Origin of the sequence: Saccharibacillus sp. O23, from assembly GCF_002205895.1 — a bacterium.
Taxonomy (GTDB): domain Bacteria; phylum Bacillota; class Bacilli; order Paenibacillales; family Paenibacillaceae; genus Saccharibacillus.
The window spans coordinates 1-57,671 of the sequence record NZ_NJDE01000022.1 but is presented as its reverse complement, the minus strand read 5'-3'; the positions used below and the strand labels follow the sequence as shown (position 1 = coordinate 57,671).

Here is a 57,671-nt window from a genome sequence, read left to right as displayed (position 1 = left end):
AGCGCACAAACTTCTCCTCTCCCCCTGAAAAGGGAGAGGAGAAAGGAGAAGAGCATCCGGCTTTGTTGCTAAGCCGGACAAAGCGCGCCGCGGAAACCCGGTCCTGCGCACAGGACCTTGCGAAGCCCAAAAGGTTCCCCTCCGAACGGGAACCTGGCCGCACAGGAGCCGCGAAGCCGCTCCGCCTGCGGCCCCGGGTTTCGGTCGAACAGGGCCAAGCGAAGCGGCCCGCCTTCGACCCGCCCTAAGTCCCGCCACGCGCCGCACCAGGCAGCGAACAGCTGCCCGCGCGAGGCACCCGAACCCAGCCGAAAGCCGCGGCCGCCGAAGGCAGGCCGAAGCGGCTGGCACCAACCGCCAACACCACCAATAAACAGTAAAGACCTCCCGCCGACAGCGAAGAAAATCTCTGCCGCGTCCGGGTGTCCAGAGGGCGGCTGCCCTTTGGGGCCCTCCCCTCGGGGGAGGGTTTGGGAGGGGGAGGAGCCGATATGAGTAAACTATGGGGAGGCCGTTTCACCAAGCCGACCGACCGTTTGGTCGAAGAGTACACCGCCTCCATCAATTTCGATAAAGCGCTCGCCGAAGAAGACATCCAAGGCAGCTTGGCGCACGTTGCCATGCTCGGCAAATGCGGCATTATTCCGCAGGCCGACGCCGACACGATCGCCGAAGGTCTGCTGAAAGTGCTGCACAAGATCGAAGCCGGAGAAGTCGAATTCTCCGTATCCGACGAAGACATCCACATGAACATCGAGAAGCACCTGATTCAGGAAGTCGGTCCGGTCGGCGGCAAGCTGCATACCGGCCGCAGCCGCAACGACCAAGTGGCGACCGATATGCACCTTTACCTGCGCGGACGCGTGGTCGAACTGACGGGCCTCGTACAAGCCGTGCAGCAGGCGCTGATCGACCAAGCGAAGCAGCATACGGGCACCATCGTTCCGGGCTATACGCACTTGCAGCGCGCGCAGCCGATCCTGTTCGCGCATCATCTGCTCGCTTACGTCTCGATGTTCCAACGCGACGCCGAGCGTCTGATGGACAGCTACAAGCGTATTAACGTCCTGCCGCTGGGCGCGGGCGCGCTTGCCGGCACGACGTTCCCGATCGACCGCCATTTCGTGGCCGAGCAGCTCGGTTTCGACGGCGTGTACGAGAACAGTCTGGACGCGGTCAGCGACCGCGACTTCATTCTGGAGTTCTTGTCCGGCGCTTCGATCCTGATGATGCACATGTCGCGCCTCTGCGAAGAGCTGGTGCTGTGGAGCAGCACCGAGTTCGGCTTCGTCGAACTGGACGACGCGTTCTGCACGGGCAGCAGCATCATGCCGCAGAAGAAAAATCCGGACGTGGCCGAACTGGTCCGCGGCAAGACCGGACGCGTGTACGGCAACCTCATGGGCCTCTTGACGGTGCTCAAGTCGCTGCCGCTCGCGTATAACAAAGACATGCAGGAAGACAAAGAAGGCATGTTCGACACGGTCGCGACGCTGGACGGCGCGCTGCGTTTGTTCGCGCCGATGATCGCGACGATGCAGGTCCGCACGGGCCGCATGCGCGAAGCCGTGAACAAAGACTTCTCGAACGCGACCGACATCGCGGACTTCCTCGTCGGCAAAGGCCTGCCTTTCCGCGACGCGCACGAAGTCATCGGCAAGACGGTGCTGTACTGCATCGAGAACGGAAAATACCTGCTCGATCTCAGCTTGGACGAGTTCAAATCGTTCTCCGATCTGTTCGACGAGAAGATCTACGACGTGCTCCAGCCGGAGAACGTGGTCAACGCCCGCAACGTCTACGGCGGTACGGCGACCGTGCAGGTCGAAGCGGCGATCGGGCGCGCGCAGCAGACGCTCGAATTGACGACGGAATGGCTGGACGGCCGGCTGTAACGCCCGATTCTGATTTCCGCGTCCGCGGTTATCGGCATAAGCCGGCTTCGGGCTCGGCAGGCTTGGCCTTTTACGGATCGGCTTGCGAATAGGGGCGTCTCCTTCGAGGAGACGCTTTTTCGCTTTATATCGAGCTGAAAAATTTCGACATTCTTTGCAGAAATCCGCGGATAGAGTAAAATGTAAGCAAAGCGGCGGCTCCTCTCGAAAAAGCGGCAACAGGGCTAAAGGTGCACGATTGCCGCGGACTGCGAGGCGTACCGTTTATGTTGAAAGAGTTATTCGTGAATTTCACGATTTTGGCGACGATGTTGTTTTTCGGCAACGTCTTATTGAATCGTTTTCGCCATTCGCCGCTTGCGGCGCATTCTGCTCTGTGGATGCCCGGCTTGGCGGGTCTTGCGCTAGGCGGAGTGGGAATGATGCTGATGGAGTTTTCGTTTCCGCTGGCTTCCCATACCATCGTCGATCTGCGGCAGAGCGCGATCATTATCGCGATCTACGCGGGAGGAATTCCCGGCGGATTCATCGCTACGGCCGTCATCGCGGTTTTTCGTTTGTTTTTTTTCGGTCCGTTCGGAGTGTCTTCGGTTATCGGAGCAGCGAACGCGGTCGTGACTTTCGTTCTGATCGCGATCGTTTTGCGAAAAGGACAGTTGAACGGACAACGATGGACAGCCGCTTTTGCCGTGCAGTTTATCGTGCTTATGATCACTCTTTATGTTGCCGTAGGACCGCAGGTATTGATGATCGCTCCGCTCATCGCTTTGATTACGGCGGGAACCGGGATGTTCATTTTCTTGATGCTGCGCCATCTGCAAAATTCCAACCGATCGTTCGCGATCATGGAAGACGCGGCGCATCGCGATTTTCTGACCGGTTTGTACAATCCGCGGGCTTTTTCGCTCGCTTACGAACGTCGTGTCAAGCTGGCTCTGCAAGATCGAGAAGGGTTCCGCTTCGGTCTTATTCTGCTCGATATCGATCATTTCAAAAAGGTTAACGATACGTACGGCCATCCTGCCGGCGACGTCGTTCTGCGGCAAGTGGGCAATATTCTGTCGGTTTGTTCGCCGATCGGCGGGCACTGCGCGCGCAGCGGAGGAGAAGAATTCGTGGTTATCGTCGACCGCCCGGACGAAGAGACCGTCGCGCGTACGGCGGAGCGCATCCGATTGACGATAGAAGGGCATCCGTTCCTGCTCGAGGACGGAACGCGTCTGGACGTGACCGTCTCGCTCGGCTACGGATTGTCGGACGAAGGCTCGCCCAAAACGTTGTTTCAACGCGCGGACTCCGCTTTGTATCTGGCGAAAGAATCCGGCCGCAATCGAGTCGCCAAAGCGGCAGCCGGATCGGAAGAGACGGGAAACGTGATGTCTCTTGCTCGTTGAAGACCGTTTTTTGTTTGCTGACTATGCGGCCTCGCCAAAAAGCTCCGTTTCCGCTCAGGCGGATTCGGAGCTTTTTTATAGGGCCGAAACGAAAAACGAATTACTTCTTCGGCTCGTCCGCCTCAAGCGGCAGCCATTCCAAGACGCGTTGGATCATTTTGTCCCAATAGCCCCATTCGTGTTCGCCCGGGCCTTCTTCGTAAGTAAAATCGAGCGTACCGGCTTCCGCGGCTTTGCGGAACGTCTGATTGTCCGCGTACAAGAAATCTTCCGTGCCGCAGCATTGATACAATTTCGGTTTCGGTCCGTTCGATTTCGATACGCGATCCAACAGGAACAGCAGATCGTCTTCGCTGCCGCGTACGGTCCGGTCGCCGAAGATGGTTTGCAGCAGTCCCGAACGCGGATTTTCCGGGTTCTCGGTCATGGCCGCGATATCCGTAGCGCCCGACAAACTCGCGCCGGCCGCGAACAGGTCCGGACGGCGCAGCGCCAGTTTGAACGCTCCGTATCCGCCCATCGACAGACCGGCGGCGAAGTTGTCTTCGCGCTTGGCCGACAGCGGGAAGAACGAACGGGCCAGTTCCGGCAGTTCTTCGCTGATAAACTCCCAATATTTTTCGCCGTATTCCATATCCGTATAGAAGCTGCGATGAACTTGCGGCATCACGATCGCGATGCCGTAAGCCGCGGCGTAACGTTCGATCGACGTGCGGCGCAGCCAGATCGTATCGTCGTCGGACAGCCCGTGCAGCAGATACAGCGTTTTATGCGGACCGGGACGTTTGACGTTCTCCAAGCCGATCTGCGAACGGGTCTGCTGCGGCAGAATCACGGTCATCGAAGTGCTAAGACCTAACGATTCGGAGAAAAAGTTGCAGGACAACAAAGCCATGTTTGAATATGCCTCCTTCAAATGAGCGCGATAGAAACGTTTATAGAAAACGCTTTACTTTTCTAACAGTTCGTCCTTCCCGACTCGTTTCCTGCCTGCGCCGCCGAACTCTTCCGAACTAGGTTCGAAAGACCTAAATAATCGTTGCCGGTCGCTGCCCGAGGCACCTATAATGAAAGAAGGACAAAAGGTCGATATAGAAGAAACTATGGTCTTTTCGGCTGGTAAAGGGTTACCGTTGCTTAGACGCGCCTGAAGGAGGAATTTCGTTGCTGGAGCGGCTCAAAAAAGAACAGGGCTTTACATTGATCGAAGTATTGGCGGCTATGCTGATCGTATCCATCGTCGCGCTAGCTTTCACGGCTTATTTCGGGAATGCCCTTACGTTTGCCAAAACCAATCAAAATAAAACGATTATGTCCAATTTGGCTCGAAATGCTTTGGTGTATATGCAAAAACAGGATTTCACCCGGCTAAAAGAGTATTTCGATTCGCCTGATGCTACCGTTGTCCGAACCGGTGATGCGCTAAACCAACGGCGCGTAGGCATTACGCCGGAAACCTTCGGAAGCTGCACGAACGCGGATACAGGAGCGTGCAAATTCCGTAATATTTTCGAAAACGGAAATTTGCAGCCTACCATGGCGGTGCTTCAACCAAGCGTCAACGGGATTCAGTATCGGATCGTGATCGAATATCAGCAAAGTCTGAACCGTTCGAACGATACCGGAGGTGCTTTGCTGCTGCCGATCAGCGCGACGGTGACTTCGGTTTCGCCGGGAGCCGCAGGACCGGGAGCGGATGCGGTTACCGTGGAGGGATATGTGAATGCGCAATCGATTCGTTAAAGCTTGGAAGCGGGAAGAAGGCGTGACGCTGATCGAACTGCTTGCCGTATTATCGCTGATGGCGATCATTTTGGGCGTCATTTCTACTACCATTTTTTTCGGATTTCGCAGTTATAATCAAGTCTCGGTCGAAAATCGTCTGCGCGAAGAAAGCGATATTCTGATGTCCGCCATCATTACGGAGTTATATGCCTATGCGCCGGATCGCGTTTATGCGTTGGCGGACGGAACGGGTTTCGATATGGTGCATGTGGATGAGCTGGGCAATGAGCAGACCAACGACAAAGTTACGATCCGAATCGTAACGCCGGACCCCGAACATTTTCCGCAGCAAGGCCAGCTGCAGATCCAAAAAGCGCAAATTCTGAATTCGAGCAATCCGCCCGTCGATCCCTACGAAGCTACAAGAATCGCTAACGGAAGTATCGTCAACGGACTGTCTTCGATTACGCTCGAAGGCAGCAAAGTCGGCGGCTTCAATTATTACACGACCGGGCTGATCAATATTAAGTTGGTGCTTGCGCTCGGTTCGGGCACGGGGCAATCGCAGCTTCAACTCGAAAGCCGATTCGGGTTCTAAAGGTTCAATGAACAGAAAGGGGAACAAGCTGGCATGAGACGTTTCCGTGAAGAAAAAGGCTCCGCTCTCGTTATGGTCATGTTTATGATGCTCATTCTTACACTGCTTGGCGTCGCGGTATTGAGTGCGGCCGTAGGCGGAGCAAGACGGACCCTCACCCGAGAAAACGATATTCAGAGCTTACAGCTCACGCAAAAAACGCTGGACGAGTCGGTGGCGTATATCGCTTCCAAGCTGGACGGCAAAACGTTGAAAGCCGATATGCTGGGTTCGACGTTGCAAGACGTATTGTCGCAGATTCCGGCTTTGCAGGCCAGTAATGCGACTAACGGTTCCGGCGTCAAAACGGAATTGGCACTCGCTTCGACCCGCCTGCTGTCGGCTACGGCCAGCGACGATTTTGCAGGCAGCGGATTGAAAGGCAATTCCTCTTATACCGTAACGTTAATCGCGCAAAGCGATATCAACGGCGTTAAACGAATTCTGAAGCAGGACGTCAAAGTCAGTTTATACCCGGACTTTCTGAATTACGCGTTCGGTTCGGAAAAGGATCTGATCTTGAACGGTTCGCCGACGATCAAAGGCAATATCTACGCAGGCAACACGCTTCGCGTCAGCAATGTGGCGAACTACGCGTACCGAGGCCAAAACTTGCAAAAGCCGAGCTTATTCCCCCGGATGGTGGAACGCGCGGACAAAACGCAGCCGCTCGCTTTCGTCCAGTCTTTGGACGCGTTTACTCTGTCGGAAAACGGCTATGCGCCAAGGCCGGTAAACCGAGGAGCCGACGGATCGGCATTAAGCGGAGATCTCACGATCGCCAATGTACGCAAAGCGTTGAATATCGATTTGAGCCAGGTCCGGATACGCAAAAACGAACAATTTGTTCAGGTAAATGTCGATCAATCCTTCCGGGACAAGTTCGGTCAAGCGCTCGGAATAAGCGATTCGGTGGACATTCCCGATTACTCTGCCTATTTGAACAATGTTCCGAATGCGCTTAAAATGCCGATCAAGCCGAAGGAACCCGTTAAACCGGTCGATCCGCTGTCCAGCGACAAGACCATACAGGATCAATATAAAAAAGATCTCGATGCGTACGAGAAACTATATACGAATTATATTCAGGTCGAACTGCCGAACTATCAAAAAGCGTTAAACGATTTGAAAACGGCGTTGACTACAATGACCGGAACCGTCGTGTTCAACGGCGACCTGAATGTGGACGGCGATTGGCTCAAAGGCTTGATTCAGACTCAGCGAAGCGCTTCTTCTTGGCTGATTGTTAACGGTAATCTGACGATCAACAATACGTTAGATAATACGCCGCTCAATCTGTACAGCAGCGTACTGGTGACCGGCGCGGTGAATCTGGGCGGTAAAATCAATGTCGATTCGACGCTGCTGACGCTCGGCAATACCAAAATCCAAGACGCGACCATTACCGGAGCTAACGGAGACAAAGAAATCGTACTGATTTCCAAAGGGCCGATTTTGTTGAACCGGGTCGATGCGTTCACTCAAGCCAATGTAGCGCAGACGCTGCGCGGATTTTTCTATACCGACGCGACAGCCGAATTGTACGGGGTCGGTTCCAACTTCGATTTGCAAGGCGGATTTTTCGCCAAAGGCAATCTGACCGTCAATGCGGTAGTCGGCAATTCGGTAGAAGACGCAAGCCGGCAAAATATCATTTTCGACGATCAAACCGTATCCAAAACGAGCCGCTTCAAAGTCGATTACAATGATCAGGTCTTCGAGCATCAGGGATTGGCCTTGCCTCGGGTCGATCAAATCAGTGTCAAAGCGGACAAAATCGAGCTGCTTCAGGAATCGCAAATTCCGGGCAAATGATATAAAAAAAGCTTCCGACCGTTTGCGAACGGTCGGAAGCTTTTTTGTGTCTTGAAAGGATCGCTTACGCGTCAATCAGTAGCGATCGCCGTCTGTCGGCGCGTTAGGATCGGCCGCTTTGGCTACGATGACTTTGGTGGTCGCCGTAATTGCCGGCGATGTCGGCGTCCGTTGATAAGTGACGGTCACGACCACTTCGCTGCCTTCTTTAAGTCCCGTCACCACGCCGTTCGGATTGACGCTGACGCCCGAAGGATCGGCGCTGGTCCAAACCAGTTGATTTCGGATGTCCGATACCGCGATCGAGATCGGATTAACCCGTAAAGGCGCGCCTGCGATCAGATCGAACGGAACGCCTTTTTCGACTTTAACGGTCGGAGGAAGGAGCAGAGCCGTAACGATCGGCTTGATGGTTACGATCCGGTCGACGGTGAAATCGCCGGCGGGCGTCGTAATCGTTGCGGTCAATTTGACTTGACCCGCATTCGATCCGGTTAAAGTCGTCGTGCTGGTGTTACCGTTGGTTGTAGCGGTTCCCAGACTCGCATAGTTCCCGATTCCCGCTCCGGTACCGTTCACGTTGGAGACCGTCCAGTTCACGGTGCCTTTAGCGCCAGGATAATTGGTCGGGAGCAGCGACGAAGTGAAATTGATCGAATCGCCTACATACACGGTATCCGGTCCGTTCATTCCGAAATCAAGCACCCAAATCGTTTTGGTGACGGTTCGTTCGATCGGATTGTCGCCGGCGGTTTTGACCGTAACGCTAATCGTGACCGGACCCGGCGCAACGCCTTGCAGGGTCGCTGTTTTGGCGGGAGCGGGACTTCCCGGCGTCAATACCGCATTGCCGTTTCCGTCCGTCACCGTCCACACGATACTGCCGATGTTGGCCGCTTCCGGAAGGATCACGGTGCTAAGGTCGATGCTGCTTCCTTTTTTGACCGTATCCGGTCCGTTGACGGCTACGCTGTTCAAGCTATCGATAATGCTGATGTCTTTGGTTGCGGTCAACGTACGAACCGTATTGGTTCTTATATTGGTAATCGTTGCGGTAGCTTGGACTTTAACCGTTCCGCTTTTCGATCCGGTCACGTACAACGAAGTCGGATCGGCTTGCGGAGCCAGCTTCACGTTGTCGGTGTTCGGGCTGATAACGGTCCAAGTCACGTTGTCGATTCTCAAATTCGTCGCGTTTACTACCGCTTTAAGATCTTTGATCGTCTGACCAACATTGACCGACGAACTTCCGTCGATCGACAATGCCGGAGCTTCGACAGTGACGAGCGCGGTGCCTACGATAGTCGTACCGTCAGAATTTTTGAGCGTCGCGGTAATGGTCGATGTGCCGGCGCTCGCCCCGGTTACGCTGACGCTGGCCGATTGACCGCCTGTCGTTCCAAGCGGGTACGAGATACTCGCTACCGAAGGCTTGCTGCTCGACCAAGTCAGGAGCGGAGTCAGATCGGTCGTGCCGTCGGTCATCGTGACCGTCGGCACGATGACCGTCGAATCCCCGACCCACAGCGACTGATCCGCCAGCGTGATGCTTTTCGTTTTGATGATAGCGTTGAAGTAAACGTCCGGGAATTGGATTGTGCGGCTTTCACCCGGTGTAGGCGCTGTAGTCGAAGGCGGCTCTATACCTGCAAATGCAGCCCGATTCAATGTGATGCTTCCCGAAGATACCAATTGATTGGCTACAATGGAACCGGAGAGAGAACCGTTACCATTGGCATAATTGACGATGGCATTTGGAGCCAATACGCTGCTGTCTACCTTTGATCCGTTACCGCCGGTTTTGGGGAACAGGCTGGTCGGAGCATTGCCTACATACAGATTTCCGGTTCCCGTATAGTTGATCAGCGTCCGGGAAGGATCGGCAGAGACTACGTTCGATAAACGCAAAGTCCCTCCAGAAATATTGACAACTGCGGAAGCGCCGGCCGGTACGATAATTTTAAGATCATTCATGTCTGTCGTATCCGCGCTTGTAATATTGAATACGTTGAGCCCGGGATTCGAACCGGTTAACGTAATGACTCCGCCGCTGTCGGTACCCGAAGCGGGTTGCTTGGTTCCGTTCGATGTCAAATTGGCATAAGAGTTCGACAATTGAACGAGCTTGCTTTTGGAATCGGCAAAATTGAATGCTTGAGAAATCTCGTTTTTCAGAGCTGTCGCATCTCTTTGCGTCGGCTGCGGATTCAGATAATTAGGCCCGCTATAAGCACCGCCGTAAGACGTTTGCGCCGCGCTTCCGCTGGCATAACCGAATTTCAAATCGCCGCCGATCAATGCCCGAGAGAACTCGTTGAAATTAAATCCGGGCGCCGTCAAATTGCCTTTGGCCAAAATCGCTCCGTTATAGATATTGCCTTTGGTAATCGTTAGATTTCCGCTGGTAACGAAGCCGATATTGGAGGCATTCAAATCTGCACCTACGGTTGCCGAAGTATCTACATTTCCGTTGATGGCAACTCCGCCTTTAATCGTACCTTCGGCCAATTTTAAGTCGGAACTTCCCAGCACGATCAGACTGTAATCTTTCAACTGTTGCAGCGTCGAAGCAAAGGCGGAAGGCGAGTGGACATCTTCGTAAGATAACCGCGCTTGATTCAGATTATACGTTCCTTTTTGCGTCGGAATCGTATCGAGATGGAACGAGAACGTGCTGCCTTTATTGGGCTCGTACGAACTGCCGTTTAACGTATACGTGATTTTGTCGAACGTTTTGCTTAACGTATAACCGGTGCTTGCCGTACCCGTTTTGGTCATGCCCTGCGGAAGCGTTCCGGAAATTTCAAGACCGGCCGGAAGCTTTTCCGTATACGCGATATTCGAGATCTCCAACGTTTGCAGACCGTTTTCGCCCGAACGAATATCGGCGGCCGGAATCGACTGCGGCGTCACTTTGTACGTCATGCCTACCGTGCTTCCGGTCAGGAACTCGTAGTTGGCCGGGATCGTGTCCAGCGTACGTTCCGTAAGCAGGTTGGCCGAGACCTTTTGAATCGTCAGATCGATCGTTTTGACGGCGGTTGCCCCTTGTTTGTCGCGCGCCGTGATTTCGATCTGGATTTTGCCGTCTTTCAGCTGCAGCGGATTCGTGAATTTTTCGGTGATTACGGTGCCTTTCGGTACGCTTTTCTCCGCGATCGCCATATTGTCCACGTATTGACCGTTAACTTTGAATTTGACCGAAGAGTAAACGTTCAGGTCGTTCAAATCGAGATCGTCTACCTGATAGCTGAACACCAGTTCTTTCAAATAAGAAGGTTTGGTTGTTTCGGCCGCGGTCGGCGAGATGACGGTCACGCTCGGTGCATGGTTGGAGCCGATAAACGCGCGGAACATCGTATTGACGAACAGCTTTTGTTCCCATTCCGGGAAATTGGTATTGGTATGACCCGTACCGGAGTACGTGACGTTTCCTTTGGAATAGGTATAGTAATGATCGTAACTGTCGTCGCTGTCGCGCTTGTATGAAGCATTGTCGTTGTTTTCGCTGACGATGTTGTACCACGGCACGATCGTCGGATCTTCGAGATCGAGCATATAATACTGGTCGTGCGTCAAAGCGATCTGGCCGACGTAACCGTTCGTATTGCTTGGCGGAAGCGAAAGATCGAACGGGAACTGCGTCAACATGCCGGTATTGACGACTTTGGTTCGGGTGGACGGATTCGGCGCGCCCAAACCTAGGTTGGTGTACAATCCGGTTTGTCCGGTCGTCGCTTGGAAATTTTTGATCCAAGGATTCCATTTATCGCCGATCATGGTGTCATGGGTGAACATGACGGCTTGACCGGTCTTGATGAAGGCGTTCACGCCTGCCGCCGCCGCATCCGTCAAGCTGCTGGCAGTCTGCGAATTATAGTTGTCGACGAAGCCGAAAATAATCATGTCGTATCTGCCGTTCAAGTTGGCGTAAGAGTTGACGGTGCTTGCCGTATTGAACTCGCTGAACAACACCGGCGTGATCTGAATATCGTAATCGTTCGTTTTCAGATACGACTGCGTCATGTTGGCTGCTTTGAGCAGGCTGCTCGCATCGTTGCTCGGCATGACTTGAAGCACGCGAATCACGGTTTGCTTGTCGCGGACGCGGAAGGCGCCTTCCGCATAATCGCTTTGTCCGTTTGCGGTCAATTCCAATTTCCAATAGACCGGTCCCGAAAAAGTCTGGGGCAGTTTATAGGTCAAGGTTCCGGCACGCGAGGTAAGCGTCGAACTTGCGACCACGTTCTCGTTGGATAAAGGAAGAACTTTGTCTACGCTGGCGTACAGCTTGGCATTGACCGGGGTGCTGAAATCTTTGACGTTGTTGGCGTTAAACGTAAACGTCAGCGTATCGCCGGTAGTGTAGATTTTGGAGGCACTGTTCAGGAAGTCCTGCGGTTTGGACGTGATTTCCACGCGCGGTCTCTGCTTGTACAGGGCTGTTCCGTTTTTGATATTGGTCACGACCGTGTTCAATTGGCTGTCGTTGACAAACAGCGCGTTGCTCGGCCGATTGCTCAAAGAAGCGTATTTGTTGTACAGCGCGAACAAATTTCCGTTAGGCGTTTGATTCGCGATCGCGGTATTGAAAATAACCGGCAGACCTTTGAGAATATAATAGTTTTCGACGTCGGCTGCTTTGAGTTTGGTTATGTCGTTCATCACTGCGGCGGTATCGTGCGCTGCGCGCTGCTCGTTGGAAGGACCGGAAGTAAACGCGGAGGGCAGCTTGGGACTGTAGGCTCCGTTGCCGAAATAAATCGCGTCGTATTTGCCGTTCAATTCTCCGCGCATCGCCACGAACGTTTTCATGCGCATGGTGTCGACCGTGACGTTCGTCGTAGTCTTAAGCGCTGTTTGCAGCGCAAACGTCCCGTTGTCCGAGATTTCGAGAATTTTGATCTGGTAAGCGGGTTCCGTATCGGCCATCGCTTTCCAGACGCCGAACGGCACACTGACCAAAATGAGCGCGAGAACGATGCTCCAAATGCCGATGTACTTCTTTCTCAATGTGATTCCTCCCTGATTCGCCGAGTAATAAAGTAGAAAAGTCCCAGGCTTCTGCAAACGTGTCGCATCGTATTCCATTTATCTAGTCAAAGCACCAAAAAAAGAAAGGCTTGTTCGAATTCGTTGTCAAAAATAAAAGCTTATGGTATATAATCATTTTAGGTCATAAGCCTTACGTTCTCAATACTAATTACACAGTTGTACTAAATAAGTTGTATGAAATTATGGCTGTGCGCGTTATTTTTTGTTTTTTTTATTTTTCTCTAAAAAAGCCCTCCCGTTTCTTCGATATATAACAAAGATGCTTCGGTCGAAAGTCGTTCTTTTTAAGGACCTTCGGGCTCACGAACTTCTTCAATATTTATTTTTTCGGCTGAACGAAGCAAAGTTTGAATCTTGATTTCAATAAAAAGTGGCGGAGATGAAGCGGAAATGGCAATCGTGAAAAAACGGCTCGGAGACCTGCTCGTCGAGAACGGCATTATTTCCGAAGAGCAATTGCAGCAGGCGCTCGTCGAACAGCGGGAAACCAAACGCAAGCTCGGCGACCACTTGATCGCGCAAGGCACGATTACCGAACAGCAGTTGATCGAAGTTTTGGAATTCCAGCTGGGGATTCCGCACGTCAGCCTGTTTAAATATCAGATCGATCCGGCGATCACGCAGATTATTCCGGAAAGCATGGCTAAACGATATCAAGTGCTTCCTTTTATGAAAGAAGGCAGCAAGCTTATGGTCGCCATGGCCGATCCGCTCGATTACTTCGCGATCGAAGATTTGCGGATGAGCACGGGCTTCCGGATCGAGCCGGCGATCTGCACGCGGGACGAACTCCAACGCGCGATTGCTCGGCATTACGGGCTTCGCGATTCTATGAATCAGATGATGGGCGAACTGCCGAGCGCCGAAGAGATCGAAGAAACCGAGATTACCGACGAAGACTCGCCGATCGTAAAGCTGGTGAACCAGATGATCCAACAGGCCGCCCAACTTCGCGCGTCGGACATTCACGTCGATCCGGGCGAAAACAATTTGGCGATTCGTTACCGGATCGACGGATCGCTGCGGACGGAACGGTTGATTCCTAAGCAAATGCAAGGATTCATCACCGCGCGCCTTAAGATCATGGCGAAACTCAATATCGCCGAACGGCGTTTGCCGCAGGACGGACGGATCAAAATGCAGGTCGATTATCGCATGATCGATATTCGGGTATCGTCCCTGCCGACCGTGCACGGCGAGAAAATCGTTCTCCGGCTGCTCGATCTGACTACCGGCGTGCAGTCGATGGACAAACTCGGCTTCGACGAGCGCAATTCGACCGTGTTCAAGGAAATGATCGAGAGACCTTACGGCATCATGCTGTTGACCGGCCCGACCGGGAGCGGCAAAACGACCACGCTCTATTCGGCTCTTAACCACCTGAATACGGAAGAAGCGAATATTATCACGGTCGAAGATCCGGTCGAATACCAGATCGAAGGCATCAACCAGGTTCACGTGAACCCTGCGGTCGGTTTGACGTTCGCGGCGGGGCTGCGTTCGATTCTCCGGCAAGACCCGAATATCGTCATGGTCGGGGAAATCCGGGATACCGAAACGGCCGAGATCGCGGTGCGGGCATCGCTGACAGGCCACTTGGTGTTGTCGACGCTTCATACCAACGACGCCGTCAGCAGCGTAACGCGGCTGCGCGATATGGGAATCGAACCGTATCTGATCGCGTCTTCCCTGATCGGCGTGGTCGCCCAGCGTCTGGTCAGAAAAATATGCCCGGAATGCCGAACGGAATATACGCCGTCCGAACAGGAAAAAATTCTTATGCAAAGCAAAGGCGCGTTCGCCGATAAATTATACAAAGGCAGAGGATGCGGCAACTGCAGCAGTACGGGGTATCGGGGCCGCGTCGCCATACACGAAGTGCTGCCGATGACCGACGCGATGCGTCGTCTGGTCAACGAATCGGGCAGCATCGAAGATATGCGCGCGGTAGCGCGACAAGAAGGCATGAAGTCGCTGCTGGAAGACGGCTTCCGGAAAGTGGCTATGGGGATTACCACGCTTCAAGAAGTGATGAAAGAAACCGTCGCCCATTAACGCAAGGGCCGCGAACGAATGGCGAGGAGCTGCTGAGGATGAACGAACAAACGCGGACAATCGAAGATCTGCTGCGCGAGATGCACGCCAAAGGCGCTTCGGACCTGCATATCGCGGTCGGAGCTCCGCCCAGCGTGCGGATTCACGGTTCGCTGTTGGCTTTAAGCGGCGAGTCCGTGAGTCCGGCGGAAGCGCAGCGCATGGCCGACGAACTGCTCGGCGAAGAACGGGCCGCGCGATTCCGTAACGAAGGGGAACTGGATTTCGCTTATTCCTTGCCTGGGGCGGATCGTTTCCGGATCAACGTATATCGGCAAAAAGGATATGCGGCGATCTCGGCGCGTTCGATCCCCGAACGGATTCCGACGATGGAACAGCTGGGTTTGCCCGCTTCTCTGGCCGCGCTCGCGCATCGGCCGCAAGGATTGATCTTGGTTACGGGGCCGACGGGCAGCGGCAAATCGTCGACGCTCGCGGCGATGATTCAAGATGTCAACAGCAAGGTCAGCAAACACATCGTGACGCTGGAAGACCCGATCGAATTCATGCACGAGCATCGCAAATCGCTGATCCATCAGCGGGAAGTCGGCTTGGACACCGCAAGCTTCGCGGACGGTCTGAGAGCGGCGCTTCGGCAAGATCCGGACGTGATTCTGGTTGGGGAAATGCGGGACTTGGAGACGATTTCGGCGGCTATCACGGCAGCGGAGACCGGACACTTGGTTCTGGCTACGCTGCATACGACGGATGCGCCCAAAACGATCGACCGGATTATCGACGCTTTTCCGGGACATCAGCAGCCGCAGGTCCGTACGCAGCTTGCGTCGGTATTAACCGCCGTAATCTCGCAGCGATTGCTTCCGAATCGCGGCGGACAAGGCCGAACCTGCGTTACCGAAGTGTTGATCAATACGCCGGCCGTCGCCAACCTGATCCGCTCGGAGAAGATTCACCAGATCCGCAGCGTGATGCAGACCGGCAAAGCGCACGGTATGCACACGTTGGAGATGAATATCCGCGAGCATTTGCAGCGCGGACAAGTTGATCCGGCATCGGCCAAAGAATACATGACGGAGGTGACCGCCTGATGGCTCAATTCGAATATCAGGTGCGAACCGGCAGCGGCAAGCAGCTCAAAGGCAAGCTTAACGCCAGCGACAAAGCCGCCGCGATGGAAGAACTCCGCAAACGCGGGCTGAAAGTCTTCTCTTTGGTAGAAAAAAACAACACGGCGTTATCGAAAGAAATCTACATCGGCAACCCCGTTAAATCGATACATTTCATTATCTACTGTCGCCAGTTCGCCACATTGATTCGCGCCGGGATTACGATCGTCGACGCGACGACCATTCTGGCGGGACAAACCGAAAGCAAAGCGCTCAAAAACGCATTGGTGCAGGTTGCTTCCAGCCTGCTGAAAGGGATTCCGTTCTCCCAAGCGGTACAGGAGCATAAACGAATTTTCCCTTCGCTGTTCGTGAGCATGGTACGCGCGGGCGAAGAAACGGGCGATCTGGAAGGCACGCTGGACCGCTTGGCCGTTTTCTTCGAAAAGCAGCACTCCACGCGCGAAAAAGTAAAGTCGGCGCTCACTTATCCGGCGACGGTAGCCATACTGGCGATCGTATCGACCGTATATCTGCTCTGGGCGATCGTGCCGCAGTTTATCACCATGTTCGATTCGTTTAACGCGAAGCTGCCGACGATCACGGTAGTGGTATTGGCTTTGAGCAGAAGCATTCAGCACGGCTGGTATTTCTGGGGATTGGGTCTGCTGATTCTGGTTGTCGGTTTCTTCATGGCGAAACGAACCGAGCAAGGCGCTTATTGGATCGATTACGCGAAGCTGAAAGTTCCGGTTTTCGGCAAATTGAATCAGAAAAGTTCGATCGCGCAGTTTACCCGTACTTTTTCTTCATTATATGCAAGCGCGGTTCCCGTTCTTCAGTCGTTGACGATCGTCGAAGACGTCGCGGGCAACAAGGTCATCGCGAAAGTCATCCGCAATGCGGGCGATTCGCTCCGTCAAGGCCGGACATTGGCCGAACCTTTGCAGAAATCATGGGTGTTTCCTCCATTGGTTACGCAAATGGTATCGATCGGCGAAGAAACCGGCGCGCTGGGCGATATGCTCGGCAAAGTCGCCGATTTCTACGAAATGGACGTGGACAATACGGTCGATCGGTTGAAGTCGCTGCTGGAACCCATCTTGATCACGTTCTTGGCAGCGGTCGTCGGCGTGATTATGGCCGCGATCATGCTTCCGATGTTCTCGCTGTACAGCAGTATCTCGTAACAAGCGCGCGGCGTCATATGAAGTGTCTGCGATTTCAGCCGAATATGTAAGACGCCGCGATCGGGTTTCTGTTCGGAGACCCAATAGCAGTACCGGAGCAATCCGGAAATCAACTCACGGGAGTGAATACACATGAATCAAGCAGTAGAAGCAGTCAACGAAGTCGAAGTGAAGGAATCCCGCCAATCGACGTTCATGCAGCGCGTATGGTCCAAAATGGGCAAAGATGAAAAAGGTTTTACCTTGATCGAGCTCTTGGCGGTACTGGTCATCATCGCGATTATCGCGGTTATTGCGATTCCGCTGATCGGTGGAATTATTAATAACTCTAAAGCAAACTCTGATGTAGCAACTGCCCGTCAAGTTTACGACGCTTCTCGTCTTTATGTTACTGGTGAATTGGAAGGACAATTCGTTAAAACGGGCGGTTTGACAATTACAATTGCACAGTTACAGGCTAAAAATTATGTTGATAACCCACTGTTGCTGCCAAGCACTAAAGCAGCAATTACTGAAGGAAACGTAAAATACGACGCAACAACTGGAGCGTTAACTTCGGTTACGCTAGGAACAAAAGAGTACCCCGCTGCTACAGTGATTGCAGGAAAAGCTAACTGATTTTAAGGATTCAGAAACTTAGTGACAAAGAAACCGGAAAAACCCACCCGTTTTTCCGGTTTCTCTTTATCCCTTGAACTTTATCTTTTTCTTTTCCCACACCGAGATCGGAATCTCAGCGGAAGGATAACAGGATTGTGGAAAAGCGGAGCGGTCGTCGTTACCCTCCGATTTCCTCTTTAGCTTAATCTAATCAAGAAATCGGAGGGTAACAGCGATTGGAACAACTTTTTAGCCTGAAGCGCGTTATTCCGATCCTTCTATCATGACTATTCTGATCGCGATCTACGTCACTATCGTCGGCCTTTTGTTCGGTTCTTTTTTTAACGTCGTGGGACTCCGGGTTCCGGTTGGCGAATCGATCGTGCATCCGCCGTCGCGCTGCGGAAGCTGCAATACGAGATTGGGCGCCAAAGATATGGTTCCGGTATTCAGCTACATGTTTTCGAAAGGCAGATGCCGGCATTGCGGGGTCAAATTTTCGCCGATCTATCCGCTGTTCGAGGCGGCAACCGGAATTTTTTTCTTATGGACTTATCTTCGCTTCGGATTGACGGTTACGGCTGCGATTGGTATCGTGCTCGTCAGTCTGAGTATCATCGTCACGGTGGCGGATTTAACCTACATGCGGATTCCCAACAAAGTATTGCTGTTTTTCGCGCCGATTCTGATCGTGCTTCGCTTCATCTGGATGGATGCTCCTTGGTGGCATTACGTGCTCGGCGGACTGTTCGGCGGAGGGTTGATTTTGTTGGTCGGCATTCTCTCCAAAGGCGGCATGGGCATGGGAGACGTCAAGCTGTTCGCGCTGTGCGGACTGGCGTTGGGAATCGGGCCTGCAGTGCTCGCTTTTATGTTGGCTTGTGCGCTCGGCACGATTTTCGGCCTTTTATTGATCGCATTAAAAGTAGTGCAGCGCAAGCAGCCGATTCCTTTCGGTCCCTGGCTTGCGCTCGGCACGTTGATCGCTTATCTGTACGGAACGCAAATTATCGGCGGATATCTCTCGCTGATCGGTTAGGAGGACATGTCAGGCATGCTGGGACTCGGAAGCAAAAAAGCGGGACTGACGATCGAACAGACCGGCGTCCGCTTTATCCAACTCAAGAACAACAAAACCTGGGAGATCGAAAAGCAGGCCTTTTTGCCGCTCGAACCCGGAACCATTATCGAAAACCAGATCGCCGACGTCGAAAAGTTGAGCGAGCAGGTTCGTCAGTGGGCGGAACAAGAAGGCTTGAAAGGCAGCCGCGTCGCGTTGTCGGTTCCGCCTTCGCAGGTTATCATCCGCAAAATGAATATTTCTGCCGTCAACGCAAAGCAGGTTCAGCAGTTGGTTGCGCTCGAAGTCGAGACCGGGCTGCATCTGCCGTTCGAAGAACCGGTGTACGATTTCATTCCGGTCGGCCGCGAAAAGGTGCTTCAGGAAGACGGGCTTGAAGAAGAAGTTACTCGGGTGCTGGTGTTTGCGGCGCCCAAAAATCTCGTGAACGAATATATCGGGATCTTGGACAGCGCAGGGATCAAAACGGACAGCGTTGAAGTGTCGGCGACCGCACTCGGACGAATCGCGGAGATCGCGCAAGGAAGACCTTTTGCCGATACGATGCTGGTTCATCTGGAACATTCGCAGCTTGACGTTTATATGTTCCGCGAAGGTCACCCGGTATTTATGCGGACGATCAACCTGCTGGATCTCGCGGAAGAAACGCCGATGTTTCAGTCCGAATCGTATCTGGCTCAAAAAGCGGCTTTGGGCGAAGACAGTTTGTCCTCCGAACAAATTCTGGAGATTACGGCCGAAATTTCGCGGATGTTAAACTTCTATCAATACAGCTTGCATGATGGAGCCGCGCGGATCACCGAACTGATCGTTACGGGGCCGCCGGTCAGTCGGCGTCAGCTTGTCGGCGAACTCAATCAGGCTTTGGCTGAGATCCGGATCGAAGAATTGATATTCGAAGCGACGCCGGGCAAAACGGAAGACGCGTCGATCAATATCTATCGGGTAGCGATCGGTGCCGCGCTGCGCGAAGATAAAAACAGTCTGATCGATCTGCTGCCGCGCGAAGACCGCGAAGCGAAGGTGCTGCCTTATGCGCTGGCCGCGCTTTTGGTCATCTGGGTGTTGGCGGCTGCGGGGGTAACGGTCTTCTACGCGACGCAGCAAGGCGAACTCGATCGTTTGACCGCGCAAGCGCAAAGTTTGCAAGCGGATAGCGACGTCAAACAGCTCGAACTCAGAGGCTTGCAAGGCAGCGGCGGCTCGCCGGCCGTGTTGATCGCCCAGCTTGAAGCGGCGCGGGTGGATGCGGTCGCGGTACTGCAAGAACTGGATCAAGGCTTGCCGAAACGTGCCGTGATCCGCGATATTTCGTATTCGAAAAGCAGTACGATCGATCTGACTGCCGACGTGGGCAAGATCGACGACGCGGCGACTTATCTGGCTGCTTTGAAAAAGATGTCGTTTGTTTCGAATGCTGCTATCGCAAGTCTGGCCGAAGAAACCGATACGGGCAACGGAAGCACGCAAGGAGCGACAGGGCTTTATTCGGTCGTGTACAGCATTTCCATGCAAGGAGCGGCGACAAATCCGTCCGATACGGCGGCCGCGCAATCGGCACAGTCTGCAGGCGAAGCGATCGCGCCCGGCGCGGCGGCTTCGGATCTTTCGACACAGGAGGAGAGCGTCAATGCTGGAACGAATCCATAATAACCGTCAGGCGCTCATACTGGGGATAACCGTACTCTTTTTATTGCTGCTGGTTCCTTATATGCTGATGATCCGTCCGCAAACCGAAAAGATCGAAACGCAGCAAAGCGAAGTCGTCCGGTTGCAGCAGGAAAACGAAATTTATGGGCGTAAGATCGACGAACTGAAAAATCAGGGCGCGCAGAATCTGAGCGGCGAAGAAATCGCGGAGAAACTGCCTTCCGAGCCCGATCAGGAACAAATCGTGACCGATTTGTATAAAGCGGGTCTGGCGACCAACGTTATTTTGTCCGACGCCACGTTTGCGAGCGAAAGTCCCGTAGCGGGCTCAGCGACTGCGCAAACGACAGAAGCGCCGCAAGACGGTCAGATCCGTTCGGTTTATGTGACCGCTAATATTCAGGGAGACTATACCGGCCTCAAAAACTGGATGAGCGCGCTTCAAAAACTGCCGCGATTGACCTCGATCGAGCAGTTTAAGCTGAATAAACCGTATGTGTACAGCAATTCGCTGTTGGACGCCACCGTGACGTTTACCGCAATTTATCTGCCTTCGACAGTCGATTCTTCCGCTTCATCGAACGCGGCGGACGCGACCGATGCAGGCGCGGGTACGACCCCTGCGCCTTGAAGACCGGATGAATGCATAAAGCTGGACGGGCGGAACGGGAATCAGTTATACTTGATTTGCGCCGGACAGCGTTCGAATTTTACGGCATATTTTTTGAATCGAATCCTTTTAGATTTCGGGGGAGCACCCCGTGAGCTTCGGGGCCGCTCGGCGGTGTGCCCGAAGCTTTTTTGCAAGAGGCATGAAATAAGAAAAACCTCCCCCCGATATCTTTTCGCGGTTCAGAGATATGAGAAATCCGGCTCTCTACTCATGCCCTTACAAATTTGTTACAATGAGATACATAAAGAACGACGTTAACGACGCGGCCGGTACGAATAGCCGGCCGCGTCTGAGCGATAAAGAGGCGGGGCCGCATCGTGCAGGCGGCATAAGCAACAACAGGCGTGCGGGGGACGCGAAGACGCCTGGCTGCAAATCCAAATTCGGGAAGTGATACCGTGATCGAAATGCAGGATGTGTGGAAGACATATCCGAACGGAACCCATGCGCTCAAAGGGGTTTCGGTCCAGATCGACCGCAGCGAATTCGTGTACGTCGTCGGCCCTTCGGGGGCCGGCAAATCGACGTTCATGAAGCTGATGTATAGAGAAGAAGTGCCCACCAAAGGGCAGATTTCGGTGAACGGATTCAACCTCGGCAAGCTCAAACAGCGCAATATTCCGCTGCTTCGCCGCAATATCGGAGTCATTTTCCAAGATTATCGGCTGCTGCCGAAACTGACCGCTTACGAGAACGTCGCGTTCGCGATGGAAGTCATCGAAGCGCCGCGCAAACTGATGCGCAAGCGGGTGCTGGAAGTGCTCGACCTGGTCGGGCTGAAGAACAAAGCCAACCGCGAACCGCAGCATCTGTCGGGCGGCGAACAGCAGCGGGTCGCGATCGCGCGCGCGATCGTGAACAATCCGTCGGTCATCGTCGCGGACGAACCGACCGGCAATCTCGATCCGGAGACGTCTTGGGGAATCATGCAGCTGCTCGACGAGATCAACTTCCGGGGCACCACGATCGTCATGGCGACGCACAACAAAGAGATCGTCAACACGATGCGCAAGCGGGTGCTCGCGATCGAAAACGGGCAGGTCGTTCGCGACCAGCTGAGGGGAGAATACGGTTATGAATTTTAATACCCTTCTGCGGCATCTTCGCGAGGGAACGAAAAACGTATTCCGCAACGGCTGGATGTCGATCGCTTCGATCTTGTCCATCATCGTATCGCTGACGCTGCTCGGCGTGGCGCTCCTGCTGGTCCTGAATCTGGATCGCGCGGCCGACGTCGCCGATAAACAAATCGAGATCAGCGTCTACCTGAATCTCAATATCGAGCAGGCTGAGCGCGACGTGATCGAGCAGAATATCCGCAGCATGCCGGAAGTTCAAGACATTACCTTCGTTTCCAAAGAAGAAGGACTGGAGACGATGCGCAAAACGCTAGGCGACGCGATGGTCAAAGGATACGAAGAATCGGGAACCAATCCGCTGCCGGATCTGTTCAAGGTTCGGGTGATCGAAGCGACGACGGTCCCGTTCGTGGCGGACAAGATTACGGACTTGAACAAGACCTACGCGGACAAGCCGATCTACGAAGTCGATTACGGCAAAGGAACGGCGGAGAAGCTGTTCCAGTGGACGCAGACGATCCGCGTGATCGGACTGGTGCTCGTGGTGGCGCTCGGCGTCATGGCGATGTTCCTGATCGCGAACACGATCAAAGTCACCATCATCGCCCGCCGCCGCGAGATCGCGATCATGAAATTGGTCGGCGCGACCAACCGTTTTATCCGCTGGCCGTTCTTCGTGGAAGGCGTGCTGGTCGGATTGACGGGCGCGGGAGTGACGCTGGCGATTCTGTTATACGGTTATTTCCGGGTGGAACTGGCTGCGGCCGATTGGAGTCAAGCGCTGTTCACGCTGCTTCCGCTCCAAGACATCTGGTTATGGTTCAGCTTATTGATTCTCGGCCTCGGCTTCCTGATCGGAGCTTGGGGCAGCACCATTTCGATCCGTAAATTTTTGAAGGTCTGACGCTGCAGTAGGGATGCCAACACTAATTCGGAATAGAAGGATGGGGAACCCGTTTTGAAGAAAACAGCTTCGGTATTGGCCGGCGTTCTGTTGGCCGCAGCGATCGTGCAACCCGCCAGTCTCTACGCAGCGGGCTCGACGGATAAGATCGACCGCCAGCTCGAGCAGCTTCAGCAGCAGCAGAAGGACGCTCAAGCGCAGAAAGACGCGGCGGAGGCCGACAAGAAAAAGGCCCAACATTACAAAAACAAAACGTCCCAGTATCTGGAGCAAGTTCTGGCCAATATCGAGGTCGTCGGAAACAAGCTGACTCAGGTGACGATGGAACTGTCGGAGACCGAAATTGCGCTCGAACAGACGAAGCAGGAGCTCGAAGCCGCGAAGAAGCGGATCGCCGAGCGCGAAGGCCTGCTCGATACGCGCGTTCGCATGATGTACACCGACGGATTCGTGTCTTATCTGGACGTGCTGATGGCTTCGGCGGACTTCGGCGATTTTCTGGGCCGCGCCGATTCGATCAAACGAATCATCGGACAAGACCATAACATTCTCGACGAACAGAAACAGGATCAGGAATTGGTCGTGCAGAAGCAGGCGGAACTCGAAGAGCAGCACGCCAAGCAGACCCGGCTTCTGGCCGAAGTCGAGACGCACAAGAAAGAACTGGACGCCAAAGAGCAGGAGAAACGCAAATTGATCGCCCAATACGATTCGGACATCGAGGAAGCGGGCGAAATCAGCGAAGAGCAGGATGCGATGCTGATCGAATTCGCGACCAAACGTTCCGATCTGGAACGCGAGAAACGCGAAATCGAGGAAGCGCAGCGCCGAGCCGCCGCGGAAGCGGCTCTGCGTCAAGCGCAGGAGAAAGCGCGCAAAGCGGCCGAAGCCCAAAAAGCCGAAGAGCAGCGTCAGGCGGAAGCCGAAGCGGCGCGCGCGGCGGCCGAAGTGGAATCTTCCTCGAAATCGAGCGACTATTCTTACAATAACGATTCGCCTTCGGATTCGTCTTCTTCGAACTCTTCCTCGTCTTCGAGCGGTTCGATGCTGACGCCGGTCGACAACTACCGGATGTCTTCGGGCTTCGGTACGCGGGTCCACCCGATTACCGGCAAGATCAAGAAGCATACGGGCGTCGATCTGGCGGCTCCGCAGGGAACGGACATCCACGCGGCGGCGGACGGCGTCGTGACCGTAGCCCAATGGTGGAACGGTTACGGCAATACGGTCGTCATCGACCACGGCAACGGCGTATGGACGCTGTACGGCCATATCCGCGACGGCGGCATCAACGTCTCGCCGGGGCAGACCGTCAAGCGCGGCCAGAAGATCGCCGAAGTCGGCTCCACGGGCAATTCGACCGGACCTCACTGCCATTTCGAAGTCCGGATCAACGGAGAGCCGGTCAATCCGGTTCCTTATCTGGGTTGGTAAACGCGAAAAGATCGAGAGTCCGCTCAAACGCAAGTTCCACGGTCCCCGTCCGGCTTCTGCCGGGCGGGGCTTGCGTCTAAGCGGACTCTGGTTCAAAATAAAGGATGTTCATCAAAGGATATTTCCAAGGAGGCTTGCACCATGATAAAAAGACGGACTGCGGTTCTGCTGGTCATTGTGGCCATGATCATCGGAGGGGGAGCGGTGCTTGCCTTGACGAATTATCCGATCTTCGCCAGCAGCGGAGCCAGCGCGAGCAGCGGCTTGAGTCAAGACGATGTGACCAAGCTGAACAACGCGGTCAAGATTATCGAAGACAACTATTACAAGAACGTCGATCACAATAAGCTGGTCGAAGGCGCGCTGAACGGCATCGTCGGCTCGCTGGAAGACCCGTATACGTCGTATATGCCGGCCGAACAGGCCAGCGCGTTCAACGAATCGATCGAAGGTTCGTTTACGGGAATCGGAGCCGAAGTCGAATTGAAAGACAAACAGGTAACCGTCATTTCCCCGATCAAAGGCTCTCCGGCCGAAGCGGCCGGCATCCAAGCCAAAGACGTGCTGTTGTCGGTCAACGGCGAATCGTTGGCCGGGCTTGATCTGCAAACGGCCGTTTCCAAGATCCGCGGTCCGAAAGGCAGCAAGGTAACGATTATGGTGCAGCGTCCGGGAACGAACGATCCGATCAAGTTCGTGATCACGCGCGACGACGTGGAACTGGAGACCGTCAACGCCCATATGGCGGACAGCAAGATCGGCGTGATCGAAGTGACGCAGTTCTCCAGCAACACGGGCGCGCGCTTCAAAGAAGAACTGACGAAGCTCGAGAAGCAGGGCATGAAAGGCCTCGTCATCGATCTGCGCAGCAATCCGGGCGGTCTGCTCGACGTCGTGGTCGATATGGCGGAGCAGTTCGTGCCGAAAGGCAGCGCGATCGTCAAAGAAGAACAGCGCGGCGGAGCCAAGCAGGTTCTTCGTTCGAACGGAAACGCCAAGACCAAAGCGTATCCGGTGACGGTCCTGATCAACGGCGGCAGCGCCAGCGCTTCGGAGATCATGGCGGGCGCGCTCAAAGAATCGGCCGGAGCGAAGCTGCTGGGCGAAAATTCGTTCGGCAAAGGCACGGTGCAGACGAGCGTTCCGGACAAGTTGGGCAAAGGCACGCTGCTCAAGATCACCATCGCCAAATGGCTCACGCCGGACGACGAATGGATTCACGAAAAAGGCATCAAGCCGGACGAGAAGGTCAGCCAGCCGGATTACTTCGCGGTGGCTCCGATCGACAAGTCGAAGACTTGGAAATACGACATGAACAACGACAACGTCAAAAGCGCGCAGATCATGCTCAGCGGTCTCGGCTACGATACGAAACGCAAAGACGGATACTTCGACGCGGAGACCAAAAAGCAGGTTCAAGCGTTCCAAAAAGCGCAGAAGCTGACGGTGAGCGGCATGGTCGATAAAAAGACGGCCGAAACGATCGAAGCGGCGATCCTCAAAAAAATCGCCGATCCGGCCAACGATACGCAGTTGAACCGGGCGATCAAGGAATTGAAGCAGGAAACCCTGGCTCCGGCGTCGAACTCCTAACCACATCACGGTTTACGCGAAGAGAAGGCGCAGGCCTTCTCTTTTTGGAAGCGGGACGAAAAGGGGAAACCGATGAACGAATATCTGGAAATCATCCTGTCGGCACTGCTGGAACTGGTTATTCAGCCTTTCTATTGGGCGGGTCTGTTGATCCTGCTCTTGTATTACCGGCGCCAAGGCATTCTGGAACGCAAACTTTTTCATATCCGTCTGCACGGGTACGGCGGCTTGGCGGCGCGCGCGCTGCTGGGCGGATTGTGCGTAGGCGCGGTCGTGTCGCTGATTCTGGCGGGACTCGGCTTCGTCTTGACGCCGGGCGGAGCCGCGGCGGTATGGATCACGTCGCTTCTGCTGCTGGCGATCCGTATCCGCTTCGCGAACTTCGCTTATGCGGTCGGCGCGCTGGGCGCCGTGCAGTTCGTCTTGAACTTGATCCCCGGTCTGCCGGATGACGGCTTCTGGGGAAGCGTCTTCGGCGCGATCGGCGGACTGAACGTCGCCGCGCTGCTGCTGCTCGCCGCTCTCCTGCATCTGGCGGAGAGCGCGTTGGTCGCTTGGCAGGGCAAACGATTCGCCCTGCCGACGTACATACCGGGCAAGCGCGGCCGCCCGGTGGGGGCTTACGTCCTGCGCATGCTGTGGCTTGCGCCGACGCTGCTGCTCGTGCCGGCCGAAGGCGGCGCGATCTCTCTGCCGTGGCAGCCGCCGCTGAATGCGTGGCTGGGGCTTCCGGAGGCAGCCGGATACACGCTGCTGGCGCTGCCGGTCATGTTCGGTCTGCCGGAGGCGACCTGGACGCTCCTGCCGGAGCGCAAAGCCGCCCGCGCGGCGCGGCGCGGGCTGATGTTCGGCGCGGCGCTGCTGGTGCTGGCGCTCGGGGCCGTGTTCTGGCCGCCGATGACGGTGATCGCCGCCGTCGCCGGCATCGGCCTGCGCGAAGCGCTGATCCGCGACGGCGTGCGCGAAGAAGAAGGCCTGCCGGCCTTGTACGCGCACACCGGGCGCGGCTTGAAGATCTTGGCCGTTCAGCCCGACAGTCCGGCCGAGGACATGGGCATCCTGCCGGGCGAGACCCTGCTGAAGGTCAACGGCAGCCTGGTCGGCACGACCCAGCAGCTGCATGAAGCGCTGCGGATCAATTCCGCTTTCTGCAAGCTGGAAGTGCAGAATCGCAGCGGCGAGAGCAAATTTTTGCAGCGCCCGATCTATGCGGGCGATCATCATCAATTGGGCTTCATCTTCGCCCCGGACGATGCTTCGGCTTCCGAACGGCCTTACCGGCCGCTGTCGCTGCTTGGCTTATGGGGCGTTCGCGCCGAGTCCGGGCGCGGCTTGGCGGAGCGCGAACTGCTGCTGCCGCCCGGCGGAGAGGCTGCTGCCGGGACGACCTCCGCGCAGCCGGCTCCGGTGCCGGCCGTGGCCCGTCAAGCGGAAGCGCCGCCGAACGAATCCGGTTCGAATCCCGAAAAAACGGAATTCTCTTCTTGAGAATTCCGTTTTTTTGCGTCCGTTCGTTTGCTTTTCGCGCTTCCTGATTTTTCGCCGAGCGTCCGTTTCTTCTGCTTGCTTCTCGCCGTCTTCGTCTCCGTCCGAGCTGTTTATTCGCCTTTATGAGCCCTTCGACCCAATCAATTTCCCATCACCTTTACACAGCCATGATAGGGTTGAAAAAATATTGAAAAATATCGGACTTTTTTCATAAAAGATATGCACAGAATTTACGGGAAGCTGATAAAATAGAGAAACCCAAGCAGGCAGGGAGACTTTTAGACTAGCCGAGGAGGCGATGCCCACATGAGAAACTTCAAAGTCAAAACGAAGATTTTATTGCTGACTCTGCTGTCAGGAGTCCTGTTGTTGGCTGTCGGTTATACGGGTTTTGCCACGATGAAAGAGATGGCGGGCGCGTCGGACGAGATGTATCGCAACAACTTGAGATCGTTGAACGCGATCTCCCAAGTCAGCTCGAACAACAGCGCGATCGAAGCCGATGTCATGGAGATGATGTTGACGACCGATTTCAAAGCCGGGCAGGACCTGTCGATGGATATCAGCGATCGCACCGCGCGCAACGCGATGGCTTATTCCGAGTTAGAGAAGATTTCGCTCAGTGCGGAAGCTCAAGCGCTGTACGATGAATATAACAAACTGACGCCCGATTATTTCAACGTGCGTTCCCGGGTCGTCGATCTGGCGAACCGCAATCTGAAAAACGACGCTTACGCGAAATTCGGCACGGAACTTCAGCCGATCCGCGTCAAGGTCAACGCCGTCGTCGATAAACTCAATTCGCAGCTGCTCAGAGAAGCGCAAACCAATAATGCGGCTTCGCTCGAAATGGCGCGCACTTCCTCGATGCTGATCCTGATCTGCATCGGCGTCGGCATCGTGCTGATCGCGGGCTTCGGCCTGTTAATCTCGCGTCTGGTCTCGAATCCGCTGCGCCGGATGCAGCAGATGATGAAGCGCGCCGCGGGCGGAGACTTGAGCGTGCAGGGCACCTATTTGTTCCGCGACGAGATCGGGCAGGTGACGCTGTCGTTCAACGAGATGATCGAAGGCCTGCGCGAGATGATCCGCAAAGTCGACGAGAGCGCCGTAACGCTGTCCGCTTCGTCGGAGCAGCTCGCGGCCAGCGCGGAGCAGACGACCGGAGCGGCCGGCCATATCGCCACGTCTTCGTCGGAACTGTCCGCAGGCTTCGAACGGCAGGCCAAAGCGATCGCGGACGTCAGCGTGTTCGTGGACGAGATGGAAGGCAATATGCGTCGTCTGGGCAGTACGGGCGATCAGATCGCAAGTTCCGTCGAAGGCGCGAACGCGGCGGCCGAATTGGGCAGCGAAGAAGTCCGCAAGACGATCGAACGGATGAACGGTATCGACGGCAGCGTCGCGCACGCGCTCGGCGTCGTGACGAAGCTGCGCCGCCGCTCCGAAGAGATCGGAGCCGCCGCGGTGCTGATCGAGCAGGTGACCAAACAGACGAATCTGCTGTCGCTGAACGCTTCGATCGAAGCGGCCCGCGCAGGAGAATCGGGTCGGGGCTTTGCCGTAGTGGCTCAAGAGATCCGCAAGCTGGCGGAAAGCTCGGCGGAATCGACGCGGACGATCAGCGAGATTATCGCCGCGATCCGCGAAGAATCGGAAGCGGCGGTCGACTCGTTGAATGACGGGGCCGAGCGGGTGAAGCTGGGCGTGGAGAGCGGCCAAGCCATCTCGCAGGTATTCGGCCAGATTCGCAGTTCGGTATCCGAAGTGCGCGGCGAGACGTCCGAAGCCGGCCAATTGATCGGGCTGCTGATGGAACAAACCGCGCAGATCGCGGACGCCATGCGCGAAGCCAGTTCGATCGCCCAACAGGGCGCGGCCGGTATCGAAGAAGTCAGCGCGGCCGGCGAAGAACAGCTCTCGACGATGGAGGAAGTGCAGAGTTCCGCCTTGTTCCTGTCGCGTATGGCTGAAGAGCTTCAGCATACGCTGGCGCGGTTTACTTTGGAGCATGCGAGCGCTGTTGATTCGGCCGTAGCGAACGAGGAATCGGCGCAAGAAATCGAAGCGGGCGGAGCCGAAGAATCCGCGGAATCGAACGGATTGAACCCGGTCGCTTAAGCAAACGTGCCCGATGTTTCCGGATATCGGCGGAATCTGAAAGTTTAAACGAGTACGAGATTTGAGAAAACGCCCTGACACGAAATACGCGAAAAGCCCGAAAACAAAGACCGCTTGCGGCTTTTGTTTTCGGGCTTTTCGATTTGGGCAAAGCCGCCCGCAAGCAAAGAAAGCGTCGAGCGCGGCAGACAAACGCACCGGCGAGGCCGCGACGCTTCAAGGCGTCTGAACGGTCGAATCGGCTTGAAGCTGGCGCAGCACGGTGATCTCGACCCGCCGGTTGCGCTGACGTCCCTCCGCGGTAGAGTTATCGCCGACCGGGCGCGTATCCGCGTATCCGGCGTATTGGAACTTGGAAGCCGACAAGCCGCGCGTATCGATGAAATAACGCAGCACGGACAGCGCGCGGGCGCCGGACAGTTCCCAGTTGTCGGCATAACGGCCGCCGGTGATCGGTTGATTGTCCGTATGGCCTTCGATGCTGATCGTCGCGTCTACGGTGCCGAACAGCGAAGAGAGCCGGTCCAGCACGCCCGCGGCTCCGCTTTTGAGATCGGCGCGTCCGACGTCGAACAGGAAACGGTCGCTCAGCGTGATCGAGATCCCTTGAGGTTTGTCGGCCACGAAAATCTGATCCTGAAGTTTGTTGTCCGTCACGTAAGATTGAATCGTCTGAAGAAAAGCGTTCAATTGGCGTTCCTGCTCGCGGAATTGCAGTTCGCGTTCGCTCGGCGGCTCTTGAGCGTCCGGCGTTTTGCCGGTCGAATCTTCTTCTTGGTCGCCCGCCGCTCCGCCTTCGTCTTGGCCTTCCGTCCCGGGAATCTGTTGGCCGCTTTCTCCGGTGATCTTGGGGCCGCCGTCCAGAATGCCGCTGCCCGCTTTGAACGTCGTTTGCAGCGAAGACGTGACGGCTTTGTATTTATCGGCGTCGATGGTGCTGACCCCGTACATGATCACGAAGAAGATCAGCAGCAGCGTGAGCAGGTCGGCATAGGTGATCAACCAACGCTCCTGCTGGTGCGACGGGCCTTGTTTGCGTCTGCGCCGTCTGCTCATCGCGGCTCAGCTCCGTCCGTGCGGATCTCGTCGTCGTCTTCGAGATACGTCGACAGCTTTTTCCGCAGCAGGTTCGGATTCTCCGCGTTCTGGACGGATAGCAGCCCTTCAAGCATCATCTCCATGACTTGGACCTCCTCTTCTCCGCGCGCGCGGATCTTGGATGCGATCGGCAGGAAGATCAAGTTGGCGCTCGCGACCCCGTAGAGGGTAGCGATAAAAGCGACCGCGATCGACGAGCCGAGGTTGGCCGGTTCGGTCAGGCTGCCCAGCACGCGGATCAAGCCCATGACCGTTCCGATGATTCCCATCGTCGGCGCGTAACCGCCGGCCGATTCGAAAATTTTGGCGTAACCGTCGAACTTCTCCTGCTTCTTGTCGATCTCGAGTTCGAGGATCTGACGGATCAGCGGCGGATCGCCGCCGTCGACGATCAATCCCAATCCTTCGCGCATAAAAGGATCTTCGTGATTCTCCGCGTTCTTCTCCAGCGCCAGCATGCCCGAACGGCGAGCGGTGGAAGACAGGCCGGCCAGATCTTCGATCAGTTCCCGCGCGTGCAGAGGACGGGAGCCGAAAGCCAGTTTCAGCGCTTCGGGCAGCGTCTTGAGCCGTTTCCACGGAAAACTGATGACGACGGCCGCCGCCGTTCCTCCGAAAACGATCAGCGCCGCGGCGCCTTGCAGAAGTCCGCCCGCCTGCCCGCCTTCCCACAAAAAGCCGCCGATCAAAGCGGCAAATCCGGCAATGATTCCGATGATCGTAGTGATGTCCATGCGTTTGTTCCTCTCTGCGGCAAAAGCTTGAAATAAGGTCGTTCTTTTTCATAAATAATTGCAACGGTTAGGGAAAAAGAGTATACTGAACGGGAACACGTATTCTTATCAGAGGCGGTTCGGAGAGCAAATCAAAGCTTTCTCCGACGCTTCGAAGTCGACGTTCGGAGAATGATCCGCAACGTTTTTTGTTCGCGGCAGGATCGAATATCCGCCGTTTCCGAAGCCCGAAATCCGCTTCGCGCCGACAAGGTTCGTTAGGAGCGCGAAAGAATGTGGTTATGTAACAATATAAAGCAGATGGACGGCGTGTCAAACGAAAGCGATACGCCGGCTTTTTTCGTATTCTTTGCTTCAAATACTATCATTTCAAACGATGAGGGTGAAATAGGGCCAATGAGCGATATTGTAATCAGTAACAAGCCGTTCGAGATCGTCTCGGAATTCTCGCCGCAGGGCGACCAACCCGGCGCGATCGAAGAACTGGTCGACGGCGTGCTGGCGGGCAAGAGACACCAGACGCTGCTCGGGGCGACCGGAACGGGCAAGACGTTCACCATCGCGCAGACGATCGCGAAGTTGAACCGTCCTACGCTCGTCATCGCCCACAACAAGACGTTGGCGGCCCAGCTCGCCAGCGAATTCAAAGAGTTCCTGCCGAACAATTCCGTCGATTATTTCGTCAGCTACTATGACTATTTCCAGCCGGAAGCTTATGTTCCTTCTTCGGATACGTACATCGAGAAAGATTCCAGCATCAACGAAGAGATCGACCGGCTGCGCCACTCCGCGACCAGCTCGCTGTTCGAGCGTCGCGACGTCGTGATCGTGGCGAGCGTGTCCTGCATCTACGGCCTCGGTTCGCCGGAAGAGTACGGCAACCTGCTGCTGTCGCTGCGCGTCGGCATGGAGAAGTCGCGCCAGAGCATTCTGTCGCGTCTGGTCGATATCCAGTATCAGCGCAACGACATCAACTTCGTGCGCGGCACGTTCCGGGTGCGGGGAGACGTCGTCGAGATTTTCCCCGCTTCGCGCGAAGAACATGCGATCCGCGTCGAACTGTTCGGCGACGAGATCGAACGGATCAGCGAGATCAACGTGCTGACCGGCGAGATCATCGGCGAACGCGAACATGTCGCGATCTTCCCGGCGTCCCACTTCGTCACCCGCGAAGAGAAGATGCGGGTCGCGATCGAGAACATCGAACGGGAACTGGAAGAACGTCTCGCGGTATTCAAAGAACAAGGCAAGCTGCTCGAAGCGCAGCGTCTGGAGCAGCGGACGCGCTACGACATCGAGATGATGAAAGAAGTCGGTTTCTGTTCCGGCATCGAGAACTATTCCGGACCGTTGACTTTCCGCGAACGCGGCGCGACGCCGTATACGCTGATGGATTATTTCCCGGACGACATGCTGGTCGTGATCGACGAGTCGCACGTCACGCTGCCGCAGATCCGCGCCATGTACAATGGCGACCAAGCGCGCAAGAACGTGCTGGTCGATTACGGTTTCCGCCTGCCTTCGGCGCTCGACAACCGGCCGCTGAAGTTCGAGGAATTCGAAGAGAAAGCCAATCAGTTGATCTACGTTTCGGCGACGCCGGGACCTTACGAGATCGAACACTGCCCGACGATGGTGGAACAGATCATCCGTCCGACCGGATTGCTCGATCCGATCATCGATATCCGCAAGACCGACGGACAGATCGACGACCTGATCGGCGAGATCCGCACGCGCATCGAACGCGACGAGCGCGTGCTCGTCACCACGCTCACCAAGAAGATGGCCGAAGATCTGACCGACTATCTGAAGGAAGTCGGCATCAAGGTCCGTTATCTGCATTCGGACATCAAGACGCTGGAGCGGATCGCGATCCTGCGCGACCTGCGGCTCGGCGTATTCCACGTGCTCGTCGGCATCAACCTGCTGCGCGAAGGTCTCGACCTGCCGGAAGTCTCGCTGGTAACGATTCTGGACGCCGACAAAGAAGGCTTCCTGCGTTCCGAACGCTCGCTGATCCAGACGATCGGCCGGGCGGCGCGGAACTCCGAAGGCCGCGTCATCATGTACGCCGACAAGATCACCGAGTCCATGGACAAGGCGATCAAGGAAACCGAACGCCGCCGCTCGATCCAGATGGCCTACAACGAGCAGCACGGCATCACGCCGCAGACCATCAAGAAGAAAGTGCGTGACGTCATCGAAGCGACCAAAGCCGCCGAAGGCGGTTCCGACTTCCTCTCCGGTTTCGACGGCAAGATGACGAAGAAGGAACGCGAGAAAATGGCGATCCGCATCGAAAAAGAAATGAAAGACGCCGCCAAAAACCTCAATTTCGAACGCGCCGCCGAACTTCGCGACGCCCTGCTGGAATTGAAAGCGGCCGACTGACCCCGACTCCCGTTTTATCCTTGATGATTTGATCTTATATTCAGTCATATAGCGTCCGCCGAAGAGCGGACGCGATCTTTTTTAGCCGCAAAGCAATTTTTCGCGAATGAGTTTCAAGAAAAAAACGCCTTGTTTAACGTGAGCGAACGACGGACGGCAGCCGAGGGGGAAGCAGGTTCCTGAAGAAGCGAAGCGTTCGCCTTTGAATTCGGATTTCTTCCCTTGAGAGTCCAATCCGGAAATCCGAATTCAACACGCGATCGTAAGGAACCTGCCGGACCCGAGGCGTCTCCCGAGTTCCGGCTGACGGTAACGAGGATCGGTTTTTTTCATGAAGCAGCCGTTCGACGCAAAAATTGCCCAGAATGATTTAAGTGGAGGTTGAGGCCGGTGGCAAGCGAAAATATCGTAATCAAAGGTGCCAGAGCACACAACTTGAAAAACATTGACGTAACCATTCCCCGGGATCGGTTCGTCGTCCTGACGGGCCTCAGCGGCTCGGGCAAATCGTCGCTCGCGTTCGATACCATCTACGCCGAAGGACAGCGCCGTTACGTCGAATCGTTGTCCGCTTACGCGCGCCAGTTTCTCGGGCAGATGGAGAAGCCGGACGTCGATTCGATCGACGGACTGTCTCCCGCCATCTCGATCGACCAGAAGACGACGAGCCGCAACCCGCGTTCGACCGTCGGAACCGTGACCGAGATTTATGACTACCTGCGGCTGTTGTTCGCGCGGATCGGCAAGCCGCACTGCCCGGATCACGGCGTGGAGATCACCTCGCAGACGGTCGAGCAGATGGTCGACCGAATCATGCAGTTCCCCGAGAAGACCCGGCTGCAGATTCTCGCTCCCGTCGTCTCGGGCAAGAAGGGCGAGCATAAAAGCCTGTTCAACGAGATCTCGAAGCAGGGCTTCGTCCGCGTTCGCGTGGACGGCGAACTTCGCGATCTGTCGGAGACGATCGAGCTGGAGAAAAACAAAAAGCACACCATCGAGATCGTCGTCGACCGGATCGTGATCAAGGAAGACGTGCAGACGCGTCTGGCCGATTCTATCGAAACGGCGCTGAAGCTGTCCGGCGGCCAACTGCTGGTCGACATCATGGGGCAGGAAGAACTGCGTTTCAGCTCGAATTTCGCCTGCCCGATCTGCGGATTCAGCATGGACGAGCTGTCCCCTCGCATGTTCTCGTTCAACAGCCCGTTCGGCGCCTGCCCGGATTGCGACGGTCTCGGCCATAAGATGGTCGTCGATCCCGATCTGCTGGTTCCGGACGAGCGCAAGACGATCGAAGACGGCGCGTTCACCGCATGGAGCGGCGGACTGTCGAACTATTATCCGCAGTTTCTGGCCGCGGTCTGCGAACATTACGGCATTCCGACGAACGTGCCGGTCTCCGAACTGAGCCAAGAACAGAAGAACAAGATCCTGTACGGCAGCGACGGACAGAAAGTCCATTTCCGTTACGAAGGCGACTTCGGACGCAGCAAAGAAGTGACGGTTGCGTTCGAAGGGATCATTCCGAACTTGGAGCGCCGCTACCGCGATACTTCGTCGGAAAGCATGCGCGAGTATATCGAAGGGTTCATGGGCACCAAGCCTTGCGGCACGTGCAAAGGCAAACGTCTGAAACGCGAAGTGCTCGCGGTAACGGTAGGCGGCGAGAATATCGCTTACGTGACCGATCTGTCGATCTCCAAAGCGTCCGAATTTTTCGACAAGCTGGAGCTGACCGAGAAAGATCGTTCCATCGCGAATCTGATCCTCAAAGAAGTATGCAGCCGTCTGGGTTTCCTCGAAAACGTCGGTCTGACGTATCTGACCATGAGCCGCGCGGCCGGCACGTTATCGGGCGGCGAAGCGCAGCGGATCCGTCTGGCGACCCAGATCGGTTCGAGCTTGATGGGCGTGCTGTATATCCTCGACGAACCGAGTATCGGGCTGCATCAGCGCGATAACGATCGTCTGATCAAGACATTGGCGCATATGCGCGACCTCGGCAATACGCTGATCGTCGTCGAGCACGACGAAGATACGATGATGGCCTGCGACTATATCATCGATATCGGACCGGGCGCCGGCGCGCACGGCGGGCAGATTATCGCGCAGGGCACGCCGCAGGAGATCATGGACAATCCGGACTCGCTGACGGGCCAATATTTGAGCGGCCGCCGTTTCATCCCCGTTCCGTTGAACCGGCGCGAGCCGGGAGATCGTTGGTTGGAGATCCGCGGAGCGCAGGAGAACAACCTGAGCAACGTCAACGTCAAGATTCCGATCGGATTGTTCACGGCCGTAACCGGCGTGTCCGGTTCCGGCAAATCGTCGCTCGTCAACGAAGTGCTGCATAAGACGCTGGCGCGCGATCTTAACCGGGCACGGGTCAAGCCCGGCAAGCACAAAGAACTTCGCGGTCTCGAATATATCGACAAAGTGGTCGACGTCGACCAGTCGCCGATCGGCCGTACGCCGCGTTCCAACCCGGCGACGTATACGGGCGTGTTCGATAATATCCGCGACCTGTTCGCGACGACGAACGAAGCGAAGGTGCGCGGTTATCAGAAAGGCCGCTTCAGCTTCAACACCAAAGGCGGCCGCTGCGAAGCTTGCAAAGGCGACGGCATCATCAAGATCGAGATGCACTTCCTGCCGGACATCTATGTGCCGTGCGAAGTCTGCAAAGGCAAGCGTTATAACCGCGAGACGCTTGAAGTCAAATACAAAAACAAAAATATCGCCGACGTGCTGGAGATGACGATCGAAGATGCGGTCGAATTTTTCCAGAACGTGCCGAAGATCAGCCGCAAACTTCAGACGCTTCTCGACGTGGGTCTGGGTTACGTGAAGATGGGGCAGCCGGCGACTACGCTGTCGGGCGGCGAAGCGCAGCGCGTGAAGCTGGCTTCCGAACTGCACCGCCGCAGTACCGGCAAGACGATCTACATCCTCGACGAACCGACGACGGGTCTCCATGTCGACGATATCGATCGGCTGTTGACGGTACTGCACCGTCTGGTAGAAGAGTCGGGCGATACCGTGCTGGTTATCGAGCATAATCTGGACGTGATCAAGACCGCCGACTACCTGATCGATATGGGACCGGAAGGCGGCAGCGGCGGCGGGCAAGTCGTCGCCGTAGGCACGCCGGAAGAAGTCGCGAAGGTCGAAGGATCGTACACCGGTTATTATCTGGCTCCCGTGCTTGAACGCGATACGCAGCGCACGCGCCGCGAGCTGGAACCGGACCATCAACCCGCCGGCCAGTAAAAGATCGTAAGTACAAAATAACAAGCGTCGGTTCCGGAACATGAGCTTCGGGAACGATGCGATAAAAGGCCGCCGTTCGGGCGGCCTTTTTTTGCGGGACGCTCTGCTGCGCGTTCCGTCTGCATCCGTTTCTCGACCAATTCTCGCCGTTTCTCGCCGCTGCGCGGAGCACCGAAAAAAAGGACGGCGGAAAAGGCTTTGTTTTCCCTAAGAAATGGAATAAAGTGAAGAAAAGGGACGGCGCTGGCGATTTCCTTGCTCTGTGTGTTACAGTGGAGTGGATTGTGCCGGAATCCGGACACGCGAAGAAAGAGGGTTGTCGACGGTATGAAAATAACGGGAAAAAAAGCGGCATGCGTGCTGCTGTCAGGAGCAATCGGCATCGGAGGGTTAGGTCTATTCCCGGAAACGCAAGTCGCGGCGGCCCAAGCCCAGACCGGCAAGACGTCATCGGCGGCGGCCAAAACGGTTCCGCAGGTGATCGCTCAGGTATCGCCTTCGGTCGTCGGCATCATCGGCAGAGTCCCGTCCGATTATTCGGACGAATGGGGAGGCGAAGAAGAAGGTTCGGACGACGGTTACCAACTGGCGCAAGGCTCCGGCGTCATCATCCGTTCGAACGGTTGGATCGTGACGAACGCGCATGTCGTCGACGAGATGACGAACATCGAAGTCGTCACCTCCGAAGGCAAGTCGTACAAGGTGCGCGAAGTGTACAGCGATCCGCTCAGCGATATCGCGCTTATTCGCATCAACGTCTCGGGCTTCAAGCCGGCCAAGTTCGTTCCGGTCAACGCAAAGACCGTGGTTGGCGAACAGGTCGTGGCGATCGGCACGCCGATCGCGCCGTCGCTGCGCAATTCCGCCACGCTGGGCATCGTCAGCGGACTTAATCGTTCGGCCGGCGCGGGTTATCGCCTGATCCAGACGGACGCGACGATCAATCCGGGCAACAGCGGAGGTCCGCTGGTGAACATGCGCGGCGAGATCATCGGCATCAATTCGATGAAGCTTGCGGCCGTCGACATCGACAATACCGGATTCACGATTCCCGCCGATACGGTCCAGTATATCGTGCATCAATTGTTCGAGAACGGCGAAGTGATCCGCGCGGGACTCGGTCTCGAACTGGAAGAAAGCTTCTCGGCCGCGATCGGTCTGCCTTCGGACGATCCGCTGACGGTCAAGACCGTGCAATCGGAACAAGCCAAGAAGGCCGGCGTCCAAGAAGGGGACGTCTTGTACAGCGTGGCGGGCCATCGCATTACGGCGCTCGTCGACCTGAACGAGCTGCTCAAATCGTACCGGCCCGGACAAACGCTTCGGGTACTGATGCAATCGGGCGGAGACATCGTGGAACGCCGGATCGTATTGGCGAGCGAATAGATTCGGGTGCGAGATCCAATAGGAACGAATGATAGAGGAGGAAGACAAGTGAGAGCAGCCAAAAAGGGGATGGCCCTTCTATTCGTTCTGCTTCTGACGCTGACGAGCGCCGTACCGGCGTTTGCGGCCGAGAAGGTGACGCTGTCTTTGCAGATGCGGATCGGAAGCACGTCCGCGCTGGTGAACGGAGAGAAAGAAACGATCGAGAAACCGTTCGTGCAAAACGGAACGACTCTGGTGCCGCTGGGCGTGTTTCAGCGGACTTTCGGAACGAGCAGCCGATTGGAAGGCGAGAATCTCGTGCGCCTGTCTTACGGTTCGCGCAGCGTCACGTTTGCGATCGGCGGCAAAAGCGCGACGGTCAACGGCAAAAAAGTCGCTTTGGCCGCCGCGCCCGTCATGAAAAACGGAACGCTGATGGTGCCGATGCGTCCGGTGACGGACATGCTGGGCGCCGAAGTCAAATTTGCATCGGGCAGCATCGTCGTGACGCTCAAGTCCGATAACGGAATTCCGGGCCGTACGCCGACGGAAGAAGAGAAGACGACAGGGCGGGTCGGCAGCAGTTACGCCGATTGGTCGATCGATTATCCGGCCGGCGCGACCGCGGAGTCGAACGGCAGCGAGTTCTCGACGATTATGGGCGATGCCGACGGCACGTACGTGCTTCAGGTGCAGGTCTGGGACGAAGGCGCCGACGCTTCGGCAGCCGATATTCAAGAGCAGCTCGAGCAGGAAGCCGAAGCGGCGGGAGAGACGGTCGTCGATTCCGAGATCGTAAGCAGCCAAGTCGCAAGTCCGTATGCGCGCGTGATTACGCTCGATTCGGACGGCGTCTATTGGCAGTCCCGACGCTACTACGAAGACGGCCGCGCTTATTCGCTGTATCTGGGCGATTCGACCGCCGCAGGCTACGCGGATCTTGCGAAATGGGACGATCTGCTGAACTCGTTCCGTCCGACGTTCGCGACGCCGGGGACGAAGACGGAAGACGTCTCGGGCGTCAAAGGCGGCTTGGTCTCGACTTCCGTGCCGGATTACGGCGCGACGTTGGAAGTTCCGGTAGGCTGGACGCCGACGGACAGCTCGCAGCGCGAATACGAAGGCGAAGACGGTTCGGTATTGACGATGGACGTCGTTTCCGCCGGCACGATCAAGACTCTTCAAGAGTGGCATACGCTGCTGCAAAGCCGGGCGGACGAAATCTTCCTGCCGGGCGTCGCGCAGCCGATCGCGGCCGAATCGACCAAAGCCGCAGGAGAAGCGGCGCGCATCGAGAAGCTGACCTACGATCTGGGCAGCGGCGTGCAGCACTGGAACTGGTTGGTCCTGAAAAAAGGCGATTATCTGTACATTCTGCGTTACTCCGCGCCGCAGGCCGCTTACAACGAGCAGACGTTCCGCAAGATCGTCAATTCGCTCGCGATCGAATTCGAGACCGTGCCGGCGAATTTCGGCAAGCTCGGACAGATCTCGTATCTTAAAGACAAATCTTTGAGCATGACGATCAGCAACAACGATTTCCGGATGAGCGTTCCGGCTTATTGGAGCGCGCAGCCGATCGAAAGCGCCGGGGTGGCTCGAAGCTTCTTGATTCCGGGCGGCCTGTTCCGGATCGACACGGTCGATGCCGGATTGGAAGCAGCCTCGGCCCGAGCGGTTCGCGATCTGGCGGATCGGAAATTGGACGATGCCACGCTCACGACCGAGACGCCGAAACATACGACGTTCGCGGGCGTGCCCGCGATTCGTATCGCGTATAAAGGCACGGACGGCAGCGCGTATCAAGCGGAAGACGTCTACTTCCGGCATGGAGAAACGACTTACCGGATTCATTACGAACTGGATCAAGGCGCTGCGACTTCCGCTCAACTGGCCGGAATCGAACGCGCGCTCCAATCGTTTGCTTTTCTCAAACCCATCATGAACAGCACCAAATAGAGAGCATGGCAAGCTTTGTCGCGGCGGATCGTCTTCGGATGGTCCGCCTCGCCCGCAAGCAGGCCGGCATCGACCGGTCCGGGTTCCCCGCGACCGGTCTTTGTTTTGTTCGTACATAGAGTCAGGTCCGCGATTTCGCAGCAAAAAGACAACGTTCGAAAGGAGTCTTGTTTCAATGGAACCGACGTTAGGGGAGAAAATCCTTTTGGCTTTTCAGTACAACGATTCCGTATGGCATAATGTGTTTTTGACGATCATTTATGCGTTGGCGGGCCTTTTCGCCCTGCTGATGCTGAACGCGCTGATTCGCTCGATCGCGCGACCGCGCGATATTCGAGATGCCGGCCCCGCTCATAAGCCGGGCCGCGTATTCGCCGCTTGGATCGGCAGCGCGTTCGGCTTATTGGCTTTTCCGGTCGGCTTGTTCCTCGTGCTGACGATCGCGCTCGGCAGTTCCGACAGCGCGCGGATCGCTTCGGGTACGCTCGCTTACGAGCAGAACGGCGTTCCGGCTTCCGTGGTCATCGTCGACAAATTCATCGCCAATTCCAGCGAACGTGGGATTACGAGCGGAACGAGCAAAGCCTATGTCTATTCGATCGACGCCGATACCGGAGCGCCGCTGTGGAAGACCAACATCGGCCGGGCTTATGCCCCGACGCTGCTCGGACAGACGGACGGGCGGATCGCCGCGTTCGACGGGAAGCATCTGGTCGTGCTGAACAAGTCGGACGGCAGCGAAGCCGCGGACGCCAAGAAACTGCAAGCGTCCAACCCGGAACTTCAAGGCAAACTGCCGGAAGAAGCGGCCCGGTATCGTTGGGATGCCAAGAACGGCCGGGTCGTGGTGCAGGGGCTGGACGGTCAATTGTACGGCATCGATCCGAATACGCTCAAAGGGAGTCTGCTGACGGGGGTCAAGCTGACCGACTATTTCGGCAGCGGCGACGCGTCCGCCGAGCCTCGGGCTCTGGGGCGAATCGGACTGATCCGCTCCGGCGCGGACGACGGACGGTATAGGCTGTTTCTGACGGAAGACGAAGCGGCCCGGGTCAAGGACGGGACGATCGGGGCGGAAGACGCCAGCGCGGCTTCCGGAGCGGCGGCCGATCCGCGCAAGAAATTGTACGGCGCCAGCTTGCTCAAAGGCGGCAAATTGGCGGCGGACGATCTGAAACCGGTGCTGGACGACGTCTTTTTGAACGGAGGGTTCCTGAGCGATCCCGATCTGGACGGCAGCACGTCTTCCGATCCTTACGTGATGAGCGAATTCCCGGATTTCGCCAAGGTCGAGAAAGAGCCGAAGATGCCCGACCTGCCGGAAAGCCTGGATTGGCCGTCCCGAATGACGGTCGCGGAATACGAGCGTTACAGCGCCGAAGAAGATCGCAGAATGGATGCTTATTACGCGGCGCGCGATAAATACGACCAAGAGATCGAAGCTTATCGCGAGCGGGACACGAAATACGGCGATACGGCGCGTGCGTTGGAACGCTTCGGTGGTTTGCCCGATGCGACGCCTTTTCGTTTTACCGATGGCGGGAGCGGACACGAGATTTTCCTGATCGCGCACGATTCCGTCGTTTCGAATTCGCCGAGCCTTCTGCTGAGCGCCGTCGATCTGCAAGCGGGCAAAGTGCTGTGGACCGCGGATACGCGCCTGCAATCGCTAAGCAGCTACGATCGGGCCGGCGATAAACTCTCGCTCGTCGGCAGCGACAGCAGCGGGAATTCTTACTTGATGACCGTATCGCTCAAGGACGGCGCGGTAGCCGGTTACGATTTCCGTTACGATCGGTCTTTAAAATTTTAGAAAAGATCGAAATGCTTGTATGCACGCCGATTGCAGTCTGTTAAAATGAATAAGATAAAGGTCGTGCTACAGATCATTCCCGCGGGGTTCGGCCCGGCGGGATTTTTGTCGGATAAATGCATACAGGATCGAAGCAAGTTATTTGGAGGGATACCATTTTTATGAGCGTTAACGGAATTACGAGACGGGACGTCGAACTGCTGGCACCGGCCGGCGATTGGGATTGCATGCGCGCGGCCGTAGCCAACGGAGCGGACGCGGTCTTTTTCGGCGTCGAGAAATTCAATGCGCGGGCGAGAGCGAACAACTTCCGCATGGACGAACTGCCGGAGATCATGGGCTTTCTGCACAGTTACGGAGTTAAAGGGTTTCTGACTTTCAACATCCTCGTGTTCGAAAACGAATTGGAAGACGCGCGCGAGCTGATTGACGCATGCGTAGTCGCCGGAGTGGACGCGGTGATCGTGCAGGACTTGGGCCTAGTCAAAATGATTCGCGAAATCTCGCCGGATTTCCCGATTCACGGTTCGACGCAGATGACGATCACTTCGCCGGAAGCGGTCGAGTTCACGAAGCCTTTCAATATGGAACGCGTCGTCTTGGGACGGGAAAATAATCTGAAGCAGATCCAGAAAATCGGGGAGCAGGCGAAGCTGCCGATGGAAGTATTCGTGCACGGGGCGCTGTGCGTGTCCTATTCCGGCCAGTGCCTGACTTCGGAAATGTGGGGAGGACGCTCCGCCAACCGCGGCGAATGCGCGCAGGCCTGCCGCCTGCCGTACGATCTGATGGTCGACGGCGAACACAAGCCGATGGGCGATATCGCGTATCTGCTGTCGCCGAAAGACTTGGCCGCGATCGACATCATGCCGGAGCTGATCGAAGCGGGCGTGACTTCGTTCAAGATCGAAGGCCGCCTCAAGACGCCGGAATACGTCGCGAACGTGGTCAGCAAATACAATGCCGCGATCAACCGCTATTTCGAAGGCGACGATTCCAAGCCTTCGGAAGAAGAGATCCGCGAGCTTCAGCAGAGCTTCTCGCGCGGTCTGACGCACGGATTCCTCGACGGAACCAACAATAAGCAGCTCGTGGAAGGCACCTTCCCGAAAAGCCGCGGCGTCTATCTCGGACGGGTCGAGCAGATTCTGCGCGACGGCGTCGTCTGCCGCATCGAAGCCCCGCTTAAGCGCGGCGACGGCATCGTGTTCGACGCGGGCGATCCGACCAAGAAAGAAGAAGGCGGACGCGTATACGACGTGCGCCGCAAAGGCGTGAAGCTCGAAGGCGAAGCCGATCAAGGCTGGGTCATCGATATCGTGCCGGGCCGCAACGACGTCGATCTGCGCCGTCTGCACGTCGGCGACCGCATTTGGAAAACGAACGATCCGGCGCTGGACAAAAGACTGCGCCAGACGTACGAAACGGATAAGCCGTACCGCGTGTTCCCGCTGGCCGTCAAAGTCATGGGCAACCCGGGACAGCCGCTTGTATCGGTCTGGACCGATCTGGACAAAGGCACGACGGTTCGCGTCGAGTCCGAGATGGAACTGGAGATCGCCAAGAAGCGTCCGCTCGGCTACGAGATTCTCGAAGAGCAGTTCGGCCGCCTCGGCGGCACGGTCTACCAACTCGAAGAACTGGACGTCCAACTGCACGGGGACGTCATCGTGCCGATGCGCGAGCTGAACGCGATGCGCCGCCGCGCGGTCGAAGAACTGGCCGGCGAGCGTCCGAAGCCGCCGGTCTACGTCCAACGCGATATCGCCGTGTACGGCGATTCCGCGCCGGCGGTCAAGCCGCTGGACCGCTCGGAAGCCAGCCTCACGGCGCTGTGCCGGAGCCTGCCGCAGGTCGAAGCGGCACTGGAAGCCGGCGTCGGCATGATCTACGCCGACTTCGAATTCATCAAGCAGTTCCCGGCGGCCGTCGCAGCCGTACGGGCGGCCGGCAAGCGGATCGCGCTGGCGACGCCGCGCATCCACATGCCGGGCGAGAACGGCTACCACGCGAACATCCTTCGCTTGGAGCCGGATGCCGTGCTCGTCCGCAATACCGGTGCCCTGTATTACTACCTGCGCCACCGCATGGAGAATCCGGATCTCAAGCATCCGGAACTGATCGGCGACTTCTCGCTCAATATCGCGAACCACAAAGCCGTCGATCTGTTCCTCGAAGCCGGTCTCGACCGCGTGACGCCGTCGTACGACCTGAATATCCAGCAGATGGTCGATCTGCTGGGCCGTTCGCAGACCGACAAGATGGAGATCGTCATCCATCAGCATCTGCCGATGTTCCATACGGAACACTGCGTCTACTGCACGTTCATGAGCGAAGGCACGAACTACACGAACTGCGGCCGTCCGTGCGAAGAGCAGCGCGCGTCGCTGCGCGACCGCATCGGCATGTCCCACCCGGTCCGCGTCGACGAAGGCTGCCGCAACACGGTCTACAACGCGATCGAACAGTCCGGCGCCGAATACCTCAACGAATTCTTGAACGCCGGCGTGCCGACGTACCGCGTCGAATTTCTCGAAGAGACGCCGGATCAAGTTCAAGAAGTCATCGATCTTTACACCCGCGCCCTGCGCGGCGAGATCAGCAGCTCCGAAGTCTGGCGCAAGCTCAAAGCGACCAACCAACTCGGGGTTACCCGCGGGCAGCTGGTGAAGTAAGAAGCCCAGACCGTCTGCCAGATCGTCTTTTCAAGGACGTTTCGCCTTTTTGCGCGAAACGTCTTTTTCTTTTGCCAAGCCGGCGAAGGCCGTCTAAGATGGAAACAGAAGCAGGAAGAAGACCATCGACAGAGAGGAGAGACAAGCATGAAGCTGTTGGTTACGGGAGGATCGGGCTTTATCGGCAGCCATTTTATCCGCTATATGCGCCGGCGCTACCCTCACGACGAGATCGTCAATATGGACGCGCTCACTTATGCGGGCAATCCCGATAACCTGTTATCCGTCGAAAACGACGCCGGTTATCGTTTCGTGCATGCGGATATCCGCGACCGGGCGGCGGTCGACCGGTTGGTCGGCGAAGGCGTCGACTCGATCGTCCACTTCGCTGCCGAATCCCATGTGGATCGCAGCATTGCGGATCCGGCGATCTTCGTGGAAACGAACGTTGCAGGAACCCAAATCCTGCTCGAAGCCGCGCGCAAACACGGCGTACGGCGCTTCGTCCAGATATCGACCGACGAAGTCTACGGCACTCTCGGCGACGCCGGATCGTTCACCGAACACACGCCGCTTGCGCCCAACAGCCCGTATTCCGCGTCCAAAGCGTCCGCCGACCTCATGGTTCGCGCTTATCGCGAAACATACGGGCTGCCGGTCAATATCACCCGCTGTTCCAACAATTACGGCCCGTATCAATTCCCCGAAAAATTGATCCCGCTCATGATCCGGCATGCGCTCGCGAACAAACCGCTGCCCGTTTACGGAGACGGCATGCAGATCCGCGATTGGCTGCATGTCGAAGACCACTGCCGCGCGCTGGATCTCGTCATCCGTCAGGCCTCTCCGGGCGAAGTGTATAATATCGGCGGCATGAACGAACGGACCAACCTCGAGATCGTGCGAGCGATTCTGAAGCGGCTGAACAAACCCGAGAGTCTGATCCGACGCGTCGCCGACCGTCCCGGCCACGACCGCCGCTACGCGATCGATGCTTCCAAGATTCGAACAGAGCTCGGCTGGCGCCCGCAGCATACTTTCGAAAAAGGCCTTCACTCGACGATCGACTGGTACCTCGCCAATCCCGAATGGCTGTCCCGCATCGAATCCGGCGAATACCTCCGTTCCCGTCCCGTACTTCCCTACCTTCCTCATTAAAACAAAAAAGACGACTTCACGAGGAAGTCGTCTTTTGTTTACATCCACAAATACCAGATCAACCAGCTCAAGAACGCCCCGATCCAAGACACGCAGCCGAATACCGCGACGATCTTGCGTTCGTTCCAACCGTATTTCAAGCTGTAATGATAATGGATCGGCGTCATGCGGAAGATGCGTTTTTTGGTCCGTTTGTAATACGTGACTTGAATGATGACCGAGAACTGCTCCGCAAAGTAGATAATGAACAGCAGCGGCACCAGAATCTCGACTTTCTCGAGCACCGCCATCAGCGACAGCGAACCGCCGATCGCCAGCGAGCCGGTATCGCCCATGAAAGCTTTGGCCGGATATTTGTTGTACAGCAGAAGGCCGAACAGCGCGCCGATCATCACCAGCGAGAACAGCTTGATCGCCGGTTCGTCGGAGATCACGAAGAAGAACAGGTACGTCGGAACGGATACGACGATCAGCAGGCCGTCCAGACCGTCCGTGAAGTTGATCGCGTTGGCCGAGCCGACGATGAACAGCAGCATAATGATGAAATAGATCACGGCCGGAAGCGTCCAGACGAATCCGCCCGGGAACGCGATGGTCGGCGCCACGCTGAAGCTGTTCATGGCGATCAGCAGCAGCGTGATGGTGAACGCGAACTGGAAGATCAGTTTCGCTTTGCCCGAGATGCCCTGAGGATCTTGGAAAGCGGCTTTTTTGAAGTCGTCGCTGAACCCTACGATGCCGAACAGCACGAACGAAGCGGCCAGCAGCCACATCAGCGGCGTCGGCTGGGCGATCAGCGCGACCAGCACGCCGATCATGAAGATCATGCCCGCCATAAGCGGCGTGCCTTTTTTGGCTTGGTGATCGGGCGGCAGTTCTTTGCGGATCGGCTGAAGCCATCCGATGCGGCGCAGCGTGCGAATCCAGAGCGGCGACAGCAGGGCGACGAGGACGAACGAGAGGACAGCGGCAATCAATGTGTAAAAGTTCATGGGTTTCGGTATTCTCCAATCGGCAATTCGGATTTTGAAGCGGATCTATCGGTTAATAATAAGTTATGTAACGAAGATGCCGGACATGCGTACGCAGCTTCCGCCGCACGCCGTAACTTCCTTATTCTAAGCAATTTGCACGCCCGCCACAAGAGAAGTCCGGCAGAATTTGGCTTTTTCCGGATACTCGATATAAAATGAAGACAACCAGGCAGGCTCGACGAACAGGCGAAGCGGCGGGTTGCGGCATCCGCGTCATCCCAACCCCAATCCTAGGAGGAACCCTCTCAATGAATACCCAAAAAATTCGTAAAGCGATCATCCCGGCCGCCGGTCTCGGCACGCGTTTCCTGCCCGCCACGAAGGCGATGCCGAAAGAAATGCTCCCGATCGTCGATAAGCCGACCATTCAGTACATCGTCGAAGAAGCGGTCAAATCGGGGATCGAAGACATCATCATCGTAACCGGCAAAGAAAAACGCGCGATCGAAGACCACTTCGACACCTCGTTCGAGCTGGAACACAATCTCGAAGAGAACGAGAAATGGGAGATGCTCGAAGAAGTCCGCCGCGCCGCCGACATGGCCGATATCCACTATATCCGGCAGAAAGAACCGAAAGGACTGGGCCACGCGATCTGGTGCGCCCGCAAGTTTATCGGCAACGAACCGTTCGCCGTGCTGCTGGGCGACGATATCGTCGAATCCGATACGCCTTGCCTCAAGCAGATGCTCGACGTGTTCGACAAACATCAAGCGTCGATCGTCGGCGTGCAGGAAGTGCCGTGGGAAGACGTATTCCGCTACGGGATCGTGGACAGCCAGCCGATCGAAGGCGAATCCCGCACGTTCAAAGCCAACGGCCTCGTCGAGAAGCCGAAACGCGAAGACGCGCCGTCCAATCTCGCCATCATGGGCCGCTATGTCCTGACGCCGGAGATCTTCGAGATTCTGGAGAATCAGCCGACGGGAGCCGGCGGCGAGATCCAATTGACCGACGCGATCGCCACGCTCGGACAGTCTCAAGAAGTGCTGGCCTACAACTTCGAGGGACAGCGCCATGACGTTGGCGTGAAGATCGGATTTATCGAGACTACCATCCATTACGCGCTCAAGAACGACGAGATGCGCGAACCGCTTGTCGCTTACATGAAGCAGGCGCTGGCCGAACTCGAGAACAACGGTTAAGCCGATCGTTCCCGCGCCGTTCGCAATCGAAATCCGCGCATCGTCAAGCCCGGCCGCCGGCCGGGCTTCGTCGCGTCTTCGACTGCGTGTTTTTCGCTCCGTAACGAAGTTCTGCCCGCTTGCCTTTATTAGATAGAGACATTAAGCTAGGGCGTGTAAGCAAACTTAACGATGTGCATCTTTAGCCGCCTTTTCGCCCTTCAGCGCCGGATTCGCTCCAGAAGCATAACCGAACCAGCAATGGATTCGCTCCAGAAGCACGACCGAATCGCCAACGGGCGTCAGCGCCCTTTGACGTGCCCCGGCACGCCTTCGGAACCCTTCCTTGCGGAGAACGAAAATTCGCCTAAATCTGCTTCCCTCGAAGTTTGCGTACACGCCCTAGTGCTGCTTGCGAAAGTCGATATTTGCCGCGTTCCGAATTCGGAACGCCTACAAAGGAGAAACTTATTTTGCCGCCTAACCTGAATGTCCGTCCCAAAATATTGCTGATCATTCCCGCGTTCAACGAACGCGAGAATATCGGTTCGCTGCTGCTTTCCTTGCGCGAGCAGGGGCTCGAAGCGCTGGTCGTCAACGACGGTTCGACCGACGATACCGCCGAAGTCTGCGCGGAGATCGGCGCGAATATCGTCAGCCTGCCCTGCAATCTCGGCATCGGCGGCGCCGTGCAGACCGGATACAAATACGCTTACGCCCACGGTTACGATATCGCGATCCAGTTCGACGGCGACGGCCAGCACCGCGCGGAATTCGTTCCCGCGCTGATCGCCCCGCTGCTCGCCGGTCAAGCGGATCTGTCGATCGGTTCGCGTTACATCGAGAAAGAAGGGTTCCAATCGACCTTCCTGCGCCGCGCCGGCATCCGTTATTTCAGCCGGTTGATCCGTCTGATCAGCGGCCAGACCGTGACCGATCCGACTTCGGGCTTCCGCGCCGTCAACCGCGAGATCATGGCGATGTTCGCCGCGCAGTATCCGACCGATTATCCGGAACCGGAATCGATCGTGCATGTGCTGCGGCTCGGCGGAAGAGTCTCGGAAGTGCCGGTACTGATGTCCGAACGCGTCGGCGGCCGTTCTTCCATCCGCAGTTTCCGTTCCGTCTATTACATGATCAAAGTCTCGCTGGCGATCTTGATCGACGCGCTGCGCGGAAGCGGGGTGCGCCGCACATGATCAATCTGAAGCTGCAGCTGCTGCTGGTCGCGTTCAGCTTGGTCGTGCTGTTCGTGTTCGTCAATCGCACGCGCCGCTATAAGCTGGAACTGAAATACGCGTTGGTCTGGATCTTTTTCGGTGCGGCCGGCGTCGTCGTAGCGGTCTTCCCGCAGATTTTCTTCCTGATCGCTCGTGTCATGGGCATCCAAGTGCCGGTCAATGCGGTGTTCCTGCTGGCCGTTTCGTCCATTTTCCTCATTCTGTACAGTTTGACCGTCTCGCTTTCGAATCACTCCCGCAAACTGCGGACCTTGACTCAGGAAGTCGGCCTGATGAATCACAAAGTCGAGCAGTTGGAGCGCCGATTGGAACAGGCCGAACGGGAGAGAGGAGGAAGACCCGATGCCGCCGATCGATAAACGCGCGGATCGGGAAACGTCAGCGCCGTCTGTTTGGATTACCGCCTATAATCGACTGCTTCGTCTGCTGCCTCCCGTCATTCGCGATCACCTGCTCGATTTCGTCAAATACGGCGTGATCGGCGTGTTCGGCACTTTGCTTCAGACCGGCACGCTTTTTCTTTACGTGGAAAAAGGCCACGGCGATCCGCTGGTCGGTTCCGCGCTGGGATTCATTCTGTCGCTGCTGTTCTCTTATGCCGCCAATTCGATCTGGACGTTCAAAGAGAGCGGACGCTCCGCTTCGACATTGATCAAATACACGGCGGTATCCTGCGCGGGTCTGGTACTCAATCTGCTGATCATCTACCTGTTCGATCGCGTATTCGGCTGGTGGTACGGCTACGGACAGATCACGGCGATCGTGCTTGTGCCGATCCATAATTTTATCTTGAACAAAGCATGGGCGTTCCGCACCCCGAAACGGGAGGGCGGCTGACTTGTTTTCGTTAAAAGAAGAAACCCGGCAGACCCGGATTCGCCTGCTGCTGCTCTGCCTGCTCGTGTTCGCCGTAAGCTGCGCCGTGTCGCTCGGTTACGGCGACCGTCTGCTGCTCGGCTCTTACGCCAAGATGAACGACGACGACGTCAAATACGCGCAGACCGCCGACGTGCTGCTTCGCACCGGCGTGTTGACCTACAACACCGGCAGCGAGCCGTCCACGTTTATCATGCCTCTGTTTCCGCTAATGCTGGCCGGATTCAAAGCGATCGCGGGAATCGAAGGAGGCGCCGTGCTGCTTCGTCTCGTTCAAGGCGCTTTTCAAGCGTTCGGCGTCTATCTGATGTTCGTGCTTGCCCGGCGGGTGTTCGGCAGCGGCCGGATCGCGATGACCGCGGCTGTCCTGCTGGCGCTTTACCTGCCCGACTATTTCATTTCCGCATCGATCTTGACCGAATCGTCTTTCCGTTTATTCCTGATGCTGACCGTCTGTTGGCTGCTTCGCGCGCTCGATCGACCGAAGAGCTTGAATTGGGCTTTGTTCGCCGTCTGTTGGACCGCGATGTGTTATTACAAGCCGCAGGCCGCCGTTCTGCCGCTGATTCCGGGGCTCTTCTGGTTGGCGCGCCGCTATTCGTTCAAACGCATGTTGGCGTATACCGTCGTCATCTTGAGCGTTTTCGCGGTGTTGATGTCTCCGTGGTGGATTCGCAACTACGAGGCGTTCGGGCGTTTCATTCCGTTCACCCAATCCGTCGGCAGCCCTTTAATTCTCGGTTCCGCCGCTTTCGGTCAGGTACCGGACGGATTCTATGACAAGTATCCGGAATACGGCGGCGACGTCATGAACGGATCGGACGACGCCATGGCGCAGGCGGCGGGTCGGATGGTGGCGTACGGATTCGTGCACGAACCGCTGAAGTATCTGGCGTTCTACACCTTCGGCAAGTTCGGCGGATTGTACGGCATCGCGTATTGGGAGCGGCCGATACTCGGCATGACTTGGGCGCATTATTTCCCGATTCATGCGGCTTACGTGCTGCTCGGGCTGTACGGCATGTTCGCGGCGATCCGAAAAAAGCTGCGGCCCGCCTATGTTCCGTTGGCCGTGCTGCTCGGCTTGACGCTCATCTATGTTCCGTTCATCGCGATTCCGAGATACGGATATCCGAATCTGTTTTTGTTCGCGCTGTTTGCCGCGCCTGCGCTACTCGGCTTATATGATCGGCGGCAGAGCAGACGGGCAATACGCCGAAGCATGCCGAATTGAATCGAACGAACCGAAGCCGCTCTTTTCGGAGCGGTTTTTCGGCGTTCGATTTCGATACGAATCGTCCCCGAACAGGCAATTCCGAAGTGTTCGCATAGGATGCGAACAAAAAATTGACACCGTCTTATGCGTAGCATAGACTTAGGTTGGAACACCCTGCTCGGAGGCGCGAAAAACCGAAAAACGTCGGTGCGCCGCAGAGCCGAACACGGCGGATGGAGGAGTAAAATTGAGTCAGATATTCAAGACGTGGCGGCACGTCTTCAAGTTGGACCCGGATCGGGAATTGACCGACGAACAGTTGGAGGCGGTATGCTTATCGGGCAGCGACGCGATTCTGGTCGGCGGGTCGAGCGGCGTGACCTACGACAATACGGTGGATCTGATGTCGCGTATTCGGCGATACGAACTGCCTTGCGCGCAAGAGGTCTCGACGCTGGACTCCGTCGTGCCGGGATTCGATCTGTATTTGATTCCTATGGTTCTTAACACGAATCGGGCGGAATGGATCGTCGGCCATCACCGGGCGGGTCTCGAGAGTTACGGCGAACTGATCCCGTGGGACATGCTCGCCGCCGAAGGATATATCGTGCTGAACCCCGACTCCGCCGTCGCGCGCCTGACCGGCGCCGATTCCGGCATCGATGCCGGAGCCGCCGCGGCCTGCGCCCGCTTGGCCGACAAGCTGATGCGCCTGCCGATCGTCTACGTCGAATACAGCGGCACATACGGCGATCTGGATCTGGTTCGCGAAGTGCGGCGAGTGACGGACGAAGCTTCCGTGTTCTACGGCGGCGGCGTTCGCGATTACGCGACCGCGCTTGCCGCAGCCGAAGTCGCCGACACCGTCGTCGTCGGCAATATCGTGTATGACGATTTGCCGGCCGCGCTGGATACCGTGCGCGGCGTTCGCGACGCGAAGCTGAGCGAATAGCATGGCGCTGAGGTTGGGATGAACAGGCGATCGTCTGTTCATCCCAACTCCCGGCCGGACAGAACGCGAATGGCGTTCGCCTCCGGCCCTACCCGGACTTCCGATAGAAGTCCCTGTCCTAAATTGAAGTCATCCAATCCCGGAATGCGTCAATATGCGCATTCCTTATGCCTTTTCCCTAACCACCACCATGCGCGAGCAGAGCGGAGCGTCTCCCTCGCGCACACCCGAAAGGAGCACCATCCATGTCTTTTAATCTTGACGAATCGATCGCACGCCTGAACCCGCAGCAGCGCAAAGCCGCGCTCAAGACCGACGGCCCGCTGCTGATCATGGCCGGCGCGGGCAGCGGCAAGACGCGCGTGCTGACGCACCGCATCGCCCACTTGATCCAAGCCAAGAAGAGCGCGCCTTGGGGTATCTTGGCGATCACGTTTACCAATAAAGCCGCCCGGGAGATGCAGGAACGGGTCTCCGCGCTCGTCGGTCCCGAAGGCAAAGAAATCTGGGTCTCCACGTTCCACTCCATGTGCGTCAGAATTCTGCGCCGCGACATCCCGCGGATCGGCTTCTCGTCCAGTTTCTCCATTCTGGACTCCGGCGATCAATTGTCGGTCATCCGCAACTGCATGAAAGACTTGAACCTCGACACCAAGAAGTTCGAACCGAAGGCGGTTCAAGCTCTGATCAGCGCCGCGAAGAACGAACTGATCACGCCGACCCAGTACGAACAGAAAGCCGGCGGCGACTACATGGAATCCATCGCGGCCAAAGTCTACGGCATGTATCAGAAGCGGCTTCGCAGCAATAACTCGCTCGACTTCGACGATCTGATCATGAAGACGATCGAGCTGTTCAACGAAGTGCCGGAAGTGCTGGATTCGTACCAGAAGAAATTCCGTTACATCCACGTCGACGAATATCAGGATACCAACCGCGCGCAGTATATGCTGTGCCGCATGCTCGCCGACAAACATCATCAGATCTGCGTCGTGGGCGACAGCGACCAGTCCATCTACCGCTGGCGGGGAGCCGACATCACGAACATCCTGAATTTCGAAAAAGACTACCCGGAAGCCGAGACGATCCTGCTGGAGCAGAACTATCGTTCCACGGCCAACATCCTGAACGCCGCGAACAGCGTCATCGGCCGCAATACCGGACGCAAGCCGAAGAATCTGTGGACCGATCAAGAAGGCGGCGCGAATATTCGCGTGTTCCGCGGCAGCACCGAGCATGACGAAGCTTATTTCGTGACCGGCGAGATTCATAAGAACATCAAGAAGAAAATGGTCTACAAAGACCACGCGATCCTATACCGCACGAACGCCCAGTCCCGGGTCATAGAGGAAGTGCTGATCAAGTCGGATATTCCGTACCAGATCGTCGGCGGCATCAAGTTCTACGATCGCAAAGAAATCAAAGACCTGCTCGCCTACCTGCGCCTGCTGTCCAATCCGGACGACGATATCAGCTTGGTGCGCGTGATCAACGTGCCTAAGCGGGGAATCGGCGATACCAGCGTGGCGAAGCTGGCGGCTGCGGCGGCCGAACGCGGAGTCTCGATGTTCAAAGTGCTGGAAACGGTCGACGATCTCGGTTTCGCCGGACGCACGCGCAACGCGCTGGTCGAATTCTACGATATGATCGTCTCGCTGCATCGGATGGTCGATTATTTGTCCGTGACCGAGCTGACCGAGAAGATTCTGGAACTCAGCCAATACCGGATCGAGCTGCAAAAAGAAAATACGCTCGAATCCAAAGCCCGCGTAGAAAACATCGACGAGTTCTTGTCCGTTACGCTGGAATTCGAAGCGCGCAACGACGAGAAATCGCTGGTCGCGTTCCTGACGGATCTCGCGCTGATCGCCGATATCGATTCGATGGGCGACAAGAAAGAAGAGATCTCCGACGACGCGGTCGTGCTCATGACCATGCACAGCGCCAAAGGTCTGGAGTTCCCGGTCGTGTTCATCATCGGCATGGAGGAAGGCGTCTTCCCGCACAGCCGGGCATTCCTCGACAACGACGAGCTGGAAGAAGAACGCCGCCTCGCGTACGTGGGCATCACCCGCGCCGAGAAGCAGCTCTACCTTTCCTGCGCGCAGATGCGCACGCTGTTCGGCCGCACCACCGCCAACCCGCCGTCGCGCTTCCTGCAGGAGATTCCGGCGGAACTGCTCGAAGATACCGGAACCAATCCGGATCGTTACCGCCGCGGCGGAGATCCCGACAAAGGCTACGGCAACTCGCGCGGCGGAGGCCGCGGTTTCGGCGGAGGTTCGTCCTCGGGCGGCTTCGGCGGCTCGGGACGCAGCGCCGGACGGCCGGGCGCAAGCTCTTCGCCGACCGGCATGGGCCGTCCTGCCGTGGCGCAGCGTTCGTCCGGGGTGACCGTCACTCCGGCGGGCGGTGCCAAACCGGCCGCGCGCAGCACGAACAACACCGGCGCGTTTCAAGTCGGCGACAAAGTTGCGCACGGCAAATGGGGCGAAGGCACGATCGTGTCGATCAAAGGCAGCGGCAACGATACCGAGCTGAACATCGCGTTCAAAGCTCCGGTCGGCATCAAAAGATTGCTGGCGGGCTTCGCGCCGATCACGAAAGTCGAATAATTTGATAAAAAGGACGGGGAATCCATGGACGCGATGCACGAAATGGAAGGCTTGGTCGAGCAGCTCAACCGGTACAGCTATCATTACTACACGTTGGATCAGCCGCTGGTCAGCGACAAAGAGTATGACGTTCTTTACGATCGCTTGATGCAGTTGGAACAAGAGAGCGGAATGGTGCTTCCGGACTCGCCGACGCTGCGCGTAGGCGGAGAACTGCTTACGGGTTTCGTTCCTCACCGCCATCTGGCCCCGTTGTGGAGCCTGGACAAAGCGCAAAGCGAAGAAGAACTGAATACGTGGAGTACCCGCGCGCTGAAATTGTGGAACGACTACAATACCAAGAATCCCGACGATCCGCTGCCGGAACTGCAGTACGCGCTGGAGCTGAAGTTCGACGGGCTGACGTTGAACCTCACTTATACGGACGGCAAATTGGTGCAGGCGGCGACGCGCGGCAACGGTACGGTGGGCGAAGGCATCTTGGAACAGGTCAAAACGATCCGTTCAGTGCCGCTCACTATTCCGTACCGGGAAGGCACGATCGAAGTGCAGGGCGAAGGCATCATGAACCTGTCCGTGCTGGAGAGCTACAACAAGACGGCCGCGGAGCCGCTGAAGAACGCGCGGAACGCGGCCGCCGGCGCTCTGCGAAACTTGAATCCCAAAGTCACCGCGAGCCGCAAACTCAGCGCTTTCTTCTATAATGTAGGATACAGCGACGCGAAGACGTTCTCCGACCATGTCGAGATGATGGAGTTTTTGCGCGAGAATCGGTTCAAAGTCAATCCGTATATTTTCTACTTCGATAAGTTCGAAGACGTGATGGAGCAGCTGCACGAGATCGTGGCCAAACGCGGCCAGTTGGATTACCTGATCGACGGAGCCGTCGTGAAGATCGTCGATATGCGTACCCGCGCCGCGTTCGGCTATACGGGCAAGTTCCCGCGTTGGGCGATCGCCTACAAGTTCGAAGCGGAAGAGACCACCACGGTGCTCGAGTCCGTCTCGTGGGAAGTGGGCCGAACGGGCAAGATCACGCCGATCGCGAGATTGGAGCCCGTCGAACTGGCAGGCGTCACGGTGAAGAACTGCACGCTCAACAACGTCGGCGATATCGAACGCAAGAATCTTAAGCACGCGCTCGGCAGCCGGGTATTCATTCGACGTTCGAACGACGTCATTCCGGAGATTCTGGGCAAAGTGACGGAAGAAAACGACGGCGAAGAGATCGTCTATCCGGAAAAATGTCCGGCCTGCGGATTCCCGCTCGTTCAACGTGGCGCGCACTTGTTCTGCGATAACCGCTTATCCTGCAAACCGCAGGCGATCGGGCGGATTACGCATTTCGCTTCGCGCGACGCGATGGATATCGAGACGTTCAGCATCAAGACGGCGACTCAGCTCTATGACGAGTTGAACGTACGCGAACCGGCCGAGCTGTACGAACTGGAACGGGAATCTCTCGTGAAACTGGAGCGGTTCGGCGAACGCAAAGCGAGCAATCTGATCGATGCGCTCGAACAGAGCAAAACGCGGGATCTGGCTTCCTTCCTGTTCGCTCTGGGTATTCCCAATACGGGCAAATCGACGACCAAGATGCTGGCGGACCATTACCGCGATCTGGACAAAGTAATCAACGCTACCGCGGAAGAGCTTGTGGAACTGCCGGACGTCGGCGATATCGTAGCGGAGAGCATCGTGAACTTCTTCAACGATCCGTTCATGCGGGCGGGGGTAGAAAAGATGCGTCAGCTCGGCGTAAATCCGACATTGCCGCCTGAACCGGTCGAAGCCAAGCAGGATTCTTATTTCAGCGGCAAAACGGTCGTGCTCACGGGAACCCTGCATCAATTGACGCGCGACGAGGCGGCAGAGAAGCTCGAAGCCTTGGGAGCGAAGGTCACGGGCAGCGTGTCGAAAAAAACGGACATCGTGATCGCGGGCGAAAAAGCGGGCAGCAAATTGACCAAAGCGCGCGAACTCGGCATCGAAGTCATCGAAGACGAGGATGAACTGATTCGTCTGTTGAACGAATAAAGACAGCGGTTCGGAGGCTCGATTTCGGGCACCGGTCATGCGCTAGGGTAAGGAAAAGACAAGGCCGGGAAACCGGCCTTCATCTTTTTTTGATAGAAGAGAAGAAAAAGGCTTGCTTTATTGATATGTAAATGATAAGATATTTCTTGTCGCTTCTGAGACACGCTCAACACCGGAAAACATCAGGTTGTGAAACCTGAGAAAAAAGGTGTTGACAACAGAAACGAAAAAGAGTAAGATATAAAACGTTCGGCAAGCAAGTTTGCCGGCCGCAAGTTCTTTGAAAACTGAACAGTGAGTGAACAACGATGGCTTCGGTCATCGTGAGAATATAGAGAATGAAAATTCTCGCCACGTTTTAAACGAGCACATGGTGCTTTCTTGATAAGCCGGCCTTCGGGTCGCAACTTTAATGGAGAGTTTGATCCTGGCTCAGGACGAACGCTGGCGGCATGCCTAATACATGCAAGTCGAGCGGAGTTGATAAGAAGCTTGCTTCTTTGATGCTTAGCGGCAAAAAACAAAATATACCAGATCATAGCCACGTGCTTTATACACTCAGACAGCAATATTACTCAGTACAGCACAACTCTGCACTCCATTCCACCCATATTT

38 protein-coding genes and 1 rRNA gene are annotated in these 57,671 nt (G+C 56.4%); 34 read left to right on the top strand and 5 right to left on the bottom strand.

The window, feature by feature from the left end:
• The first annotated feature begins 491 nt into the window (after positions 1-491).
• The gene (argH, locus tag CDO73_RS21775; protein WP_088490635.1) at positions 492-1,895 is read left to right on the top strand and encodes an argininosuccinate lyase; all 1,404 of its coding nucleotides are present in this window, start codon (positions 492-494) and stop codon (positions 1,893-1,895) included.
• 266 nt (positions 1,896-2,161) lie between these two features.
• A complete protein-coding gene (locus CDO73_RS21770) occupies positions 2,162-3,289 on the top strand; it encodes a GGDEF domain-containing protein (RefSeq protein WP_088490634.1) in 1,128 nt (375 codons plus the stop codon).
• Positions 3,290-3,389: 100 nt separating this feature from the next.
• On the opposite strand, the gene CDO73_RS21765 is transcribed toward CDO73_RS21770, so the two are convergent.
• Positions 3,390-4,184: an alpha/beta hydrolase gene (locus CDO73_RS21765; protein WP_088490633.1), complete on the bottom strand. Its 795-nt coding sequence runs from the start codon at positions 4,182-4,184 to the stop codon at positions 3,390-3,392.
• A 269-nt stretch (positions 4,185-4,453) separates the two neighbouring features.
• Between CDO73_RS21765 and CDO73_RS21760 the strand changes: the two genes are divergently transcribed.
• Genes CDO73_RS21760 through CDO73_RS21750 form a run of 3 tightly spaced genes read left to right on the top strand, consistent with a single transcriptional unit; the run spans position 4,454 to position 7,466 of the window.
• Positions 4,454-5,032, top strand: a complete 579-nt coding sequence (locus CDO73_RS21760; RefSeq protein ID WP_179218785.1) for a prepilin-type N-terminal cleavage/methylation domain-containing protein — start codon at positions 4,454-4,456, stop codon at positions 5,030-5,032.
• On the top strand, positions 5,013-5,612 hold the full coding sequence (locus tag CDO73_RS21755) for a pilus assembly FimT family protein (RefSeq protein WP_088490631.1): 600 nt from the start codon (positions 5,013-5,015) through the stop codon (positions 5,610-5,612). Before CDO73_RS21760 ends, CDO73_RS21755 begins: the two co-directional genes overlap by 20 nt.
• A 33-nt stretch (positions 5,613-5,645) precedes the next feature.
• Complete coding sequence (locus tag CDO73_RS21750; protein WP_088490630.1) at positions 5,646-7,466, top strand: MPN domain-containing protein; 1,821 nt, start codon at positions 5,646-5,648, stop codon at positions 7,464-7,466.
• A gap of 75 nt (positions 7,467-7,541) precedes the next feature.
• Here CDO73_RS21750 and CDO73_RS21745 read toward each other — a convergent pair whose 3' ends face one another.
• On the bottom strand, positions 7,542-12,479 hold the full coding sequence (locus CDO73_RS21745; protein WP_179218784.1) for a DUF5057 domain-containing protein: 4,938 nt from the start codon (positions 12,477-12,479) through the stop codon (positions 7,542-7,544).
• A 432-nt stretch (positions 12,480-12,911) separates the two neighbouring features.
• Between CDO73_RS21745 and gspE the strand changes: the two genes are divergently transcribed.
• The 13 genes from gspE (at position 12,912) to CDO73_RS21680 (ending at position 29,495) form a co-directional block, all read left to right on the top strand.
• Positions 12,912-14,576 carry a type II secretion system ATPase GspE gene (gspE, locus tag CDO73_RS21740; protein WP_088490628.1) on the top strand — a complete coding sequence of 555 codons (1,665 nt, stop codon included), beginning with the start codon at positions 12,912-12,914 and terminating at the stop codon, positions 14,574-14,576.
• Positions 14,577-14,614: 38 nt separating this feature from the next.
• Complete coding sequence (locus CDO73_RS21735; protein WP_088490627.1) at positions 14,615-15,664, top strand: type IV pilus twitching motility protein PilT; 1,050 nt, start codon at positions 14,615-14,617, stop codon at positions 15,662-15,664.
• Positions 15,664-16,872, top strand: coding sequence for a type II secretion system F family protein (locus CDO73_RS21730; RefSeq protein ID WP_088490626.1), 1,209 nt, complete (start codon positions 15,664-15,666; stop codon positions 16,870-16,872). Before CDO73_RS21735 ends, CDO73_RS21730 begins: the two co-directional genes overlap by 1 nt.
• Before the next feature lie 132 nt (positions 16,873-17,004).
• Positions 17,005-17,490 carry a prepilin-type N-terminal cleavage/methylation domain-containing protein gene (locus CDO73_RS21725; protein WP_256972806.1) on the top strand — a complete coding sequence of 162 codons (486 nt, stop codon included), beginning with the start codon at positions 17,005-17,007 and terminating at the stop codon, positions 17,488-17,490.
• 265 nt (positions 17,491-17,755) lie between these two features.
• A complete protein-coding gene (locus CDO73_RS21720; RefSeq protein WP_088490625.1) occupies positions 17,756-18,511 on the top strand; it encodes a prepilin peptidase in 756 nt (251 codons plus the stop codon).
• A gap of 15 nt (positions 18,512-18,526) precedes the next feature.
• Positions 18,527-20,203: a pilus assembly protein PilM gene (gene pilM / locus CDO73_RS21715; RefSeq protein ID WP_179218783.1), complete on the top strand. Its 1,677-nt coding sequence runs from the start codon at positions 18,527-18,529 to the stop codon at positions 20,201-20,203.
• The gene (gene pilO / locus CDO73_RS21710) at positions 20,184-20,834 is read left to right on the top strand and encodes a type 4a pilus biogenesis protein PilO (RefSeq protein WP_088490623.1); all 651 of its coding nucleotides are present in this window, start codon (positions 20,184-20,186) and stop codon (positions 20,832-20,834) included. Before pilM ends, pilO begins: the two co-directional genes overlap by 20 nt.
• A 440-nt stretch (positions 20,835-21,274) precedes the next feature.
• Positions 21,275-21,961 carry a cell division ATP-binding protein FtsE gene (gene ftsE, locus CDO73_RS21705; RefSeq protein WP_088490622.1) on the top strand — a complete coding sequence of 229 codons (687 nt, stop codon included), beginning with the start codon at positions 21,275-21,277 and terminating at the stop codon, positions 21,959-21,961.
• Positions 21,951-22,859, top strand: coding sequence for a permease-like cell division protein FtsX (gene ftsX, locus CDO73_RS21700; RefSeq protein ID WP_088490621.1), 909 nt, complete (start codon positions 21,951-21,953; stop codon positions 22,857-22,859). Before ftsE ends, ftsX begins: the two co-directional genes overlap by 11 nt.
• A 54-nt stretch (positions 22,860-22,913) precedes the next feature.
• The gene (locus tag CDO73_RS21695; protein ID WP_088490620.1) at positions 22,914-24,293 is read left to right on the top strand and encodes a M23 family metallopeptidase; all 1,380 of its coding nucleotides are present in this window, start codon (positions 22,914-22,916) and stop codon (positions 24,291-24,293) included.
• Positions 24,294-24,434: 141 nt separating this feature from the next.
• Positions 24,435-25,886 carry a S41 family peptidase gene (locus tag CDO73_RS21690; protein WP_088490619.1) on the top strand — a complete coding sequence of 484 codons (1,452 nt, stop codon included), beginning with the start codon at positions 24,435-24,437 and terminating at the stop codon, positions 25,884-25,886.
• Between the two features lie 72 nt (positions 25,887-25,958).
• Positions 25,959-27,374 carry a PDZ domain-containing protein gene (locus CDO73_RS21685; RefSeq protein ID WP_088490618.1) on the top strand — a complete coding sequence of 472 codons (1,416 nt, stop codon included), beginning with the start codon at positions 25,959-25,961 and terminating at the stop codon, positions 27,372-27,374.
• A gap of 306 nt (positions 27,375-27,680) precedes the next feature.
• Positions 27,681-29,495 carry a methyl-accepting chemotaxis protein gene (locus tag CDO73_RS21680; protein WP_088490617.1) on the top strand — a complete coding sequence of 605 codons (1,815 nt, stop codon included), beginning with the start codon at positions 27,681-27,683 and terminating at the stop codon, positions 29,493-29,495.
• Positions 29,496-29,711: 216 nt separating this feature from the next.
• On the opposite strand, the gene CDO73_RS21675 is transcribed toward CDO73_RS21680, so the two are convergent.
• Positions 29,712-30,551, bottom strand: coding sequence for a flagellar motor protein MotB (locus CDO73_RS21675; protein ID WP_088490616.1), 840 nt, complete (start codon positions 30,549-30,551; stop codon positions 29,712-29,714).
• A complete protein-coding gene (locus CDO73_RS21670; protein ID WP_088490615.1) occupies positions 30,548-31,327 on the bottom strand; it encodes a flagellar motor protein in 780 nt (259 codons plus the stop codon). The genes CDO73_RS21675 and CDO73_RS21670 overlap by 4 nt, the downstream gene beginning before the upstream one ends.
• Before the next feature lie 396 nt (positions 31,328-31,723).
• Here CDO73_RS21670 and uvrB point away from each other — a divergent pair, with 396 nt between their 5' ends.
• The 7 genes from uvrB (at position 31,724) to rfbB (ending at position 45,961) form a co-directional block, all read left to right on the top strand.
• Positions 31,724-33,718 (top strand): excinuclease ABC subunit UvrB, encoded by a 1,995-nt coding sequence (gene uvrB, locus CDO73_RS21665; RefSeq protein ID WP_088490614.1) that lies wholly within the window; start codon positions 31,724-31,726, stop codon positions 33,716-33,718.
• 390 nt (positions 33,719-34,108) lie between these two features.
• Positions 34,109-36,988 (top strand): excinuclease ABC subunit UvrA, encoded by a 2,880-nt coding sequence (gene uvrA, locus CDO73_RS21660; RefSeq protein ID WP_088490613.1) that lies wholly within the window; start codon positions 34,109-34,111, stop codon positions 36,986-36,988.
• A gap of 327 nt (positions 36,989-37,315) precedes the next feature.
• On the top strand, positions 37,316-38,374 hold the full coding sequence (locus CDO73_RS21655; protein ID WP_088490612.1) for a S1C family serine protease: 1,059 nt from the start codon (positions 37,316-37,318) through the stop codon (positions 38,372-38,374).
• A gap of 48 nt (positions 38,375-38,422) precedes the next feature.
• Positions 38,423-40,315, top strand: a complete 1,893-nt coding sequence (locus tag CDO73_RS21650) for a stalk domain-containing protein (RefSeq protein ID WP_143536166.1) — start codon at positions 38,423-38,425, stop codon at positions 40,313-40,315.
• A 175-nt stretch (positions 40,316-40,490) separates the two neighbouring features.
• Positions 40,491-42,128, top strand: a complete 1,638-nt coding sequence (locus tag CDO73_RS21645) for a PA2928 family protein (RefSeq protein WP_088490610.1) — start codon at positions 40,491-40,493, stop codon at positions 42,126-42,128.
• Positions 42,129-42,289: 161 nt separating this feature from the next.
• Positions 42,290-44,803, top strand: coding sequence for a U32 family peptidase (locus CDO73_RS21640; RefSeq protein ID WP_088490609.1), 2,514 nt, complete (start codon positions 42,290-42,292; stop codon positions 44,801-44,803).
• Between the two features lie 147 nt (positions 44,804-44,950).
• Complete coding sequence (gene rfbB / locus CDO73_RS21635; protein WP_088490608.1) at positions 44,951-45,961, top strand: dTDP-glucose 4,6-dehydratase; 1,011 nt, start codon at positions 44,951-44,953, stop codon at positions 45,959-45,961.
• A 38-nt stretch (positions 45,962-45,999) separates the two neighbouring features.
• Here rfbB and mraY read toward each other — a convergent pair whose 3' ends face one another.
• On the bottom strand, positions 46,000-46,953 hold the full coding sequence (mraY, locus tag CDO73_RS21630; RefSeq protein ID WP_088490607.1) for a phospho-N-acetylmuramoyl-pentapeptide-transferase: 954 nt from the start codon (positions 46,951-46,953) through the stop codon (positions 46,000-46,002).
• A 290-nt stretch (positions 46,954-47,243) separates the two neighbouring features.
• Here mraY and galU point away from each other — a divergent pair, with 290 nt between their 5' ends.
• The 9 genes from galU to CDO73_RS26990 all read left to right on the top strand — a co-directional run.
• Positions 47,244-48,140 carry a UTP--glucose-1-phosphate uridylyltransferase GalU gene (gene galU / locus CDO73_RS21625; RefSeq protein WP_088490606.1) on the top strand — a complete coding sequence of 299 codons (897 nt, stop codon included), beginning with the start codon at positions 47,244-47,246 and terminating at the stop codon, positions 48,138-48,140.
• Positions 48,141-48,592: 452 nt separating this feature from the next.
• Positions 48,593-49,318, top strand: coding sequence for a glycosyltransferase family 2 protein (locus CDO73_RS21620; RefSeq protein WP_256972805.1), 726 nt, complete (start codon positions 48,593-48,595; stop codon positions 49,316-49,318).
• The gene (locus CDO73_RS21615) at positions 49,315-49,719 is read left to right on the top strand and encodes a DUF2304 domain-containing protein (protein ID WP_088490605.1); all 405 of its coding nucleotides are present in this window, start codon (positions 49,315-49,317) and stop codon (positions 49,717-49,719) included. The genes CDO73_RS21620 and CDO73_RS21615 overlap by 4 nt, the downstream gene beginning before the upstream one ends.
• Positions 49,703-50,197 carry a GtrA family protein gene (locus CDO73_RS21610; RefSeq protein WP_088490604.1) on the top strand — a complete coding sequence of 165 codons (495 nt, stop codon included), beginning with the start codon at positions 49,703-49,705 and terminating at the stop codon, positions 50,195-50,197. The genes CDO73_RS21615 and CDO73_RS21610 overlap by 17 nt, the downstream gene beginning before the upstream one ends.
• 1 nt (position 50,198) lies before the next feature.
• Positions 50,199-51,470, top strand: coding sequence for an ArnT family glycosyltransferase (locus tag CDO73_RS21605; protein WP_088490603.1), 1,272 nt, complete (start codon positions 50,199-50,201; stop codon positions 51,468-51,470).
• 229 nt (positions 51,471-51,699) lie between these two features.
• The gene (gene pcrB, locus CDO73_RS21600) at positions 51,700-52,404 is read left to right on the top strand and encodes a heptaprenylglyceryl phosphate synthase (RefSeq protein ID WP_088490602.1); all 705 of its coding nucleotides are present in this window, start codon (positions 51,700-51,702) and stop codon (positions 52,402-52,404) included.
• A 245-nt stretch (positions 52,405-52,649) separates the two neighbouring features.
• Complete coding sequence (gene pcrA / locus CDO73_RS21595) at positions 52,650-55,019, top strand: DNA helicase PcrA (RefSeq protein WP_088490601.1); 2,370 nt, start codon at positions 52,650-52,652, stop codon at positions 55,017-55,019.
• 24 nt (positions 55,020-55,043) lie between these two features.
• Positions 55,044-57,056: an NAD-dependent DNA ligase LigA gene (gene ligA / locus CDO73_RS21590; protein WP_088490600.1), complete on the top strand. Its 2,013-nt coding sequence runs from the start codon at positions 55,044-55,046 to the stop codon at positions 57,054-57,056.
• A 409-nt stretch (positions 57,057-57,465) separates the two neighbouring features.
• A 16S ribosomal RNA gene (locus tag CDO73_RS26990) occupies positions 57,466-57,671 on the top strand; the annotation flags it as partial.

Coding starts and splice junctions, on each gene's coding strand:
- argH (WP_088490635.1), top strand. CDS start 492: ATGAGTAAACTATGGGGAGGCCGTTTCACCAAGCCGACCGACCGTTTG.
- CDO73_RS21770 (WP_088490634.1), top strand. CDS start 2,162: ATGTTGAAAGAGTTATTCGTGAATTTCACGATTTTGGCGACGATGTTG.
- CDO73_RS21765 (WP_088490633.1), bottom strand. CDS start 4,184: ATGGCTTTGTTGTCCTGCAACTTTTTCTCCGAATCGTTAGGTCTTAGC.
- CDO73_RS21755 (WP_088490631.1), top strand. CDS start 5,013: ATGCGCAATCGATTCGTTAAAGCTTGGAAGCGGGAAGAAGGCGTGACG.
- CDO73_RS21750 (WP_088490630.1), top strand. CDS start 5,646: ATGAGACGTTTCCGTGAAGAAAAAGGCTCCGCTCTCGTTATGGTCATG.
- gspE (WP_088490628.1), top strand. CDS start 12,912: ATGGCAATCGTGAAAAAACGGCTCGGAGACCTGCTCGTCGAGAACGGC.
- CDO73_RS21735 (WP_088490627.1), top strand. CDS start 14,615: ATGAACGAACAAACGCGGACAATCGAAGATCTGCTGCGCGAGATGCAC.
- CDO73_RS21730 (WP_088490626.1), top strand. CDS start 15,664: ATGGCTCAATTCGAATATCAGGTGCGAACCGGCAGCGGCAAGCAGCTC.
- CDO73_RS21725 (WP_256972806.1), top strand. CDS start 17,005: ATGAATCAAGCAGTAGAAGCAGTCAACGAAGTCGAAGTGAAGGAATCC.
- CDO73_RS21720 (WP_088490625.1), top strand. CDS start 17,756: ATGACTATTCTGATCGCGATCTACGTCACTATCGTCGGCCTTTTGTTC.
- pilM (WP_179218783.1), top strand. CDS start 18,527: ATGCTGGGACTCGGAAGCAAAAAAGCGGGACTGACGATCGAACAGACC.
- pilO (WP_088490623.1), top strand. CDS start 20,184: ATGCTGGAACGAATCCATAATAACCGTCAGGCGCTCATACTGGGGATA.
- ftsX (WP_088490621.1), top strand. CDS start 21,951: ATGAATTTTAATACCCTTCTGCGGCATCTTCGCGAGGGAACGAAAAAC.
- CDO73_RS21690 (WP_088490619.1), top strand. CDS start 24,435: ATGATAAAAAGACGGACTGCGGTTCTGCTGGTCATTGTGGCCATGATC.
- CDO73_RS21685 (WP_088490618.1), top strand. CDS start 25,959: ATGAACGAATATCTGGAAATCATCCTGTCGGCACTGCTGGAACTGGTT.
- CDO73_RS21680 (WP_088490617.1), top strand. CDS start 27,681: ATGAGAAACTTCAAAGTCAAAACGAAGATTTTATTGCTGACTCTGCTG.
- CDO73_RS21675 (WP_088490616.1), bottom strand. CDS start 30,551: ATGAGCAGACGGCGCAGACGCAAACAAGGCCCGTCGCACCAGCAGGAG.
- CDO73_RS21670 (WP_088490615.1), bottom strand. CDS start 31,327: ATGGACATCACTACGATCATCGGAATCATTGCCGGATTTGCCGCTTTG.
- uvrB (WP_088490614.1), top strand. CDS start 31,724: ATGAGCGATATTGTAATCAGTAACAAGCCGTTCGAGATCGTCTCGGAA.
- CDO73_RS21655 (WP_088490612.1), top strand. CDS start 37,316: ATGAAAATAACGGGAAAAAAAGCGGCATGCGTGCTGCTGTCAGGAGCA.
- CDO73_RS21645 (WP_088490610.1), top strand. CDS start 40,491: ATGGAACCGACGTTAGGGGAGAAAATCCTTTTGGCTTTTCAGTACAAC.
- CDO73_RS21640 (WP_088490609.1), top strand. CDS start 42,290: ATGAGCGTTAACGGAATTACGAGACGGGACGTCGAACTGCTGGCACCG.
- rfbB (WP_088490608.1), top strand. CDS start 44,951: ATGAAGCTGTTGGTTACGGGAGGATCGGGCTTTATCGGCAGCCATTTT.
- mraY (WP_088490607.1), bottom strand. CDS start 46,953: ATGAACTTTTACACATTGATTGCCGCTGTCCTCTCGTTCGTCCTCGTC.
- galU (WP_088490606.1), top strand. CDS start 47,244: ATGAATACCCAAAAAATTCGTAAAGCGATCATCCCGGCCGCCGGTCTC.
- CDO73_RS21615 (WP_088490605.1), top strand. CDS start 49,315: ATGATCAATCTGAAGCTGCAGCTGCTGCTGGTCGCGTTCAGCTTGGTC.
- CDO73_RS21610 (WP_088490604.1), top strand. CDS start 49,703: ATGCCGCCGATCGATAAACGCGCGGATCGGGAAACGTCAGCGCCGTCT.
- pcrA (WP_088490601.1), top strand. CDS start 52,650: ATGTCTTTTAATCTTGACGAATCGATCGCACGCCTGAACCCGCAGCAG.
- ligA (WP_088490600.1), top strand. CDS start 55,044: ATGGACGCGATGCACGAAATGGAAGGCTTGGTCGAGCAGCTCAACCGG.